Source organism: Pseudoalteromonas sp. C2R02, from assembly GCF_018860845.1.
In the GTDB taxonomy this organism is placed as follows: domain Bacteria; phylum Pseudomonadota; class Gammaproteobacteria; order Enterobacterales; family Alteromonadaceae; genus Pseudoalteromonas.
This window is the reverse complement of the sequence record NZ_JAHKQC010000013.1, coordinates 115,343-173,013: the sequence shown is the minus strand read 5'-3', so window position 1 is coordinate 173,013 and position 57,671 is coordinate 115,343. Positions and strand designations below refer to the sequence as shown.

Below are 57,671 nucleotides of genomic sequence, written 5' to 3'. Positions count from 1 at the left end.
TTGGCGCAGATTTTAAACGTGCGAAATAGGTAAGTACTTCAAGGCCCGTAAGGTGGTCGTAAAAACTCACATTTTCAGGTAAATATCCAATTTTTTTGCGATTTTGCCATGCATTTTTACTTATTGGGTTATGGCCAAAAACATTTACTTCGCCAGATGTGGGTTTAATTATTCCTAAAATGAGTTTCATCAAAGTGGTTTTACCTGCGCCATTATGACCAAATAAGCCTAATACTTCAGAAGGGTTAAGTTTTAAGTTAATGTCACTTAATACATCAACTGTGTTATATGTTTTACCTGTATTGGTAAGTTGAACGATTAAATCACTCATAATGTATCTTCTATTGTTGCTTTGGCAGTTAAATGTGAATTAAGCTTTAGTGGTACTTGCATTAATGGATAGCTGTCTTTTACGCCAGATGGTTTTAATACGGGAAATTGTTTTTGTACCCAACGTAATAATATGATAGCGGGGCTATCGAGTAAGACTTTAGCTTCGGGATACTGCCAAATTATTTTATCTATACCATCATTAGGCTCAAATGGGGTGTCACCAGTACCAGTGTTATCCAGATCCCAACCTAAGTAATTACTCCAGTAGTTACCTTTGCCATCTTTACTCCATTCTTCTTCTCGATTTACAACATATTTAACTTGAATGGGGTTATTGATGAAGCTATTGCCATAAACTGTGGTTTTTTCAGAGCCAGCGGTGAGATGTATGCCAATTTCAGCAGTATCAACCATATTACCAGTGATAGTATTGTAACCAGAGTTATATACAAACAAGCCTTTACCCTCGCGGCCTAGCACTTTATTTTCAGGCTTAGTCCATACATTTTTGATAATATTATTAGAAAATGTAGAGGCGGTGATAAAGTTAAGTAAAAAACCATAGTCTTCGCTATCAGTTGTTTTATTACCAGAAATAATCAATCGTCTCGAACTCATGAGCGCATATCCAGCTCGCGTATTATAGGCTGTGTTATATTTAACAGTGTTGTCATGTGAATACATATAATGCACGCCATATCGCAATTCGTGCATAGTATTTTTTTCAATTAAATTATGTTGGCTGGCAATGATATAAAGACCATCTCTGACTTTTGATATTTCATTTTCAAAAACATGTGCTTTTTGCACACTTGATAATTGAATACCATTGCCCCTATCAGCGGATCTAAGCTTTAGGTTACCGCTTATAATGTTATTATGGATTTTTACGTGTTTTGACTTTTGAAGCCAAATACCAAATCCACTTCCTGATAACCTATTATGATTCAGAGTAATATGAGTTGATTGTTGATCTGAATAAATCCCTGCATTTTGTTCCGTCAGATCATCTCCCCAATTTTTTATATTGAGATTGCTGATTGTGATATTGCTATTGAGCAGTTTGAGACCATTACCTTGTCCCATAGCATCAATTATTGCTGGAGCTGTTTTGGATGAACTAGATAGCGTGATACTTTTTTTTATAACGTAATTGCCTTTAAAAGTACCTGGCATCAGGTTAACAATATCACCGGAATGAGTTTGGTTTAAAATACTTTGTAAGTCTTGTTCGGGTGTTACTTCAAATGTTTTCGCCAAAACACCTGTAGATAATACCAACAAAGTAAGTGAGAAAAATTTAAGCATCGACTTTTCTTCTATTTAATTACTTGGTTTAAAGTGCTGCATAAACAGCACTTTATATAAATATTAACAGTAATATTTATGCTTCAACTAACATACGTCCGCGCATTTCCATATGTAATGCATGACAGAACCAGTTACAGTAATACCATTGCACACCTGGCTTATCAGCTGTAAAGGTAATAGATGCAGTCGCTTGAGGACCAATTTCCATTTGCACGCCATGGTTAGTCATACAAAAGCCATGAGTCACATCTTCAACTTGATCTAAATTAGTTACGATAACGGTTACTTCATTACCTAATTTAACTTTAAACTCATTCATGCCGTAGTTTGGTGCAATAGAAGTCATGTAAACACGTACTTTATTACCATCACGGATCACTTTATTTTCTGTCATGGTATCTACGCCATCACGCTTAGCTTGTGCTAAGGTTTCAGCGAAAATAGAGTCATCACGTGTCCAGATTTTCTTAGGTTTTACTTTTGAACGATGAATGATAGTACCGTCATGTGGTTCAGCAAAAGTAGGGCCGTCATGAACAAGTTTCATTTCATCGCCAGAGATATCAATTAGCTGATCATTTTCTGGTTTTAATGGACCTACAGGTAAGAATCTATCTTTAGAGAACTTACATAATACTACTAACCACTTACCATCAGCGTCACGTGTTTCACCTGATGACGTTGAGTTATGACCCGGTTGGTAATGTACATCTAATTTTTGACGTAAGTAGTTAACTTTTTTACCTTGGTAAGCTGCTATTGCATCTTGAATATTCCATTTAGCGATTTGGCTATCTAAGAATAATGTTGTGTAAGCATTACCTTTATTATCAAATGCAGTATGAAGTGGACCTAAACCTAATTCAGGCTCACCTACAATTGCATCACGTGGTTTAATTTTATCTTTGAATAAATCATCTAATTTATCAATTTCAATAATTGACACTGTTGGTGATAACTTACCATTAGCCATGAAGTACTTACCATCTGGTGAAGTATTCAGTCCATGTGGTGATTTTGGTACTGGGATGTAGCGTGTTAAATTAGAACCTTTACGGCCATCTAATACAGGTACATTATTACCATTATAACTCTTGAACTTACCCGCCTTAACTGCAGCTTCACAACGCGCAAGATTAAACACAACAACATGATCACGCTCTGCTGTAATCATTTCACCTAAATTCATGCCCATTTCAGAATTATAAGATGTAGAAGCGAAGTATTTTCCTGAGTAGTCAGCATCAGTATTATCGAGGTTACCATCAACCATTACTTGGAAAGCAACTTCCATTTTTTCCGCATCGATGACACTAAATAATGAACGGTATGTGCTTACGTCTTCAAGAGATTCTTTACCATCGTTATTCATTGGAATTTCAAATTCACCATTACAAATTACATATTTTGTATGAGGGACTTTTTGAACACGTAATCCATGAACCGCTTGTACATTTGGCACAGTGATCATTTTGTCTACTTTCATTACGTCACAACGAATACGTGCAACACGAGAGTTTGCTTTGTCATTGATAAAGACATATTTACCATTATAACGACCGTCAGTCATTGACATATGTGGATGATGCGAATCGCCCATTAAGATATTTGCACTATCGCCTTTAATACGTTTTGATTCGTCAGTTAAACCCCAACCCGTTGCTGAGTCAGTATTAAAAACTGGAATACGCATTAATTCACGCATTGATGGGATCCCCATGATACGAACTTCACCAGAATGACCGCCAGACCAGAAACCGTAGTATTCATCTAATTCACCAGGGTGAACGGCTGCACTTAAGCCAGCTTCTTTAGCTTTAGCTTTTGCAGTAGATGCAAACATTGCAGCTGTCATTGGCGCTGCTACAGCGCCGGCACCTAAAATAGCTGACTTACTAAAAAAGTTACGGCGGTCAGCATTTTCTAATTCATTACTGATACCTTGGTCATTCTGAGCTTTGTCAATTTTATTGCTCATGGTTTTCTCCATTATCATCTTGTAGTTGAAATATTAATTTTGGTTTGTTGTTTAACTAAGAAGCATCAACAACTTTTATTTGTTGCGCTTTAAATTTTTCGATTTGTTGTACTTTTTTTCGTGCTGCTTTTTTTAGCGGAGGACATTTTTCATCATCAAAATAGGTTACTTGGCAATCTAAGCAGTAATGACATTCACGCATGTTGATAGTGCCATCTGGATGAATAGCCTGAATTTCACATTCTTTTGCACATGTCTTACAAGGTTGACCACATTCTTTACGGCGTCTTAACCAGCTAAATAAACGTATGCTATTACTAGTCGATAAAGCGGCACCTAATGGGCATAAATAGCGACAGAAGAATTTACGATTGAATATATTGATGACAAGTAGCAATACTGCCCAAGCAATAAATGGCCATTGGCGGTCAAACTTAAGTAAGAATGTTGTTTTAAAAGGTTCAACTTCAGCAAATTGCTCAGCTAATGCTAAAGAGTCTAAAGAGATACCAAATAGGGCGAGTAAAATAAGATATTTAATGGCCCATAACCTTTCGTGTACGGCCCAAGGTAATTCAAACTGAGGAATTTTTATGTAGCGTGTAAATACATTTATTAGTTCTTGCAGTGCACCAAATGGACATAACCAACCACAATATACAGCTCTGCCCCAAAGAAGCGCGGTAACAGCTGCTGCTCCCCATAAAATAAATATGATTGGGTCTAATAAAAATAGGTCCCATGAGAAATCAGACATAAATGCTTGTAAAAAAGTAAATACATTGACAACAGACAGTTGTCCTCCCCAATACCACCCGATAAATATTACTGTAACCACTAAAAAGCTGTGTCGGAAGTTATGCATAAATTTAGGGTATTGAACTAAAATATCTTGGAAGAACAGGGTAATTAATAAAATACCCATTAATACGAGTAAGAAAATGACTTCAACTTGTTTTTCTTGCCAAACTTGCTGGACTAAGGTTAATTCAGGCTCTGGTAAGATAAGTGCAGGGCGGTCTAAGTATTTATCTAATGTATGGTAATCAGCCTTAAAGCTTGTAAAAATACTGTCTAATGGACCCGTTTGGCGTCTAACAAGTAATTCTAATTGCCAATCTGATGCAGGGTTGAATTCATGATGCTCACGAATTATAAAAATAGAACTTTCAGTAAACTTTGGAGCGCCTTGAATATATATATCAGGAACGCGATTATGATCTAAATCTCTAAAAGCAAATGCGTCATCATTTTGAAGTACTTGAAGTCGATCGAAGATTGCACCACGAACAAATCCTGAACCCTTAAACGAATAACCTGTGCCCATTAAAATAAGTGCATGTTCACCTGGTTTTAATGAAGACATTAAATAGTCGTATTCACTATCACCCAGTATATTGCGGCCTATGGTTGGTATATTTAATTGAGCAAAATATATATCGGCAAATTCATCTTGTTTTTGTTCTAACGTTGCTTCATCTACATGTTCGGCTTGTGTACCAACAAAAGCCTCATCAACCGTTTTTCTATTTAAATAAAGACGGCGGATTGAACCGTCACCGGTTAATTTAGTCCAGTCAGATTTTTCAAATTCATTTGGATAAATAGTCCCCATTGGCTGAATCGCTTCTTGACTTGCACTGATAATACCAAGCTCACGGGCAATAATAGTTGCAGACTTTACGATACCAACATTCATAACCATCACTGTCACTGTCGCGCCAGAGAGCCCATCTATATGAACAATGCCTTCGGTGTGATTACCTCCTACTTTTAATCTGTCGCTGACATTTAAGCCGTCATATTGTTCGGTAAAAGCATGTAACTTACTTTCAGGGATACCGGCTAGAATGATCGGTTCATGATGTTCTAGCACTTTTGCTCCAAGATAAATACCCTTAGGATCAATTGCGACTAGCATATTTACGGGTTCACCTGAATAAGCGGGGATTTTTGCTATATCATTTGTTTCAAAAGCATAACCTAGAATTTCATCTTCTTTATATATGGTCCAAAATGGGATCTGACCTTGCTTGTCACTGACTTTTGTTGAACTTGGGAAAATTTCTTTAATTAAAGGTGCGGGGTCTTTTGGTGGACTAACAAATAATGCATGGCTTTGCCCATTACAGAGTAAAAAACCTAGCATAACTGAGAGGCAAAGCTTAAAAAATTGCGTAATTAATGTTTTAGAGTGAGAGTTCAAAATCATTAAAAGGTCCCTGATCAACGCTGACTACTGCGACAAAATGTCGCACCTGTGTTTTGTTTCATCATAAAGGGGAAATAAATGTTGAATATGACTCAGATCAATCAAATTTAGTGTTAACAATCATTCAGATAACTTATTGATGTGGATCAATTAAATTTTCAAACAAAAAAAGATTAAAAATAAATAAAAGTCACAATTTGTAACACCTTAAGGCAAGCGTTTCATTGAAATTAAAAGTAAAGGCCCCATATTTATAAATGATATTTAACTATGAGGTACCTATGAAGCGCGTTGTTTTATTTTTAGTCACAAACTTAGCTGTTATGCTAGTTTTAGGCATTGTTCTATCAATTTTAATGTCAGTATTTGGCATTGATAATCGCAGTTTAGGTGGGATCTTAATGATCGCAGCTGTATTTGGTTTTGGTGGATCTTTTATTTCTTTATTTATGTCAAAGTGGATGGCAAAAAAATCGACTGGTGCTCATGTTATTGAGCAACCACGAAATGAAACCGAAAAATGGTTAGTTGATACAGTCGCTTCACAAGCACAAAAAGCAGGTATTAAAATGCCTGAAGTTGCAATTTACGACAGCCCTGATATGAATGCATTTGCAACAGGTCCAAGTAAAAACAATTCATTAATCGCTGTAAGCACAGGGTTATTGCAAAGTATGAATCAAGATCAAGCAGAAGCGGTACTTGCTCATGAAGTATCTCATGTTGCTGGTGGTGATATGGTTACTTTGACTTTGATCCAAGGTGTCGTTAATACATTTGTAATATTTATGGCAAAAGTTTTAGCGGGTATTGTTGATAACTTCTTATCATCAGATGAAGAAGAACAAACAGGGCATTCTTGGACTTACTTTATCTTAGATATGGTTTTCCAAATGATATTTGGTATTTTAGCAAGTGTAATAGTAGCTTACTTTAGTCGTAAGCGTGAGTTTGTTGCTGATGCTGGCGCTGCTAAATTAGTGGGTGCTGATAAAATGCGCTCTGCGCTTGAGAGGCTACAATCAAATCATCCATCACAGTTACAAGGTTCAATGATGGCGTTTGGAATCGCTTCAGGTAAAGGCATGAGCGAGTATTTTTCATCTCATCCACCACTTGAAGACCGTATTGCTGCATTAAAATAATTTAGTAAGATTAATAATTAAAAAGCGCTGCTCTTGCATAAAGGCAGCGCTTTTTGTATTTTCAATATACAAGAATTGATACGACAGATAATATATAGATTAAGGGTGTTACAAATGCAAATTTTAGGGAAGTTAGACAGTATTTATATCGGAAAATCTGAAGCCTTTTTTAAAAAGGGATCCGATCGTGCATTTGAATCAGCCATAAATAAAAAAATAATTATTGAACCCGTCAATATAAATGAAATGGGCATAATCGGCGACGAAGTGGGAGATAAAAAAATTCATGGTGGCATAAATAAGGCCGTACATTTATATCCATCTGAGCATTATGAATTTTGGAAGGAACAACTTCACAATTGCGACATCTTAGATAACTTTGGCGCCTTTGGAGAAAATTTGTCATCTACAGGAATAACTGAAAATGATATTTGTTTAGGTGATGAAATAAAAATTGGAAGCTGTATTTTTGAAGTGGTGCAAACTCGACTCCCTTGCTGGAAACTAAATGTTAAGTTCGATCAAGATAACATGTCTCGCTTGATGCAAGATAGCATGAAAACAGGTTGGTATTTTAAAGTAATTGAAGATGGCCAAATGTCAGCAGGAGATGACATTGTTCTGACCAACAGACCTAATCCATTGTGGACTTTGCATAGAATACTAGAACTATTATTTGTCGATAAACTTAACTACAGCGCATTAGAGCAATTATCTGAGCTAAAGTTAGTGCCTTCTTGGCAAAAAATGGTGACCAATCGATTAAAAAATAAAAAAGTTGAAGATTGGTCTGGTAGATTAGAAGGCAGTTAATAAATTTATTTTGTTTCTTGCTCTGCTCGTGCAATTTGGTTAGGTAAAAGTACTTCAACCACTTCTCGAGCTTCTACTGTGTATCGTGTACCACTAAACATAACTGACGTTTTTTCATTAATGTCAGTTATACCTGTAAGTGTCCAGCCTTCACCACGTTCATGGCAAAAAACGGTTGTTGTTGGTTGTATCACTTTAAATTCTGTTGTCATCATTTTCTTAATTAAACACTAATAACTAAATAATAAGAGATTTCTGATGTTCAATAAAGGCAATGATGATTAAAAAGGATAGTTTGGACTATTAATATGCAATTTCCAGTATTAAAAACACCTAGACTAGCGTTAAAACCTATCTCGTATAAAGATGCTACCGCGCTGTTTAATTTATTGAGTCAATATGAAGTATGTTTATATAATAATTTTTCAGTACTTGATAATAAAGCACAAGCACAAGATCTGATACAACAAGATTTAGAGAATAGTTATAATAATATCGGTATTCGCTATGCCATAAATAATAGCGTAGATGAGTTTATTGGTAGTTGTGGTGTACACGAATATAACGCAAGCTGCAAAACTGCAACAATAGGTTATGAGTTAGATCCAAAGCATTGGAAAAATGGTTTTATGATTGAAGCCCTTAATTATTTATTATCTTATTTATTCAGTGATAATTGCAATTTTGTGGTAAATAAAATAAATGCTAATGTATTGAATTTAAATAGTGCATCAATAAATTTATTAATAAAGCTTGGTTTTGTTAAGTGTGAAAATAACATCAATAATAATGACATTCTGCAATATCAATTAACTAAAAATATTTGGCAAAATAAAACCCTATATAAAAATAAAAAGGTGATATAAATGATTAAAAATATATGGAGTCAGCTTGTTTTATTATCTGCGTGTTTTTCAGTTACCGCAAATGATATAAAGCACACCACAATGGATTGGCAGTTAAATACTATCAACAAAAAAGTATCACTAAGAGGCAGTGCGATATCAAACAATACTTTGTGGGTATCGGGCAGTGACAATACCGTATATATTTCAAATGATAATGGCAAGACATGGTTAGATCGTAGTGTTAAGTCTGATATTAAAACGGGCTTTAGGGATATCGCTGTGTTTAATGATAATACTGCGATTGTTATGGGAATAGGCAGTGGAATTCAGTCAACATTATTTAAAACATTAGACGCAGGTAAAACCTGGGAAAAGCTCTATCAAAATCAAGATAAAAAAGGTTTTTTTGATTCAATTGCATTTTGGGATGAAAATAATGGCCTATTAATGGGCGACCCTGTCGATGGTTTTTATGTCATTAAACGCACTCAAGATGGCGGTAAAACTTGGAGTAGAATTTCGCAAAACAATATACCTAAGATGTTAGAGAATGAATCTGCTTTTGCTGCTAGCGGTAATACGCTCATTGTTGGTGATAATGGCAATGCGTGGTTTACTACAGGAGGATTATCAGCGTCCGTATATTCAAGTCATGATTTTGGCAATACATGGCATAGGGAAGCAGTGCCACTTCATCAAGAAACACCAACATCAGGTGGTTATGCACTTGCTTTAAATTCGCAAAAACAGTTATTTGTGATGGGCGGTGATTATTTAAAAAGAGATAAAAAATATAATAACCTTGCGAGCTTAAAAGAGAATAAATGGTCAAAGGTTAATACGGGTGGTCATGGCCTTAGAACCGCAATGACATGCATAAAAAATAAATGTTTAACAACGGGTAAACTCAGTTCTGATATTTCATTTGATAATGGTATTAACTGGCAACTGTTAAATAGCAAAAGCAAACAAGGTTTTTATACTTTAGCTAGTAATAAAAGTTTAATCTTAGCTGCAGGTGCCGATGGCAGTATTGGAATAATCGAATTTACAGATTAGATTTTTGTAAAACAAATAAAGCCTACTAAATTCATTTGTAGGCTACATTTTCAAATTAAGCGATTAGTTATCAAAAACAGGAGCAAAGGATTTAGCCTCTAAAACATCGATAATTTTACTTTCCAGATCAGCAGCTAAACTATCAAACAAAAAGTTACCCATACTGATCCTATTAACATTTAATTGCTCTAACACTTCAAAGTTAGGTAACTCAGGCATACACATTACATTTATTGCAAGGTCTGTACTTTCTATGACTGCTGTTATATCACTTATATTAGTGATACATGGCACAAATACACCATCTATATTTGCAGTTTCATATCGTTTTATTCTTTCTATTGTTTGCTCTAGCACGTTGTCAGTACCTAAGATAAAGGTATCTGTTCTTACATTTATAAATATATCGACATTGTCCTTTGCTAATTGTTCAGTAACAGCATTAAGATAATCAGCAAATGCATCTGCATTGATCAACTCTCTGGATTTATTCACTAAACTATCTTCAATATTGATACCAACAACACCTAACTCAGATAATGTTTTAATGAAACCTGCAGTAACTAAAGGATCACGACTATAGCCAGATTCAATATCGACAGTTAATGGCAAAGTTGTAGAGGCTAAAATGCGTTTTACTATGAATAGCAATTCATCGAAGCGCATTTGTTCACCGTCTTCATAACCTAGCATCTGAGCAATTGCAGCACTTGAAGTACCAATTGCTTTAAAGTTTAGTTTTTGAGCTGTCTTAGCGCTATTTGCATCCCAAACATTACAAATTAATAACGGTGTATTTTGATGGTGCAGTTGTTTAAATTTCATAAAGAAGCCTATTAATCTTATCAATACTGAATGTTTTTGTATAAGATAATTTTGCAATTAGATAATATTTAAAGCCAATGGTAAATTCTTAACTTAATTATAAGCTGTACTTATATTACTTCGATGTATAAGATTATTATCAGTTTTTAAATCATTTAATTACCTTTGGGATTATGGATAAACGTTTAAACAATTTAAATAACTTACGCTGTTTTGAAAGTGCTGCACGTAATCAAAGTTATAGTAAAGCAGCGATTGAATTATGTTTGTCACAAGCCGCTGTCAGTCAAAAGATGCGACAGCTAGAGGAATCATTAAATACTAAATTGTTTATACGTAAAGGGCGACAAATGACTTTATCCCCTTGTGGACTGAAGTTGTTTAAAGTGACACAGGAAGCTTTTGGATTATTGATTAATGGACTGAATGATATTCAAAGTGAGGGCATTGAAGGCAGTTTAACAATTACTTCAACACCTGCTTTTACTTCAATGTGGTTAATGCCAAAATTACATGAGTTTTCACTTCAGCATCCAGAAGTTAAGATTCGTGTTGCTTCATCTAACAGATTTGAAGACTTAAAACAAAGCCATATAGATTTAGCGATACGCTTTGGTATCAGTGTAGATAAAAATACCCCCTCAGATTTTAAATGTGAATATTTTGGCCAAGATGAAGTGTATCCTGTTTGCTCTAAAAAGTTATCTGATAAAGTTGATTTTAATAGCCCGCAAGATATTTTAAATTCTTGGTTAATTCGACTAGAAAAAGAAGGACCTTATAATTGGCAGGCTTGGTTTGAAGCTGCTAGTGTAAAAGGCTATGAAAATCACTCTCAATGGACTGAAGTGGTGAGCACTGATATTGGATTAAGTGCAGTAAAGAGTGGTCATGGTTTTACTTTAGCTGCTAAGTCATTATATCGTGAAGGTTTAGAGTCGGGTGATCTGGTTATCCCTATTAAAATTAAGCACCCTGCAGCAGTGAAACGCTATTTAGTCTTTGATGCAAATTCGCCTAAGCAGGCAAGATTAAAAGTGTTTATGAATTGGCTTAAAAGAGAAATGAATGAGTGATCAGCGAGGTAATATCACGCTGACACAAAAGCCTTGTGGTGTTAAATTAGTAAAAAGTAACTTTCCCTGATGCGCTTCAATGATGTCCTTACACAGTGCTAAGCCTAAACCCGTTCCGGAATGTTTAGTAGAATAAAAAGGTAATAAAGCATGCTTGATCACCTCATCAGACATACCTAGTCCCTTATCTAAAATATCTATTTTAATGAATTGTGCTTTTTGTCCATTAGCATTTACCTCTGAAATATTAACTTGTGTAATGCTATCAGGGTCGGCTTCGTCTGCATTTTTCAAAAGGTTTACTAATACTTGTTCAAATTGGCTTTGATCTAAATCTAGCGTATTGCATATTAATTTATTATCAAGCTTAAAAGGATATAACTCCGATAGATGTAACATGAGATCGTTAATTTCAATTGGTGCTTTAATAGGTTGACTTAATTTAGCAAAACTTGCGTAACCACTGACAAATTCATTTAAATGGTTTATACGACCTGATATAGAATTAAAAACACGATCTAACTTAGGTTCGTCCAACTTTTTTGAAATCAATTTACCACTGTGACACATGCTACTAATAGGAGCGATTGAATTATTTAACTCATGGCTTAATACTTTTATGACTTTTTTCCAAGTATTGCTTTCTTGTTTTGCAAGCTGCTCGGTTATAGGTTTTAATAAAAATAAAGTATGTGATGCAAGATTTAGTCGAACAGATGAGCGTGAAATGTGCCAAGCCTGAGGTTGGCCGTACTCATCTGTGCTTGTAAATATTGAATCTGATCCTTGGCTGTCGTCATCAATATGTAATGCTTGTTTAAACTCATGAGATAAACCTTTTGTTAATTCATTAAAGTCTGAACCAATTAAGCTATCAGTATTAAATAAAGAGCTGCATTGTTGATTAGCAAATACTACTTTTCCACGATGATCTATTAAAAGCGTAATTACGGAAGATGCGTTGATCACCATATCAAGTAACATTTCTCTTTGGTAAAGACGTTGTCGCTCAAATCGCAGAAATTCACTGGCTTGATTAAATTGGTTAAACAGTGCTTTATGTTGATGAGAAATTTTTTGTGGCAAACTTGCTGAAAAATCTCCATCTATAAAGTTTAGAAATCCTTGCTCTAAGCTTTTTACTAACAGGCTTTGCGCACTATTGTGTTTAACAATAATAAAAGCATTTAGAAAAAATAGGCATAAGCCCAGAAAAATTACTAAAGCTGTATTTTGCGGTAGATTATAAAAACATAGAATAAAGAAAATAATATTACTTAAAAGGATAATTATTAAGTTCATTTATTTAGTCCTGTTGCTTTATATTATGCTTTTCAATTCTGCGGTAGAGTGCTTGGCGACTAAAACCCAATTCATTTGCTGCACGGGATATAACCCAATTATATTTATTCAATGTTGCTTCAATGCGTTCAGCTTCACTTGGTTGTTTTTGTATCGTGCTTAAAGTTTGCGGATCATTAGATAAAAAATCTTCAACAGATAAACAAGCTTCATTTGCAAATACCAACGCACGTTTACATGCGTTTTCTAGCTCTCGTACATTACCAGGCCAAGTGTGTGCTAATAAATGATTTTTTGCACAAGCTGATAAACTATGATCTTTACCAATAAAGTATTCTGCTAAGGGTAAAATGTCATCTTTTCTTTGATTAAGTTCTGCTAACTGTAATTCAACAATATTGAGTCTGTAGTATAAATCTTCTCTAAACAACCCTTGGTTAATATCTTCTTGTAGATTGCTATTGGTTGCACTAATCACACGAACGTCTACTTTTAATGTTTTACTAGACCCGAGTCTTTCAAATTCACCTGTTTGCAGTACACGTAATAATTTCATTTGACCGGCTAAATTGAGATTTCCGATTTCATCTAAAAATAAAGTACCGCCATTAGCTGCTTCAAAACGTCCTTCTCTTGCAGTATTCGCGCCTGTAAATGCGCCTTTTTCAGCACCAAAAAGCTCAGCTTCCATTAAATCATGGGGTAGTGCCCCCATATTAACTTTTATAAACGGGCTGTTTTTGCGTTTGGAGTTTTGGTGAATATGATCAGCTAATTTTTCTTTACCTGAACCATTTGGCCCGGTGATCAATGTATTGATATCAGACTGAGCGACTTTATTAGCCATATGGATCAAGCTATTCATTTTTTGACTTTGATATATAAAACTGGCACTTGGTTCTTGTTTTACATCTGGTGTCGCTTTATTTAAATTTTCACTTATAACCTCTAGTAATTTTTCATCGTTCCAAGGTTTAGGTAAATAATCCGCAGCGCCAGCTTTGACAAGTTCGATTGCGGTTTCTAACTGACTCCACGCTGTTATGAGAATTATTGGGATATTTGGATTAATCTGTTTTATATCGTAAAACAGGTTTTTACCTTCATCTCCGGTGGTTGTACCATCGGTAAAATTCATGTCTTGAATGACAAGATCAATCTTTTGATGTGATACAGCCATTAATGCTTTTTTTATGGTAATTGCTGTGATCACTTCATAATCATAAAGGCCTAATAATAAATCTAGCGCGTCTAATATGTCTGGGTTATCGTCAACAACTAAAATACGCTTCAATTTTTTTTCCTGTATTATTTTTATTACAAAACAAATTACGGATATTATACCCATGCTATCTCAAGATGCGAGTTTCAGGATAACTGAGCAATTCATGATCTAGGCGCATCTTTGTATTAATGGTCGCTCCCTTAAAAGAAGATGGAACAACGAGCTTGAATTGCTCAGAAGTCCCCGCAGGGTTGGTTTAGAAACGCTTTATGCTGCGTTAGATGAATTTGAAATAGAATAACTATCACTGTATTCATCTGCCTTGACTAAAGCGTTTCTAACTCCAACTGAATCCTGCATCTTGAGGTAACATGGGTATATATGTTTTGTCTTAGGCGGGACTTCAGTCCCGCATTTGTTATTATTAAAGTTATAAAGTATGTGTTGCCACCACAGGTGATATTTTTGTGGTTTTATATGCAGGTAACCATGTTGCTAGCGTACCTGATACAAATATAATACTTACTGCGATGAAATATAACAGAATATCTGGTTTATCTATAGTGATCACTTGGCTTAATAAAATATTAATTATAATGGTCGATGCAATACCTAAAATACATGCAAACAAGCTCATTAACCAATTTTCACTAAATACATATAAAATAATATCTTTTTTTGTCGCACCTAAAGCACGACGTATGCCTATATACTTACGCTGTTGTGACATGTGAAAATGCGCATGAGCGAAATTACTGATAATTGTTACCATAATCATTAGTACACACAATATTTTAAATAAACTAGCCAAGCCAGTTTCTTGGCTAAAGAAGTTTTTATGACGTTCACTCATGCTATATACATCCATTATATCGCGTTCCGGTTGCACGGCTAAAATAGTAGATTCGACTAACTTTTTAACGTTATTCAACTGACCAGGTTTGATACGTAATAAATAATTTTGTGTGAAATCAAATTGGGCAAATGTAAAGTTACCAAACACAGCAAAATATTTAGCGCGATCTTCCCATCTTGGATTAACCATAAAGTCTTTAGCGATACCGACAATTCTACCGTGATTTGAAAGTTTTCCGATTGCTGACTCATTAGGGTAAACCGCTTTTGCTAGAGACTCTGTAATAACAATATTTGGTTGTAACTCATCTCGTTTACCTGCGTAGTAAACCTCTGTCATATCGTCATCTTTTGTTAATGCTCTGCCTTCTATTATTTCAACACCTAGGTTTTCTACACCTAATTCATTTGAATAAAATATTGGCACATAGTCTAAATCTTTTGCGGTAATAGTATCTTTAGGTGTCGCTTCATCTTTGAAGTTACCGTTCCAACCACCATTTTGAATAGGCAGTTGATTATATTGTGCTGCACTTATAACACCATCAAGCTCAGTTAACTTTTTTAGATCTTGTTTAGTTATCGCATCATAAAAAGTTTGATCTTTATATTCACCTGACGTGGGTAATAGTTGAATTGCTAATAGGTTTGGTACATCAAACATTAATGGATCATTAATTTTTTTACTGGTATCTAAACTGATCAATACAGTATTAACTACTAAGCCTAAAGTTAAAGCTAATTGTAATAATAATAAACAGGTTGCAAATTTTCTCAGTAATAATGCTTTTAGTAATGCTTTTATATTCATGTGATTTCTCCTTTTATCTGAGCCGTTTATTTTAGTTGTGCACTTAAGCTTGAGTTACTTGCTTGTATAAGTGGATACAATGAGCTTAAAAAACTGGTTACGAGGGCAATGCAAATGCCCATTATGACCAAACCTGAATCGAATGATGCGCTATCACTTAAATAAGGAAATAGGGTTAATGAAAACTTTAAGAAAAGCCAACCTAAAATCAAAGCTAATGCAGCGCAACATGAACCTATGATCAAGCTTTCAACCGCACCTTGATAAAAAACATGTTTTTTACTGGCACCCACAGCGCGACGAAGTCCAGTTTCAAATTTAGCACTGTGATAACGGGCTAATAATAAGCTACTTGCGTTAAATATACATACAGCAAGAAACAATACTGTTGCAAATGCAAATGCCAGAATTTTTTGATCTACTACTTTGTTTTTATCTAGCCATTGATTAACGTCATATAGCTTATTATTAATAGGAAAAGGGTGCTCACCTGCGTCTTTTAAACTTTGGCTATAACTATCTAAATAATTTTGAAATTGTGCTTTTTGTTGCGCGTTATCTAATTGAACAAAAGCTTGCATATAAAATACATTTTTGTCCCTTGTATCTGATGCATCTTTAAATCGTTCAGTAGAAGATGTTCTTGCGCTAATGCCCCAGTTATTTGTGAGTGCAGTCTCAACAGGGGCGTATAAATCATCGGTTTGATTAAATGCACGTCTTTCTGTTGCATGATAAAACAATGGCTTTAAACTCCAAGGCTTTAAAACGCCTACTACTCGAAATACTTGTTTACCAATTTCAACTGATTTTCCAATACTATTTACACCAGCAAATAGCTTTTGATTTAAATCTGCGCCAATAACAATATCGTTGGCATTTTCGTTTGTCCAAGTACCACCAAATTCAAATGGTGCGTTTGTAAGCTCAAAAAAATCGCTGGTTGTTGCACGAGTTTCTGCACTAAAACGCGTTAAGCTTTTAGATTCAACATTACGGGTATACACTTGAGAAGCGTAATGTGCCAGGCTATATGTTGGTATATCACTTTTTAAGATATGCATAGCATCTCTATAACGTAATATATGCAAAGGTTCTGAGTTATTGTCATTTTTTTCAGGCCAGGTTGTCATATTTACGCTAAAAATTTTATCGCTTTTCTCTGGGATCGGATCACTCGACATTACTTTTAATATCGCTAAATTTGCAAGTAATACCGCGACACCTACAGCTAAAGTTGTGATCATAAGTATAAAAAACAACTTATGACGCTTTAAATTATGTTTACTGAGTTTTAAATAGTATAAAAACATATCCATAGCGTTCTCCTTAAGCCGTTTGTGCTTTGTTTAGGGCTACGTCATTTAAAGGCGCATAAATACTCATATCAGTAATTTGACCATCTATTACTTGAACATTTCGCTTTACTGAACGCGCTTGATCCGGGTCATGTGTCACCATAATGATAGTACTGCCTTGATCGTTTAATGTATGCAGTAACTCCATCACTTGACGTGCCATTAAAGAATCTAAGTTACCAGTTGGTTCATCAGCTAATAATATTTTAGGCTCTCCAGCTAAAGCTCTGGCAATTGCGATACGTTGCTGTTGACCGCCTGATAACTGGCTAGGTAAGTATTTATGACGACTTGCTAAACCTACTTGTTCAAGTGCTGACTCAATACGGCGTTTACGTTCTTTTGCACTAAATCCACGATATCTCAGTGGCATATCTATGTTGTCAAATATATTAAAGTCAGGAATAAGGTTATAGCTTTGAAAAATAAAGCCAATTTTTTCGTTTCTTAATCGCGAAAGTTCGTCATCTTTAAGTCCTTTGACGTTAACACCATCTAATTCATAACTTCCGCCATCAAAAGCATCTAATAAACCCGCAACATTTAAGAAAGTAGATTTACCAGAACCTGAAGGGCCTGTTACTGCAACAAATTCACCTGAATTTACTTTTAAATTAAAATCTCTTAAAGCGTGAGTTTGAATGGTATCTGTTTTAAATACTCGACTGATTGATTGCATATTTAACATTTTTATTTCCTCAATTTATTTAAAACTATTTATTTTATTTTCATTTTTGTGTTTTTAAAGTGTTAACTTAATTTGTGTATTCATGGCGAAGTCAGAGTGATCTGATATTATTAGCTCATCATTTTCATTAACGCCTTGTAAAATTTCAACAAATTCTACACTTGATATACCCACACTGATTTTGTGTTTTTCTGCATAGTTATCAGTAACTTTAAATACAGATTTAGCTGCGCCAGCTTTTAAGAAAGCACCACGTTTAACCATTAATACATTAGATTTACGTTCGAATTCGATAGTGGCATTAACTCTTTGATTCTGCCTTAAATTATGGGCATGATTATTGTCAATAGAAATCCTGATCTGTACTTGGCTATTATTAATTTCCGGTGAGATAGAGCTTAATGTACCTTTTAGCTTTTTTCCGGCAACAGTCATATTAACAGTTAAACCTATGCCTAAATCATCAGCGTAGAACTCAGGTACATTTAGTTGTGCTTCGTACTGTGTTAAATCTACGATAGTCATTAGTGCCTGGGAGTCTGCAACACGTTCTTTTTGTTCGATTAACCAATTACCAACTATGCCAGCGACAGGGGCCTTTATTGCTAATGCTTGTTCTCGGCGAAGTAATTCATCTAAAATGATTTGCTGTTGGTTAACCTCAAATTGACGGGTTTGATTTTCAAACGCTAAACGTTTTTTAGCAAGCTCTACACGTTTATTCGCATGTTGATGCCTTAAGTTGGCTTCTAACAGTTCATCTTGTGTTTTAGCGTAATCAAGCTCACTTATAACTTGCTTATCAAAAGAGAGCTGTGCACGTTGATGCTCTCTATTTGCAGCATTTAATCTTACTTTTGCTTCATCTAAACTGCGTTCTAAGTCTAATTGTGCTTCGTCATCTTTTAATGATCCACGACTGGCTTCAATTTTAAGTTTATCTAGTTGAGATTGATTTTGTTTTATTAAAGATATCAGTTCAGGGCTATTTAACTTAGCAACGATTTGACCTTTAGTTACTTTATCGCCTGGGCGACTTAGCATAGTCACATCACCTATTTCTGGGCTATAAAGTTGTGGTGCATTTGCTGCCACTAATTTACCTGATACTGCTACATCTCTTATTAATTCACCGCGAAATACTTTAGCAGTGAGTAAGTTTGTTTTGTCTACTGAGATAACACCTGAATACCAATTACTAAGTGTTGGTAATGTATAAACACCTATGAGGATCACAATAATCGAAAAAAGCGTATATTTAACCCAAGTGTTAGATTTAACGTTTTGTATTTGCTCATCTTGAGTCTCTGTGCTTTTTATCATGGCTTTTCAACATATTAATTATTTATATATGTAATAGAGCAGGTTGAGTGCCAACTTTTTATATTTATATAAACTACTGTTTAATAAGTGTATTATTTTTATTGGTTAAGCAAAGTGTGTCCGATCGGACACCTGAATTGTCCGTTTGTGTCCAGTTAAATAAATGGTGGACAGAGGTGAACAGTAAATTATATATTTTTGATAAATAGGTCAAATTTACTAAACTAGATAAATAACTCCAAAACAAAGCAAAAAATGAATACTGTTAAAAAGTTATATATATTTTCCTCATTAATATTTTTATTAAAAAGTCAGCATACATTAGCTGAGGATAATGATTTATTTGAATTATCATTAGATGATTTATTAAATATTACAGTGGTGAGTAGTAATGGCATTGAAGAAAATTTGATAGATGCTCCCGCAGCTATGGTTGTTTTGACTGAAGATGATTTTCAGCGCAGGGGATATAATAATTTAAAAGAAATATTTATTGATTTACCCGGGTTTGATGTGATTCAAACTGGGGGGGCAAATAACACAACTTCTTATCAAAGGGGTTATAGGACCCCTACGACTAACAGAACATTGTTCATGATTGACGGAGTCGTGGATAATAATTTGTGGAGCCACGAGTATATAATGGCCCATCAATATCCAATAAGTATGATAAATCGTGTCGAAGTTTTATATGGTCCCTCATCAGTTCGCTATGGCGCAAATGCATTTTTAGGTGTGATAAATGTCATCACAAAAAAAGGTAAAACTTTAAAAGAACATGAATCAGAATTTTTAATAAAAACTGAAATAGGTAGTTGGAACTCAAAAGCATTAGAGATATTTACAAGAGCAAAGTTAAAAAGGTTTAGTTTTGACATTGCGGCTGTAATGTTTAACTCTGATGAAGAGGATCTATCTGATAGATGGGGGTTTCTTTCAAATGACTTATATAGTCAAACTGATATTTGGGGACCTATTTTAGAATATAAAAACAATGGAAAATCTTATGGTTCATATCAGGATGAATCAGATGATTGGGGGGTGTTTGCTAATATATATTTTAATAATTTAACTATTGGGATGTTCAATTGGCAAATTGATGAGGGCTATGGAGGACAATATACGGCAGATAGAGGGCAAAATAATGGAGACTGGTACCGCTCTTCAAAACAGATGTATTTAAATCATGACTGGAAAAATAATAATAAATTTAAGGTGAATACAAACCTTACATATAGAGAAAGCCGCATATGGGGGAATTGGGCTGAAGCCACACCTGACTGGGAAGCAGGCATGGAAAATTATTCTTACATAAGTGTCACTAATTGGAATAGTTCAAATTCAGCAATTGAAATAAAACAAGATTTTGATTATATGCTTAATACACAATTTAGATATTTAACTGGCTGGCGTTTTAAACGTTCTGATTTAACCAAAGCATATGACGTTCCAGGTTATTGGGGAGCCTATAGCTCTACAACTCCAACTAGTAATGTAGGTCCTTATGGATTTGGTGCCGCAATATATTACAGTACAGATCCAATTTATGATTTTGATTCGCAAACGCTTAAAGAAGTACCTAGTGATAATCGTGTTAAATTTAATGATTATGGTGGTTACGTATCATTTATATATGACAATGAAGCCTTCAGGGCTAATTTCGGGATCAGATATGACGAAAATCAAATTTGGGGCTCGTCAATAAACCCAAGAGTGTCTGGAATTTATAAATATAACAATAGTAAATCTTCTATAAAACTCGTGTATGGTGAAGCATTTCAAGAGCCACCAGCACAACAATTATATGGAGGTTGGTCTGGTAGACAGGAAAACCCAGATCTAAAACCAGAAAAAGCCAAGAACCTAGAACTTATTTTTATGCATAAAACATATCAATGGTTACATGATATTTCTTTGTATAGTGCATGGTATGACAACGTGATCCGTGAAGATTCAATAAACAATGGTAGCCGAAATGTTGCTGGGCTTGAATATAGAGGCCGTTTTGAATTTCAAAACTTTCTTAGCGAACAAAGTAATATTACAGGTCATTTATATTACACATTCACTCACGCTAAAACGGATCGAATGTTTTCTCACGATGATAATGTGTGGGTTAATAAAAATGGTACATTAGGCGATATTTCGCCACACAAAATAAATTTCCTAATAGACATACCTTTCAAAGAAAGTTGGAATGTTAACTTTAAAGCAAACTATTTAGATCGCACTAAGCTATATTCACGTAATCCACTTATTCTGCAAGGTATTGAAGTTGGCTCTAGGGTTATTTTTGACTCATCTATAAGTTATTTAAGTAAAAATTGGAAAGTTTCATTAAAAGCACTTAATTTATTTGATAGAAAAATACTTGCACCAGGTATTCAAAAAGCAGATTCTGGTAATGATTTTTCTAAACGGAGCTTGGGATTCAGTAACTCGCTCAGCGCACAGCCTGGCCGTTCAATTTGGTTAACATTGAGTTATTCGTTAGAGTAATAAATAAAAAGGGGGGAGAAAGTTCCCCCCAATCCCTAATTTACCACTTATGCCATAGACCTAACCATGCTTTCAAATCAGATTTACTGTTTTCAGGATTGACTTGCGCTAAGCCTAAATTGATAGATAAATTTGAAATACCGGTAAAACCAAAATCATTGGTAAATTCACCTTTAATACCATAAACATCTATATTGTCTTGATCTTTCATTGTGTGTCTGGTGTAAAATAATCTGCCAGCTTCAAATGGTGAGAACACCTCATATTTTACATAGTCATTTGTTGTTGCAGAGTAAAATGCCATTTCAGGTGCGAAAACCGTATTTAGATGTGCTTTTGGCTGCATTAAAGTTGAACCAAATCCACCTATATTTATTATATTACTAGCCTCATCACTTCGCTTGATAGCTTGAATTTCAGCACCTAATCCATAATGTTTAACATGTCCTGCTAATGAGAACATGGCATTATAGCCATCATAATTCATATCCTCTAATTCGCCAGATATATAATATAATTTTGATTTTTGACTTACACCCCATACTTGTTTATCAAAATACCAAGATTGATCAAAACCAAAAGACTGATAATGGTGATCAGCACTTATGTCATTCGTTTGTGTATCTGCAAAACGTATTTGAGCAATTGTATTGATAGATAAAGTATCTCTTCTAAATGGGTAAGATGCTTCAAGTAATAAACCTGTGTCTGAAATATCTGTAGATGCATCCGTAAGTGCATGTTTTTGTTCATCAACTTTCAAATCATATTGGTAAGCATGGGCAAATAGCTTTATTGGCCAACCTTGCCAGCGTACGTTTGCACTGGCTCCTGATAAAATATTTTTATTTAAATCAGAGCTCACATTCAATTGCCAATCAAAACGACTTAACACATCGCCACTTTTGTAACCTAATTCAATTAAGTTTGTAGAAGCAGAGTAGAAGCTTTCTCCAATACTCAGTGTGCCTTCCTGTGGACCTATGCCATAGTCACGTTGTTGACCAATGGATTCATCAACAGTCATTTGAGCAGGGCTTAGTTTAATTGGGCTATTATCGATGGCCATAATATCAATAATGTTATGTTCTGTTATATCGGTAACTTGTACAAAATCTTGTTGTTTTAACGCTAATTGATATATATCAGGACCATTAGAATTAATTGATAAATGCAATAATGAATCATCACTCTGAGCGATAGGCCAAGAAACAGGGTGTTCACCTGAACTTATCGCTGATAGTGTTTTTGATTTAAAGTGATATTGATACATCTTCACTTCACCTTGAGTACCCGCAACATAATAAAGCGAATTACTATCTTTAGCCCATTCAGGATAGGACAAGAACTGGTAATTAGTAGGCACTGGTATCACAAAGTCTGAGTGAGAACTTGAGTTTAAATCCTTTACTTTTAATTGCCATTTGTTATTTAAACCTGTTGTTAAATAAGCAAGTTGACTTGCATCAGAGTTTAATCGTGGAAAATCATAAATGTTCGAGGTAGATGCTTTATTTAAATCTGATATCTTATTGCCGTTAAAATCAAATTTAACCAGTTGTGATTTACCAAAACGAGATTGTTCTGCGATGATGACATCATCAGTAATATCGAATCGACGAAGATTAGCTGCTTGGGTTATTTGTTTTGTTTTACCTGTATTTATGTTCCAACTGAATAAATCTTGGTGTAATTGTGAATCGCTGCCTTTGGTTGATGCACCAAAGATAATGGTATCGTCATTTAACCAGCGAGGGTTTCTTATAGATTGGTAATTAGTTTGATTTAAAGTGAATTTGATTTCTCTTTTAAATACTTTAGGTGTCTTGCCTATAATATCTTGAGGATCGTCTTTAATGATTTCTTTCGCTTTTTTATTAAACTTTTCAGCAGCCTTAATATTATCTTGTGTTGTATATATGTTTAAAATAACTTCTTTGTGGTCTTCTTTTCTTTGTGTTTCTACAACGGCAAGGAAATTACCATTTGGACTTAAAGATGGGTCAGATACTTGACCTGTTAAATCTAACCAAAGTTCAGAATTTGAATCAGCATATTGCGCTTCTTTACTCATGGCTTTGAATGTATATTCCGCTACAAATCTTTTATACAAGGTTTGCGCTGAATCTTGGAATACCCCCTCAAATGATTGATTAAAACTACGTTGCTTAACTGCTTTCCAACGTGACCAAACAGCATCTAAAGTATCTTCTCCATAATTTTCTTCAAGCCATTTTAAATAACGTACACCAACTAAATATGCCATAGAACCTGACATATAACGCTTGTCCATTTTACTCAATTGGCTATATGAAGGTAAGGCACCTTCACGGGCAAATTGTTGAATTATAGCTTCTACACCATCATGATATAACCTACCACGACCTGTTAGTTTGGATTCTTGTAAAGTCGCATAGCCCTCAGCAACCCATCGATCAGCTTTGATGATAGATGCATCATATAAATCCCAAACTTGTGCTAATTGATTACGCCATTCACTTCGATTTTTTTGTGCTAAATGAACCAAATGTACGTATTCATGTAAAACTAATAATTGTTGCCAACTACTAGAGTTTGAAATAACGCTATCTGATTGTGGCGGAGTTGCAAATAAAGCCATGTAGGGTTTACTGCTCAGTGGAACTGCAAATCCATTTGAAGCATTAAGTGGGTCAACAATATAGGCATCAACTTTTTCGTCTAAAACACGATTTTGTTGTTTTTGGATAAGCAAACGCACATTTTCCATTTCTCTCGCACTAGATAGTGCCCAATCTCTATATTCAGGTGTGAAATGAACTCTGAAGTTTTCAGTTTCGAAAGTTTGCCATTGTGATGATTTATCGACAGATACTGCTTGGCTATTAAGAGAGAATAATGCAAGGGAGCTTAAAGAGAATGCTTTAACAATGGAGTTGAATTTCATAATACCGTCCGGGGTTATCATTTATTATTTGAGCGAATTGTAGTGAAGTACAATAAAATTAGCTAAAAATTATGATAGGCGGTAAATGAAAGTGATGTAAGGTTTTATATGGCGGTTTTAACAGTCAGTGGTATAAATTGACTTTTATACCACTTTAACAGGTGAGATTAAGGCGCTTTACGCTCAACTAGATTTACCCAGCCATCAGGCCCTTGTTGGCGACCCATTTGAATATCTGTTAATAATGTATACATAGCTAAAGTATATTTACCAACATTACCATCTCCAACAGTGATCACGTCATTGTTTTCAAAGATATAAGAGCCAACAGGAGATACAACTGCAGCAGTACCAAAACCGCCGGCTTCAATAATGTCACCAGATTTTACATCGGCGATAAAGTCTTGGATTTTGATAGTTTCTTGTTTTACTTCAAAACCAAGCTGCTCACTTAAACTTAAAATTGACTGAGAAGTGATTGATTTTAAAATTGTATCTGTAAATTCAGGAATAATAACCGTGCCATCTTTACGGACATGGTAATGGTTCATAGCACCTGCTTCTTCGATATATTGATTAGTTGAATCTAAATATAATACTTGAGAAGCACCATAAGTTTGTGCGGTTTCAGATGCTTTTAATGATGCGCTGTAATTACCAGATGCTTTAGCTGAACCTGTGCCACCTGATACTGCGCGATGGTATTGTTCACTTACTAATAAACGAATTGCTTTATTGTTACCATCTTTGTAATAAGCACCACTTGGGCTTAGTAATACACAAAAAGTGTAATTTTTAGAACTTCTTACAGAGATATGATCTTCAGTAGCAAATACAAATGGACGAACATATAAACATGCGCCATCTTGTTCAGGGAACCAAAGGCGATCGACATCAATGAGTGCGTGTATAGCATCGATTTGCATTTGTTCATCAATAGACGGCATACAAACAACAGAACCTGAATGATTCATACGAGCTGCATTCATATCTAATCTAAATGTATGTATTTCACCATCTGTATGTTTATATGCTTTAGCACCTTCAAAAATTGATTGACCGTAATGTAATGCCATAGCGCCTGGTGGCATTGTAAGCGGGCCGTAAGGAACAACACGTGGCTCAACCCATTGACCATTTTTATAATCCATTAAAAACATATGGTCAGTTCTTAGTTTGCCAAAACCAATATCTTCTTCAGGCTTAAATTGCTCTGTACGACGGGTTTCTGCACTTTTTAATTGGTAATCAATATTCATTATCTACTACTTATTATCTGCACGGTTCTAAAAATTATTGCAAGCATAATGAAGATGTTGTCAAATAAAAGCAATACTTGAGTAATATAAAATAGTTTATTTAACTATTTTTATATTAAAGCATAAAAAATACAGAGATCTTAAAAATGACGCAAACTATAGTTAAAATGGAATTTGAAAAAGAAAATAAACACAGTATTCGTTACAAAGAAGTACCAGAACCAGGCAAAGCTGAAGTCATAGGTAGCATTTATGTTCAGAAATGGTTCGCAGAAAATGCCAAAACTATCGAAGTAACTATCAATAAAACTGATGGTTAAGATCATGTTGCCGGATCAATTATTCAGCAGCTCGAGAATACATTAAAAAATGAATACGCCAGCTCATAGACACTACTATATTAGCAAAATAGAAATGGGTTAAGTAGGTGGCTTAACTCATTTCATAACTACTGATTTTGCTAATGATAGTTTGAGCTCTATAGGAATGAAACAGAATTCACTTCTTCATACAGCTTATTGCCTTTTTTAACTAATTTTTGCGCTTCTAAAAAGCGTTTTTTCTCCATCAATTGATTAGCATAAGATAAATAGCTACTGGCAACTAACTTTTTAATTTTAATTGAATGTTTGAAATCATTAGGTAATTGAGAAGTGATTGCTTGAATATTGTCGTCAATCTTTTGCAACTGGTAATGATCTTTTGCAGTTAACACTTCAGTTTTAAAATTTTCAAAAGTTTTCAAATAAAAAACTTCAGCTGCAGTTGAAGGATAGGGCGTGTTTACATTTTTTGCTAAATCTAAATTATACTGGGCGAGTACTTTTACGGAAGTTTTCATGTCTCGTGCAAATGATAATAAAGGTTGGGCTCCTTCATAATTTGTCAGAGTAAGATTAGCAACATCTATTAATTTATCAATTTCAGATACATGGTGTTTAGTAACTGCATCATTAAAGTTTGTCTCAAATAAAAGGTAAGAAGTTTCAGTAGGGACAAAAGTATAATCATCATCTAAAAATGCTAAGTCATTAATTAGTTGTGCGATATTGTTATTCTGCGTTTCATGATAACGACCTTGAGATAAAAGCAATTCAAGCCTATCGGATAGTGCAACTATGATAGATTTTTTGCTAGTTTCTTCTGCTTGTTTAATTTGTGCTAATCTCATGGAATCTGGGTAATATTTAAAAGCATCTAATAAGATGTCATTTATTTCATCGTAGTTTTTGTATTTGTTATTTGCATCTTTGCCTACATTTCGGATCTTTGTTTCATAAATTTCAATAATACTATGTTGATGTTGTCGCATTAATGCTTCTCTAGCAATAAGCTTGTCTTCTGGAAAAGAATCATATTGTGCTAATAACTGTGATGAAGAAATTTTACTAAATGACATTAAATCTGAATAATTTTTTGATTGTTCAGCCAGTTTAACTTGTAGTGATTCAATTGATTTATTTTGCTCTAAGTAAATATAAGATACACCGCACATTAGAGCAATACTCGCTGCGATGGCTGTTACTTTCGGTAATAAGTTACGATTTAAACCTGAATGTAATTGCTTTACATTTTCTATTCTGTCTTTTTTATTTAATGCGAGGGCTGCTTTTAACGAAAGCCAAGAGATAAAACTTAAGTTACTTGGCTTCTTTAAGGCAAATTGCTCCAATGATGGGTCATTAGCAGCTTTTCGGTCATAAGGATGTTTAGATGTTAACAACTCATATATAATACAAGCGTAAGAATATAAATCATCACTCGGACTTGAAACTTCACAATTTAATTGTTCTTTACTGGCGTAAGCAGGTGTAAATCCTGATACATCAGAATTTGTCACACTTTGATCGAGTGCGTAAGCATCTTTTTGTTTTTGTAATGCTTGAGCTACGCCAAAATCAAACACTTTAATTAAGCCATCTCTCGTTAACATGATATTAGCGGGCTTTAAATCTGTATGAACAATACCTGACTTGTGTGCATAACTTAATGCATCTGCGATTTGACCAACAATTTTTTTAATACCTTTGTATGGCAAGCCCATTGGTTTTGCACGGTTAATAATTTCATCTAGTGGTTCACCATCAAGCCATTCCATCACAATATAATGATACTTACCGTCAAAACTCACATCGAAAACGCTAATAATATTTGAATGTGATAAGGATTGCGTTTTTTTTGCCTCTTTTATTAGTAATTGCGTTGCTTCAGATACGTCATTAATTCCTGATTGCAACACTTTAATAGCAACTATGGGATCTTCAACATCAGCTTTTTCAAGATAAAGATCAGTGGCTTTGTAAACATCACTCATGCCACCGCTACCTATTTTTTCTTCAATCAAATAGCGATTGTTCAGTTTAGTACCAGTTAGGTCGTTAGTACTAGTTTGAGAATTTTGTTTGATACCGGCTACACGAGTTTTATCTTGATTATCAATGTTTTGAGTTGAATTTTCATTATCCATAAGTGCTACTAGGTCCTTTAATAATATGGCTAATTAAATAAATCTAACATGAAATTTCAAATTAAATTTATTTCTTATTTTTATTATTAACATGTCTCTAAAATATTGACAACGGTCAATTGTTTTTTTATTCTACTCTCGGATTTTAGGTACAAATTAAAGGATGTTACTAAACCTCATGGAATTAGAGTTAGAAATTGTCAGTTATCACAGGTTATCTCCTGAGCAAGTGTGCAAAAAGAAATTTACAGGTTCTGCAACCCTTGGTCGTGCTGAAAAAAATGATTGGTACTTACCAGATCCAGAAAAAGTTGTATCAGGTTGTCATGCCAAAATTGAAAATAAAGATGGTGACTTTTATATCCATGACACATCAACTAATGGTTTGTATATTAATAGAAGTGTTGAAGCATTAGGGCAAGGTACAAGTCATAGACTTAAAACAGATGATTTACTCACATTTGGTGATTATGAAGTCAAAGTAATCAGCATAGAGCATGTAAAAACTAAAGTAGATAATACCCCGAACATCCCACCTGTGGCACATGAAATAGATACTATGCTATCTATTAAAACGAATAATGATTTTCAGCAGACTAACAAAACACAAACACCAAAATTTGACGGTCAGATAAATGATGATTTTTCAGTACCAAATGCATCTATTCCTGAAGAATGGGATTTTGGCTTAATAAAAGACCCAAATACCACAGAACGTTTATCCTCTGATGTAGATTTGCAACAAGTAAGCCATGAAGTTGCGTCTTCTCCTGCAAAAAGTGACATTTCTATAAATGCGCCTATTGAGCGTAAGCAGACTAATGAGCATGAAAAAGTAGGCAGCCTAACTTCAGGTGATAATTATGATTTATTAAAATCCTTTTTAAATGGCATCGGTTGTCAAAACAATATTGAAAAAGATTTAACCAGTGAAATGATGTTTGAACTAGGTGAAAGTTTAAATTTACTGTTAGCGGGGGTAATGAAAACCTTGCGTCAACGAGCTGAAATTAAGAATGATTTTAGGATTAATCAAACAACATTCCAACAAACAGAAAATAATCCACTTAAGTTTTCAGCATCTATCGATGATGTTATGCAAAACTTGTTTTTACGCCGTAGTAGCAGCTTTTTATCTGCAAAATCAGCCATAACTGAAGCATTCAATGATACTCAAAACCATGAGAAAAGTTTAATTAATGGCACGCAAGGCGCAGTAGAAGGGCTTTTAAAGCAGTTAGACCCTGAACATATTGCACAAAGAGATTTTGATGGTCAGAATGTTTTAGAAAAAATGATACCAAATCAAAAACCAGCAAAATACTGGAAATTATATAGTTTACTGCACGCTGATATAAAGCATTGTCTTAATAAACAACAATCTCAAGTATGGCACGATGACTTTGTTGCAGCGTATGATAAAAAAATAAAGTCACTAGCTTAAATTAGGAATAATAAGATGAAAAAATTATTTAAACTAGTAAGTTGTTTAACTGCCGTAGTGGCATTAAATGCTTGTACTACTATCAATGCAATTGTACCACCCTCTACTGATTTAGAATTCAATGTTGCAAAAGATGTGAATCCTAATTTTAACGGCAGACCATCTCCAGTCGTTGCTAAAGTTTTTGAATTAACGTCTAGAACAATTTTTGATACTCAAGATTTTTTTACTTTGTATGAAGACCCAGACAAAGTGCTAGGACCTGACCTCATAAAACGTGATGAATTAGAATTACAGCCATTAGAATTGAAAACTTACAAAATGGTTTTGAATAAAAATACCCGCTATGTGGGTGTCATTGTGGCTTATCGCAATATCGATGGCGCAAAATGGCGTGCTGTAATTGAAGTAGATCCAAGGTATTACGATGATATTTCTGTCAACATTGAAAAGTTGGCGATTTATATGAATGAAAAAAACAACATAATTTAATAGAAGTTTGGTAAGGATATCATGAGTGATTTTAGCCCTGTGGCATGGACTGAGGGAATGTTTTTAAGACCACAACATTTTCAACAACAAGATAGACATTTTCAATCTAGTATAAAACAAGTTAAACATCCCCTTAATTGGGGATTAGAATCAATATCTATAGATGAGTCTAGTTTAAAGTTAGGACAAATTTCAGTAACTAGTTGTAAAGGCACTTTTCCTGACGGTACACCATTTAATATTCCAAATCCTGATATGATACCTAGTAGTGTTGATGTTGTATTTGGCAAAGAAAACGAGATTATTTATTTATCGATCCCGAATAACAAAGCCAATGGCGTTAATATCTCAGATGATACGGATCTAGCAATAACTCGCTATAAATATGCAGATCATAACGTAATCGATACCAGTGTTGGTAATGATGCGCAAGAAATGCTTCAAGTAGCAAAAATTAACTACAAAATACATTTTGAAAGTGATGATAGATCTGGATATGTCAGCTTAGCTATTGCTAAAGTCAGCCAAATTACTAAAGATGGCTTAGTGATTCTAGATGACAAGTTCATACCGCCTTTAATGTATGTTAGCGCAAGTAAATATTTAATTAATATTATTAAACAAGTCGCTGCTATGATTAATCACAGAGCCGAAGCAATCGCTGTACGCATGAATAAATCAAATGTAGCATCCAGTGGCATAGCTGATTTTTTAATGCTCCAGCTGTTAAATAAATATCAGCCATTATTAACACATTACACCCATAATATTGGTCTGCATCCAGAACTGCTTTATCGTGATTTTTTATCTTTAATGGGTGAACTGTCTACTTTTAGTAGCGATAACTTAAGACCTGCTTCATTAGAACAATATCAGCATGATGATTTAACATTAGTTTTTAATCAATGTATTGCTAACTTAAGTAATAGTTTAAGCTTAGTGCTCGAGCAAACTGCGACTGAATTAAAATTAGAAAAAAGTCAGTATGGTGTTTACTTTGCTGTTTTAAATGATAAGTCTATCTTAAATCGTGCTCAATTTGTTCTTGCATTGAAAGCGAATGTTGTTAGTGAAGAAATTCGCAATCGCATTCCTGCACAAACTAAAATTGGTACAGTCGAAACAATCAGAGATCTGGTGAATAATCAATTGCCTGGGATCTCATTATCTGCATTACCTGTTGCCCCAAGGGAAATCCCATATCACGCGGGATATCATTATTTTCAATTAGATAAAAATAGTAGTCAATGGAATAACTTATTATCTAGTGGAGGATTAGCTTTACATTTTTCTGGAAATTATCCTGAATTAATGGTCGAGCTTTGGGCAATAAATCAAAGTTAAATTCAATCAGGAAGAAAAACGTGAATGATAAAACGGTTGTTAGACCAAGGCCAGGGAAGCGAAATACAGCAGCAACAATAAAGCCAAAAGACCCTTCTCAAGCACAAAAAAATGAAGATCAAACTCAGATAAATGAAAATATAAATCATGGCTCAAAACAAGCCGCAATTTTAACCATTACTGAAAATGATATTGTTGACTGTGCTGATATGGTGTTATCGCTTTGCTGTCAATTGAAGGCTACAAAAGAGTATAAAGATGTCACAACGCTTAAAGTTCAATCTATCGAACTCATTAAGTTGTATGAGCAATCTTTAAGGCTCAAAGGGGTGTTACCGAGTTTAATTGAACATGCAAGGTATTGTTTATGCTGTTTTTTAGACGAGGTTGTTTTAAATCAACCTTGGGGTGAAAATAGTCATTGGGCGTCTAACAGCCTGTTATCAACATTTCATACGCAAACAAACGGTGGCGAACACTTCTTTATATTGCTTGATAGCTTCTTAAATGAGGGTGAACAAAAAATTGAATTACTAGAGCTGATGTACTTATGTTTATCCTTAGGTTTTGTTGGCAAAATGCGAATGGATACTGCCGGTGACAGTAAAATTGAGGATTATAAAGAACAAGCTTATCGTAAGATAAAATCGAAGAAAAGAACTTATACAAAAGATTTAGCACCTCAGTGGCAAGACAAAATAGCCAAAGGCACCGAATTAACAGAAGGATTTCCTATATGGCTGATACTGTTACTCAGTGCTGTGTTGCTTTCTAGTATTTACATGATTTTTAGTTATAAAATTAATGATTACTCTTCAGATATTTATAAAGACCTTAATTCTTTAGTACCTTGGGAAGCAACTAAAGAGCAAGCACTTGAAAATTTAAGTAGTGATGAAGCTATTGAATTACAACAAATTCTGCAAACAGAAATTAATATGGCACTGCTACAAGTTGAGCAGTTATCTGATCGTTTAAGAATTAGAATAGGTGCGGGCGTATTATTTGCTTCAGGAAGTACAACAGCGCGTAAGGATTTTGAACCTGTCTTAGCAAAAATAGCCCGTGCCATTGAAAGTACCAAGGGAAAGGTCTTTATTTCTGGTCATACAGATGACACGCCTATTTTTACAACAAAATACCCATCTAATTGGCATTTATCATTAGCGAGAGCGACCTCTATTGGTAATTATTTAGCTAAAAATGCCAACCTTGAGGGCCGAATTTGGCCTGAAGGACGAGGTGAATCTGAGCCTTTAGTTGCCAATGATTCACAAAGTAATAAAGCAATCAATCGTCGTATTGAAATTGACATATTACTTAAATAAAAGGAATTTATAAAAATGAAAGGGTTTTTTGCAAAACTACTAAACTTTATCAAATCAAAAATATTTATGCTTATTCTTGGATTTGCCTGTCTTGCATTATTGATTTGGTTTATAGGTCCATTAATAGCAATCGCAGATTATGAACCACTAAGTTCACCTGCAACACGATTTTTTGTACTATTTTTCATCATGCTATGTTGGGGAGTGTCTCATTTTATTTCAAAAGCGAAAGATAAAAAAAATAACGATAAAATGGTTGATCATTTAATTAATGGTTCTGAGGATAATACACATAAGACAGATGCCTCTGAAGGGCAAGAAGAAGTCGAGTTGTTATCTAAAAGAATGCATCAAGCCCTTGATATATTGAAAAGTACTAAACTGTCGAAAGGAAAAAGTGTATACCAATTACCTTGGTATATTATGATAGGTCCACCGGGTTCTGGTAAAACAAGCACAATACATAATTCAGGTTTAGAGTATCCATTAAAAGAAAAAATGGGTATCGACATGATACAAGGGGTTGCTGGTACTAGAAATTGTGACTGGTGGTTCACAGATCAAGCAGTATTGATTGATACCGCAGGCAGATATACAACACAGGATAGTCATAGCCGAAGAGATTCTCGTGCTTGGCAAGGTTTTCTTGGCCTCCTAAAAAAACATCGCCCTAAACGTCCAATAAATGGCGTGATTATCAGTATGGGTGTATCAGAGCTATTAAATCAGACTAAAACAGAGCGAAATATTGCCGCTAGAGGAATAAAACAAAGACTTCAAGAGTTACAAAATCAACTCGGGATGAAATTCCCTGTATATGTATTATTGTCTAAAGCTGACTTAGTTGCTGGGTTTAGTGAATTTTTTGATGATTTGTCTGATGAGGAGTGCGAACAAGTTTTTGGTGTCACTTTTGATCTTGAATTAACGAATGAAAATAGCAGTGTCAATTTATTTAATAAAGAGTTTCATGGCTTATTAGCAAATATAAATTCACGTGTTAATACACGCTTATTACATGAAAGATCAGCAAGCCGCAAAGCCATAATTTATGAATTTCCTAAACAATTAAGATTATTACAAAGTTATGCGGATGATTTTTTGAAAGAAATTTTTTCAGAAAATGCATACGAAGAAGCGCCAATCTTAAGAGGGTTATATCTAACAAGCTCTACACAAGAGGGCACACCAATAGATCAATTATCGAATCATATCGGTATTGGCACTCGTAATTTACAAGCACAAAGCACTGGCAATAGCCGAAGCTATTTTATTAGACATTTACTTGAAGGTGTCATATTCCCAGAGCAAAACTTAGCAACCACAAACCGTTTTCATGATAAACAAAATAGGATCTTAAGAAACAGTATTCTTGGGGTAGCTACTTGTGCAATTGTTAGTTTAAGTGTGCTTTGGTGGCAAAGTTTTTCATGGAATAGCCAATTGATTGATCAAACTAAATTAGCTGTTGTGAAATACAAAGAAATCTCCGATGGCGGTCTTAATGAAGATACGGAGATTATTAAATTAACGACTTCTTTGTCTTTGATCCGTTCTTTACCAGTTGGATATGAAAAATCTTATTCAGAAGATGAAATTAAATCTATGGGTTTATTTCAAGGTGATAAATTAGAGCAGCCTGCAAAAACGGCATATCAACGAGCGCTGCACGGATATCTCCAACCTTATTTAATGGGGGCGCTAATAACTGAAATGCAGCAAAACTCTGCACATCTAAGTTATTTATATGAAACGTTAAAGACCTATTTAATGCTTCATCATCCCCAGTATTATATCGAAGATGATGTAATTGTTTGGTTTGATTCTTATATTGATAGAAAGATGCCTGGTGAAATAAACGGGCAATCCAGAACTCAGTTAAAGCAGCATATTGCATCTTTATTACACTATGGGGTTAGAAATCCAAAATTAGATAACGACATTATAATCCAATCTAGAGAAGCCCTAACAAGTTTACCTCTTGTAGAACGTGCTTATCAAAGGCTTAAAAGTGACTTTATTGAAAGCAGTATCCCAGACTTTAGGTTAATTGATTTATTTACCTCTGAAAGTTTGACTGCATTTATGTTTCAAAGTGATCGTGATTTTACTAAAGGGATCCCTGGTTTATTTACGTATAATGGTTTTCATGGCATTTTCAATATTGAAAAAAATAGAATTATTACGCGTTTAATCGAAGATAGTTGGGTTTACGGTGATGATTTAAATAATTTAGATTCTAAAACAAAGCAAAGGATCACGGGTCAATTAGAAACTAAATATATAAGAGATTATATCTTTTATTGGGAAGACTTCTTAAGCGACTTAACTGTAAAAAGTTATTACTCTGCAGCCAACGGTGCTGAAATCACCAGAGCTTTATCAGGTCCTGATGTCCCTCTGAGAAATATCATTCATGAAGTACAAAAAAATGTAAATTTAACTAAGTTGCCTTTATCAAAAAATCAAAAGGCGGCTGGTGAAATTGCGAAAAGCGCATCAGAAGAGTTATTCAGACAAAAAAAATCTCGTTTAGACAGGCTTTTACCTAAGAAGAAATTAGATGTAGAAATTAATATGCCTGGTAAAGAAGTCGAGCAAGCATTTGCAGAAGTATTAGAGTTTAAAATACAAGATATTGATAGCACACAGCAAACATTACGCTCTATTAACCGGTATTTAGATAAAATTGCATATTTACAGCCGGGCGAACGTTTACCACGTAACCTAGGTAGTTTTAAAAAATTAAGTCAACAACTGAGATCTGAAAGTGAGGCATTACCTTATCCATTCTCAACTTGGATTTCCGGCATTGCAGCACAAACAAGTCAAATTACTAAAAATAATGAAAGGCAAAGGTTAGATGGTATCTGGAAAAGCCAAGTTGTATCTGAGTATCGAAGTGCTTTAGCTGGTCGTTATCCATTTAAGAAAAATACTAAACGTGAAGTTAGCTTAAAAGATTTTGGTCGATTCTTTGGACAAAACGGTACATTAGATAAATTTTTTAATAGCTACTTAAAGGCACATGTTGATACTAGCAAATCTCCGTGGAGATTTACGCATGATATTGGCATTAATCAAGATGTTTTGGCTATGTTTGAAAAGGCTCACAAGATTCAAAATGCATTTTTTGATCAAGGTGGTAAATCTCCAAAAATTGAATTTAATCTCATGGCAGAATCATTAGATGATCGAATTAATCATCTTATGTTAAGACTTGATGGACAAGAGCTTAATTATCGTCATGGCCCACCACGAGCAAAACAATTCTTTTGGCCTGGTACTTCAGAAAACAATGAAACACGTATTGTTTTTACACCACCAAAAGGAGGTCGTTCAATGAATATAAAATACGCGGGCACATGGTCATTCTTTAGATTATTAGACGAACTTACCACTAGACGTCCTGAAACTAAAAATGATAGTAAGTTGAAAATCACCCTCAACGGTCACAAAGCCGAGGTTTTATTGTTACCAAACAGCGTATTTAATCCTTTTTGGGCGAGTAAGCTAGAGGAGTTCTCATGTCCAGACCGACTTTAGCTTTTGATATTGGTTATTGTGGCAAAATACCGACTAAAGGTGATTTTATACAAAACACTTTTGACGAAAGCTTTTTTGAAATTTGGAATGAATGGCTACAAAGTGTTGTAGCTGTAAGCAAAGAGCAACTGTCTCATGATTGGTTAGACACCTATTTGACAAGCCCGATATGGCACTTCTCATTATCAGGGGGCTTGTTATGTGACTCAGCTGTACATGGCACTTTAATTCCAAGTGTTGATCAAGTTGGACGTCATTATCCTTTTTCGATTTTGGCCACTACTAACGCAACACCGGTTGCTGCTTGGCAAAATAAAATTTGGGCTAATTTATTTGAGGACAAAATTCTTCAAAGTTTAGAAGATGATTTTTTGATCCAGACCTGGTACCAAGACTTAAAAACACAACATAAAGATATTAAAGACAACAATCTTAATTTTAAATGTATTAAATCTTCTGATGATAAAAATGATTCAATTATCATTCAAGGTAAACATGCTTTTGATGCTTTAGATTTATTAGACCAACAATATAAAAACCAATTTGGTATGTATAGTCTTTGGTGGACACAAGGCTCAGATCTAGTAGAGCCTTGTGTCATCGTTGCACCAGGTTTACCCAAAGTAGGTCAATTTTCATCAATGCTTGATGGTAAATGGCAGCAAAGGAAATGGCAGTATATAAAGCAAGTAGAAAAGGACTCTTAAATGTATTTATCAAGCCATGCTCAGACACATCGTGGAACGGTCAGGGTACTTAATGAGGATGCCTTATTAGAATTACCTCAGTTAAATTTATGGGTGGTTGCCGACGGTATGGGAGGACATGCTGCTGGTGATGTAGCAAGTCAGTTGGTGGTTGATACCATTGAAAATCAATTATTAAAATTACCTGCAAATGCAATCAGTAAACAAGTGATTATTGATGTTATAAAGCACGCTAATAACCAATTACAAAACATGATCGATTCACATTTCTCTGGCAAAGTAGCTGGTAGTACTGTTGTTGTTTTATGGATATATAACAATCAATTTCATTTCTTTTGGGTAGGCGATAGTCGAGGATATTTACAAAGAGCAGATATACTGAGTCAGATCACAAAAGATCATAGTCAAGTTAATGATATGGTTGATGAAGGCGTACTTGATTCTTCTGAGGCTGAGTCACATCCTTTAGCTAATGTTATCACTCGTGCAGTGGGTGTAGATGAGGAAGTTGAAGTTGATTATATATCCGGTGCACTTTTACCTAATGATATATTTTTATTATGCTCAGATGGTTTAAATAAAGAAGTGAGTAACGAAGAAATAGAAGCAACAGCAAAAAATGGAACAATTATTGATGTTGGTCTTGCATTAATGCATGCGGCTTTAGTTCGAGATGCCCGTGATAACGTGACATACATTCTCGTTAAAGCAAATATTGATAATAATAATTCTGGTGCTGAATCTTGTGATGTGACCATTCCATTATTTAGATAAATAAAATAAATGTTTACAAAGTAATCTTGTATCTATTATGATACAAACTTACTTTGTACCTGTAACAGGCAGGAAACATGTTGGTATAAATAATTGCAATTTGTTTATAAACATGAATTTAGAATGACACGGAAGATAGTCTTACATGATTTTACAGCCTCTCGACACACTGCTAGATCCGATTTCAAATGATGCAATTACTGGGGTCGATCCAAGAACAGATGTCTCACCTACATCAAATTACTACTTTTTAAAAGATGTGAGAAATTCAGCCAGAGCAAGTGAGCGAAATGCACTGATTGATGAAGAGCCTTTGTTATCTATCATCAATGAATGGAAGCCTATTTTAGATAAAACCCCTGAATTTTTGATTAATGATTGTAAAGATTTAGAATTTGTAGCTTGGTACATTGAAGCATTATGTCGTTTTCACGGTTTCAAAGGGCTTAATTACGGTTTTAAACTTGCCAATGAATTTATTGCCCTATATTGGAATGATTTATATCCAACGCCGGACGATGGTGATCTTAATGATCGTATCTCACCTCTGATAGGTTTAAACGGAATTGAAAGCGAAGGCTCACTGATCATGCCCATTAAGTCACTTTTTATTACGGCTGATTCAAGTGAAGGTCAATTTTCTATTTGGGAATATAATCAAGCACTCATTGTTGATAGATTAGAAGATGAGAAACAACAAAATAAATTTGACAGTGGTGTTATACCGTTAGAAAAGATAATGACAGCGTTTAAAGAAACGCCAGCAAGTTTTTATGTTGATTTAAAAGATGACATAGAACAATGCATAGAATCTTTTTCTATTTTATCTGCTGCAATGGACTCGGCTATGGGCGGAGAGCCACAACCGACAACTTATATCAGCAAAGAGTTGCAATCTGCATTAGTTGCAGTTCAGCAATTAGCTTCAGATGTACTCGATAAACAAACTACAGCAGAAGAACTACAACACAGCACTGAAGATCCTGATCAATTAGAAACTGCTGGCCAATCAGTCATTAGTCAAGCAGCTTTAAATCAGATTTTTTCAAGAGAAAGTGCGATTGAGAATTTAAGTGACATCGCAGAATATTTTAAAAAAACCGAACCGCACTCGCCAATGTCTTATGCCATAGAGCAAGTAATACGTTGGAGTGAATTAACTTTACCAGAATTATTGCAAGAACTAATTACCGACAACGATGCTAGAAATGGTTTTTTCAAGTTATCAGGTATACAAAAAAATAACGATTAAAGTCTTTTTAACTAATTAAGCTAATGGAAGGGAGTTCAAAATGAGCATTCATGACAAACTAAGAAAAGTAAGAAAACCAAGAGTACATATCACCTATGATATTGAAGCTGAAGGTGCTGTTGTAAAAAAAGAACTACCTTTCGTAGTTGGTGTTGTTGGTGACTTTGCCGGTCATAATACAGAAGCATTAAAATCGCTCAAAGATCGTCGTTTTGTACAAATTGATAGAGACAGTTTCAATGATGTACTTAATCGTATGAGTCCAACTTTGGATCTTAAAGTTGACAATACGCTTGAAAATAACGATACAAAAATGGAAGTTAATTTAAAATTCAATTCAATGTCAGATTTTGAACCTGCTGCATTAGTTAATCAAATCGATCCACTTAAGAAGTTAATGGAAACGCGTAACAAATTAAGAGATTTAATGACAAAAGTAGATCGTTCAGAAGAACTAGAAAACATTCTAGAAGATGTATTAAGTAATACAACTAATTTAGAGCAACTTGCAGGTGAGTTAGATTTAGAAGGAGAAAAGGCGTGAGTACGGAAACATTAGTAGCTGAACAACCAGCAGAAATTCAAGAACAAAACCATTCTATCTTAGACCAAGTAATTGGTGCAACGAAGCAAACAGAGTCATCACGTGCGCAAGAGCTGATCAAGTCATTGACTGAAGAAGCCATGAAAGGGACTGTAAAGTGGAATAAAAATTTAACAGAAACTTTTAATGATGCAATTAAACTGATTGATGAAACAATTTCAACACAATTAAATGCCGTTATCCACCAAGAAGAATTTCAAAAATTAGAAGGAAGCTGGCGCGGTTTAAACCATTTAGTTTCAAATTCTGATACCAACAGCACATTAAAAATACGTGTTCTAAGCTTATCTAAAAAAGAATTGCACAAAGATTTAAGTAAAGCGGTTGAGTTTGATCAAAGCCAAGTATTTAAGAAAATCTATGAATCAGAATTTGGTACACCAGGTGGTGAACCTTATGGTGCAATCGTAGGTGATTATGAGTTCTCAAATCATCCAGCAGATATTGAAACTTTATCTCTTATGTCAAATGTCGCGGCAGCAGGATTTTGTCCATTTATATCAGCAGCTTCGCCATCTCAATTTGGTTTTGACAAATGGGATGAGTTAAGCAAACCAAGAGATTTAGAAAAAGTTTTTGAATCACTAGAATATACTAAATGGCGTTCTTTTAGAGAAAGTGATGATTCTCGTTTCGTGACACTCACTATGCCAAGAGTACTTGCACGTTTACCATATGGCCAAGCAACAACCTCAATAGAAGAGTTTGTCTTTGAAGAGTTTGAATTAGATTCAGCGGGTGTTCGTTCAAAAAGTACCGATAATTCAGAATACTGTTGGATGAATTCTTCATATGTAATGGCTGCTAATATGACTAAAGCTTTCTCTGAGTCAGGTTTTTGTACTGCGATCCGTGGTACAGAAGGGGGTGGTAAAGTTGAAGGATTACCTGCACACGTTTTTACAAGTGATGATGGTGACCCTGATTTAATGTGTCCTACTGAAGTGGGTATTACCGATAGAAGAGAAGCGGAACTGAGCAAATTAGGTTTCTTACCACTTTGTCATTATAAAAATACAGATTATGCGGTATTTTTTGGTTCGCAATCGTGTCAAAAACCAAAACAATATAGTAATCATGACGCGACTGCTAATGCGGCTATTTCTGCTCGCTTACCATACATTATGGCAACTTCGCGTTTTGCACATTTCTTGAAAGTAATGGCGCGAGATAAAATTGGTAGCTTCATGGAAGTCAATGATATTGAGCGTTGGTTAAATACTTGGATCCAGTCTTACATTAATTCTACTGAAGGTGCAGGCCAAGAAAGTCGTGCAAGATTTCCATTAGCTGATGCCAAAATACAAGTGAAAGAAATTCCAGGTTCACCGGGTAGTTATAATGCTGTTGCTTGGTTAAAACCTTGGTTACAAATGGAAGAATTAACCACATCTTTACGTTTAGTTGCAAAGATACCTGAAATTGGTTAATTAATAATGAACGCCATAATTCTAAGTTATGGCGTTATCAAGGAATGATGTTAATGACGTTAGAAGCGCCGTTATTTGTAGATGCTGAAATTTTTGAATTTACTCAAAATCCTGCAGTGGCAAAAGAGGCATACAATAAAGAGTCAAAGAATATATCGAATAAAAGACTATTTGATCGCTTCCTACGTGAAAAGAATGAATTTAAATCGCTGTTAATTTGGCTTGAAAACGGCGCTTATAATAATGAAACATATAATAAAGAAAGTGTAAAAGCACTATTACTAAAAGCAATTATAGAATTAGATAGCGCAATTGAACGTCAAATAAATAAAGTAATTCATCATGATGAATTTCAAGCATTAGAATCTGCTTGGCGTGGCTTACTATACACAACAGAACAAAAATACAGTTTAGATAAAAATAAAAAAGTAAAAGTAAAGGTACTTAATTGCAGCTGGACTGCTTTGAGTAAAGACTTAAGCCGTGCAATAGAATTCGACCAGAGTGAGTTTTATAGACTCGTTTACAGTAATGAATACGATACATCTGGTGGTGAGCCATTTGGTATTATAATTGGTAATTACCAAATCGGGTCCAATTCAAATCAAATATATAACAATCACGATATTGAAACTTTAAAAATGATTGCAAGAATTGCATCAGCATCTTTTTCACCTTTTATTACTTCATTATCACCACATTTTTTTGGGGTTGATCATTACGCAAACCTTAGTAATACATTGGATATAACATCGCATTTTGAACAAGTCGAATATACACAATGGCGTGCATTGAGAAATATGGAAGAGTCTCGATTTCTTGGTTTTACATTACCAAATATCTTATTAAGATCGCCTTATTTAGACGATGGTACCAGACAACAAGCATTTAAATTTAAGGAAAAAATTAATAACCCAGAAACAGATTGTTTATGGGGCAATGCAGCATTTGCTTTTTCAGGCATTGTAATTCGCGCTTTTTGTGAGTCTGGTTGGTTTGGACAAATCAGAGGCATGAATGCTGCACGAAAAGATAAAGGTGTGGTATGTGACTTACCTATCAGCCGTTATGAAACTGAAAAATATCATACTAACAATAAACCTTCTATCAACTTACAAGTTGGCGATAGATTAGAAAAAGAATTATCAGATAATGGTTTTATTCCCTTGTCTGCAATAAAGCATACAGATCATTTAGTGTTTTTTAGTAACTCTTCCGCACAACAAGCTACGAATTATGATTCAAAATCTGCCAATGTAAACGCGAAGCTGTCTTCCATGTTGCAATACGTGTTGTGTGTGTCTCGATTTGCTCATTACATAAAGCTACTGGGTAGAGAAAAAATTGGTAGCTTTCAAACAGCTGATGCTTGTCAGCGTGAAATTAATAACTGGTTAAATCAATATACAACAGCCACAGAATCTGCATCTGATGAAATTAATAGTCGGGCACCACTTAGAAGTGCCAATATTAAAGTAAAAGCAATCCCTGGTAAGCCTGGGCATTATTACTCGATAATACAATTGCAGCCGCATTTTCAATTAGACCAAATGATATCAACAATAAAACTAGTGACTGAACTAGCCCCAAGAAATTAATTAAAGGATTAAAGCGTGAAAAAAATAATAGAGCTATACCAACAAGGCAGTCTATCAGAAGCGATTTCTGTGGTGGAAGCTTATTTAAGAGATGACCCAACAAATATGGAGTACCGAAGTACTTTCATAGAACTATTGTGCATTAATAATGAATTAGAGCGTGCAGATAAACAATTAAACATGATAGTACAGAGCCACCCTGAAAGCTTGTTAGGTGCAACAAATTTAAGACAGTTGATCCGTGCACAACAAACACGTCTTGACTTTTACGAAGGCAAAGCCACTCCAGAAATTTTTTGCCAACCTAATGAAGAGATTTCAGCTTTCATAAAATTAAGATTAGAAATAAATACAGGTGACGAACAAAGTATTGACGCAGCAGCAGTTGCCCTTGAATCTGCTAGAAGTAAAACTAACCATGAAGTCAATGGCGAAGGCGTAACAGAGTTAAGAGATTTAGATGATAGCTTAGCTGGTTTTATTGAAGTGTTTGGAACAAATGGTAAATATTACATCGTTCAAATGGCAGATATTGAGTTTATTGATTTTAAACCGGCAACGTCATTACTTGAGAATATTTGGTGTCGCGTTAATTTAGAAATAAAGAATGGGCCATCAGGTGAAGCACACATCCCATTGATTTATGTAGACAGTAAACTTGAGCATGACAAGGTTGGTAAAGCAACTGATTGGCAACAAAAAACTGATAATTTAGTGTTAGGTAGTGGCTTAAAAATGTGGTTAGTGAACGACCAAGCAGTCAATTTACACGATATTAAAAAAATTGAAGCTAAAGCTTTAGAGACAGCATAACTTGAGTCAATTTGTTTCACCTGAAATTCAGTCTTCTGTATTGGATAAATTAATCGACGATGATCCATTAAATCCAGATCCAAAAGAGGCGATCAGAGGCATAAATTTAAAACAATTAAGAAGTAATGTTTGCCGCGACCTTGAAAACTTACTCAATACTAAAATGCAATGGCACGTTTGGCCTGCATCTTTCGAAGAATTAAATAAGTCCGTATTAAGTTACGGACTGCCTGATTTTTCAAGTATTGCAGTGGGTAGTAGTGAAGGTCGTCAAATTTTATGTGAGCAAGTTGCTAAAACAATCAAAATGTTTGAACCCAGATTCATCGAAGTCGAAGTTTTTATTATCGAAGATGAGCAAGAAGTAGATCAAACATTACGGATCAGAATAAATGCTTTGTTATATGCCGAGCCCGAACCGCAGTACATTACATTTAACTCAGAAGTTGAACCAGTACATTTAGGCATGGTTGTAAAAGAGAAAATTGAATGAATGACGACTTATTAAAATATTATAATCGCGAATTAGCTTTTATTAGACATATGGGATCTAATTTTGCGACTGAATATCCTAAACTTGCTGGAAGGCTTAAACTCAGTGATGAAAATATTGAAGATCCACATGTTTCAAGATTAATTGAAGGGTTTTCATTATTAACAGCTCAGATCCGTCAAAAACTAGATGATAGTTTTCCTGAATTAACAGATGCATTATTAGGTCAATTATACCCTGATTATCAGGCACCAATTCCTTCTATGTCTGTCATACAGTTAGAAACTCAAAGTGTTTCAACAACGGGTGTTAACTTACCAAAAGGCAGCAAAATAGAGACAATTGTTGATGGTATGAAACCATGTCATTTTCAAACCTGTTACGATACACAGCTTTGGCCACTAAATATAACCGAAGCTAAGTTTAACAATGCGCCATTTTTAGCACCAAAAGCAACTTGGAAAAAAACAGCAAAAGCAGTTATTAAAATATCAATTGAATGTGAATACGATGAAGTTGATATTAGTACAATTGGCATTGATAAATTAAGATTTTATATCAACGGACAACCACATCAAACATACGCTTTATATGAACTATTATTTAAGCACTGTATTGGTATGTCTATCGCTAAAAGAGGTGATATATCAAAAGCTGTGTATCTTCAACCACGACATCTACAGTCAGTTGGCTTTGAAAATGAAGAAAAAGTAGTGCCTTATAGTATTAAAACTTTATCAGGTTATCGCTATCTAGTTGAAAAGTTTATATTACCAGAGAAGTTTTTATTTTTTGATATTGAAGATCTTAAAAACAAATGGACGCATTTTGAGGATAAAATTGATCTTTATTTATATTTAGACGAAGCCTCAGAAGATTTAGAAAAGCAAGTTACTAAAAGCCATTTTTTATTAGGATGTACGCCAATAGTTAACTTATTCGAACATGAGTTAGAGCCAGTTCGAATAGAGCCTTCTTTATATGAATATAAGTTATGCCCGCGATATTTAGATTCAGAAGTATCTGAAATCATAAATATTCAACAAGTGACAGCGTTTGATCCAAAAGACAATAAAATTCCTGTGCAACCATTTTATGGTGAAGCACATCCAGCTTATAGTGCGCAGAAAAAAATGTTTTGGAACATTAGACGCGAAACAAGTAATTGGGCAGGGGGTTACGCAGAGCAAGGGCTGGAGACGTATCTTTCATTGATTGACCACACCTTTAAAGGTTTTGATGTGTCAGACAGTTATGGTACATGGTTACTCAGTATAAAAGCGATGTGTAGTAATCGTAATTTACCAGCACATCTGCCTTTTGGTACGGGTGAACCTAAAATGTTTAATCCAAATCGTGCTGATATTATAAAAAATATTAAATGTTTAGTTGCACCCACTAAGCCAGTTCGCGCAGAATTTAAAGACGCTACGCGTTGGCAGTTAATTAGTCACATTAATTTAGACTATTTCACTTCTGACGATGCAGCTAACAAACTAAAACAATTGCTATTCCTATACGATTTTAAAAATGCGCCAGAAAATAAATCTATGATCAGCAATATTCACCAAGTCCAGATCAAACCTGCTGTATCTCGGATCAATCAAAATGGTCGCATTAGTTTTTGCAGTGGAAGTGAAGTTCTAATTACATTCTCAGGAGATGATTATTCAGGCAGTGGTGTGTTTTTCTTTACTTTGATATTAGATAGATTTTTTGCTCAGTTTGCTGCAATTAACAGCTTTACTCAAGTAGTTGTGCAATTTAAAGGGCATGATGAAATTTATCATACTTGGCCAAGTCGTACAGGTTTAAGGCCGTTGCTATGAGTATCAATGCCCTCATTGAAGATCATAGTGATGCTGATTTTTATAAAGCCGTTTATCTAATTCAAAAACAATTAACGTTAGGTGATGAGCAGTTTCATAAAGTAGGTCATGATGCTTTACCAGATAATGAATTGATCAGATTTAAATCTGTTCAACACTTGGGTTTTCCGGGACACCCGATCAGTGATATCAAAAAATCTAGTTATGCAAACAATGCGCATTGTAGCGTTGAAATGACTTTGTCTTTTATGGGCTTAACTGGCCCAAATGGCGTATTACCTCAGCATTATAGTGAATTAGTACTTCAAAGAATAAAGTCTAAAGATACTGGTATGCGAGATTTTTATGATTTATTTAATCATAGGTTAATCTCTTTATTTTACCGTGCATGGGAAAAATACCAATTTGGCATTAATTTACAAAGCAATGAAGAATTTAAGCTTGACCCTTTTACGCAAACTTTAAGTCATATTGCGGGCGGAAAAAGTAAACAAAAAATTTATTATAGTGGGATCTTTAATCATAAAAATCGCAGTGTAGAAGGTTTACAAAATATTTTAACTGATATCACTAGTTGTGATGTGTTGATTGAGCAATTTCAAGGCAAATGGATGTATTTAAATGAATCTGAACAAACCCGTCTTGGTAGCCAGAGTGAGCCTGAAGGGCAACATGCACGGTTAGGTGTTGGTGCTAGCTGTGGTAGTCGTGTGTGGGATATTAATTCTAATATTAAAATATTACTCACACCTAAAAAAGATTCAGATACCCAATCCTTGTTACCTAATGGTAAACGAAGTGAAGCAGCACAATTATTTATAAAAGCATATTTACCACAAAATATTGATTACACATTACTGCTAAAGCTAGCGGATAGTAAGATCACAAAAGCAAAATTATCTCATAAGTCTATGCCGTTGGGTTTAGGCTGCCAATTAACTGGGCGATCAGGATCTAAATCATCGCCTTGTATTTTATCTTTAAATTGATAATGAATAAAAATAAAGGATTAATAAAATGTCATCCATGTCTTTAAGTAAACTTGTTGATAAGCTCAACCCTGTAGTTAAAAAGTCACTAGAAGGGGCTGCAAGTATTTGTCATTCAAGAAGCCAATTTACTGTAGAAGTTGAGCATTGGTTATTATCATTACTTGAAAAAGAAGCTGATGATATTCGTTTAATTTTAGCTAGCTTTTCTATTGATAAAGATGCTTTAGTTGATGAGTTATTGAAATCATTAGAGTTACAAAAAACGGGAAACAGCGCTGCACCGAGTTTGTCACCTCATATTGTGAATTGGTTACGTCAAACTTGGCTAAATACGAGTATTGAATTTAATGATATTCAAATCCGTTCAGCATATCTACTTTATACATTATTAAGTGATGATACTTTATCAAGCTTAGTGATCAGAAAAGTAAGACAATTAGAGAAAATTGTACCCGCGCAGTTATTACATGCCTGGCCAGAACTTGTTAATAAAACAAATGAAGTTAATAATGCTCAACTTGGCAGCGGTATTGCCCAAGACACCAAGTCATCACCAAGTAAAACACCTAGCTTAGATCAATTTACACAAAACCTAACCGAACAAGCCCTTGCTGGAAAGATAGATCCAATACTGGGACGTGACAATGAAATCCGTCAAATGATCGACATTTTAACGCGTCGCCGTCAAAATAACCCAATTTTGACCGGTGAAGCCGGTGTTGGTAAAACGGCGGTAGTTGAAGGTTTAGCGTTGAAAATAGCGCATAAAGATGTACCGGATTCTTTAAAAGATGTCACAATTCACGTTTTAGACTTAGCACTATTACAAGCGGGTGCGGGAATGAAAGGAGAATTTGAAAACCGTTTAAAATCATTAATTAATGAAGTTAAAAATGCTGCTTCACCTATCATTTTATTTATCGATGAAGCACACACCATGATAGGTAGTGGCGGGCAAGCTGGACAAAATGATGCTGCAAACCTATTAAAACCGGCACTTGCGCGTGGAGAGTTAAGAACAATCGCTGCCACTACATGGGCTGAATATAAAAAATTCTTTGAAAAAGATGCTGCTCTTGCAAGACGTTTCCAAGTTGTCAAAGTTGAAGAGCCTACAGAGGATCAAGCTGTTGTAATGATGCGTGGTTTGTTGCCTGTTATGGAAAACCATCATAAAGTTTCAATATCAGATCAAGCTTTACAATCATCAGTTGCATTATCTCATCGCTATATCAATGGCCGTCAATTGCCAGATAAAGCAGTCGGTTTGTTAGATACTGCGTGTGCACGAGTAGCAATGAGTCAAGCTGCAACTCCAGGAAATGTCGAACAATTACAACGTAAAATACAGCAATTAGAAACACAAATCGCTGTATTAACACGTGAGCAAACAATTGGTACCGACCATAAATTTCAAGTAAATGAATTATCTAATGAACTATTACAAGCGCAACAAGATTTAGTGCCATTAAACACTCAATGGCAACTTGAATTAAGTTTAGTTAAAGAAGTCGCGCAAATAGTTAATACACTTTACACAAAAGAAAATGAAGATACTGAAGGGTTATTAAATAGATTACACGAATGCAAATCTCAGTTAAATGAAGCTGAAACACCTATGGTGCATTGGCAAGTAGATGAACAAGTCATTGCTGAAATAATCTCAGATTGGACAGGTATACCTGTCGGTAAAATGCAAGAAGATGAAATTAATACCATTTTATCGTTACAAGAAAATATGGAAAAGCGAGTCATTGGTCAATCAGATGCTATCGCGCAAATCGCAAAAACAGTACAAACATCACGGGCTCAGTTAGGTGATGAAAACCGGCCAATCGGCGTATTTATGCTTGCAGGTCCAAGCGGTGTGGGTAAAACCGAAACTGCTTTGACATTAGCTGAAAATATTTATGGTAGTGAAGAAAATGTCACTGTGATTAATATGTCTGAATATAAAGAAGAGCACAAAGTGTCTTTATTATTGGGTTCACCTCCAGGGTATGTTGGCTATGGAGAGGGCGGCGTATTAACAGAAGCTGTTCGTCGTAAACCATATAGTGTTGTTTTACTTGATGAAATGGAAAAAGCACATCCAGGTGTTCAAGATATTTTTTATCAAGTTTTTGATAAAGGTACAATTAAAGATGGTGAAGGTCGCGATATTGATTTTAAAAATACCATTATTATTATGACATCAAATGTAGGTACTAATACCACGATGAACCTTTACGCAGATGAAGAAACAATACCTTCGCCAAAAGGTTTAAGAAAAGCATTACAAGATGATCTATTAGAAGTATTTAAACCTGCGTTTTTAGGGCGAATTAATGTACTACCTTATATTCCACTCAGTACACAAATGCTTAATGAGATCACAGCTCTACAATTAGCTCGAGTAGGTGTGCGTATGCAAAATAATTATGACGCGCAATTTGAATATTCAACAGATGTGTTGGATAAGATAGTTCAAATGTGTGATGACGCAGGCTCTGGTGCACGTAATATCCACAATATTTTACAAAACACGATTTTACCTGAATTATCAACACAGCTATTAGTAAAGATGGCTAAAAAGGAGAAAACACAACAGGTACAAGTTAATGTTGTTAATGAAAAATTCAACTATAGTGTATGATTTTTCATTAATGCAATTTACGCACTAATGATATGATATATTTGAAGTTTTTATTCAAATATCTATTGTTAATTTCCCTGTTATGGGTATAGTGTACCTGTCTTGATACAGGACTCAGTCAATCGATTAATCAATTGTCTTAGTGAAATTCATATCAGCATTATGCGTTTAATGAAAAAGACATTGATGTCGAAATGGCAACCATTTAATTAGTTTAAAAAATCAAAGCTAATATACAGCCCATCCATTTATGGATGAATAATAAATATGCAAAAGGAATATTCTAAAATGCAAGCAAATACGTACCTAGATTATGAAGGACCTCTTAAAGATAAAGGTGAAGCAACAGCGAAGGGCTATGAAAAGCAAATTACATTATTATCAGTAGATTGGAATGTAAGCCGCGAGTTAACATCTTTCACTGGTACTGCAAGAGATCGTGAAGCGAGTGCAGCACGTCTAGGTGAAGTAACTATCACTAAACTTCAAGATAAAGCTTCAACTTACTTTTTCCATGAAGCAACTGTTGGTAAAGGCCAAAAAGCAATTTTTCACGTTACTAAACAAGGTGAAGAAGGCTTAGACGAAATCATGACAATCGAACTAACTGATGCAATGATTTCAAGCTACAGTGTTTCAGTTCAAGGCGATCGTCCTGTTGAGACTATCACTATCAGTTACACTGAAATGGTTAACAGCGTATTTGAATACGATGATAAGAACTTAGCAAGCAGTAACCACCGCCATGGTTACAGCTGTGTTACAGGTCATAAAATGTAGTTTTAAATTACATATATTAGGCCCTGAGATCACGATCTCAGGGTTTTTTCTTTATATATTAAATAAAATATTTTTAAGCTGCATCAACAAAATAGATTTAATCGAAGTAATAAATTTGAATAATTCATCAAATATATTGTGTGAATTATTGAGTTTAGAGGCAAGGAATGCAAAAAGAATCTCAAGAAAACAATATTATACGAATTGATACACCAGCAGGTAAAGATGCATTTTATTTAACGCATTTCACTGGTAAAGAAGCGTTTTCAGAGCTTTTTTCATTCACTGCTTCGATGTTTACTGTCGGTAGTAAAGTAGGATTGTCAGATCTTGTAGGTAAACCTATTACCGTCTCATTAGAAAATGGACTTACCAAAGGCGTCACCCGTTATTTTCATGGCATTATTAGTCATTTAGAATCATCAGGAATGCGTACAATTGCATCAGAAGATTATCTAGATTACCAAGCAGTTATCGTACCAAATGCCGCTTTTATGAAAAAACGGACCAATTGTCGCATATATCAAAATTTATCAGTTGATGAGATTTTCAGTGATTTATTTTCTCAGCATCAAGTAGCTTTCCAAAATAGGCTAACTAAAACTTATCCCAAATATGAATACTGTGTTCAGTACCAAGAATCAGATTATGATTTTATTGCACGTATTCTTCAGCAAGAAGGGATTTTCTTCTTTTTTGAACATAGTCAATCAGCACACACGTTAGTGCTAGCCGATGATATTACTGTTTATAATCAATGCGCTGAATCACAAGTAGAGTGTTTTTCTGGAGATTTAACGCAACCCCATGTTTCAAGGTGGCAAGGTGCACTTAATATGGTATATGGTGCTTATGAACGTAAAGGTTATGATTTTGAAGCCCCAGGACAATTACCAAAAGGCAATAAAGCAAATGCAAGCTTGCCATCACAAGGTTCGCTAGAGGTGTTTGATTATCAGGGTGAATCTGAATTAAATACAAGAGCACAGCCAATCGCAAATGTACAATTAGATGCATTACAAAAAGACATGGAAAAATGCCTAGGTCAAAGTGATTGCCGAAGTTTTAGTGTTGGTCAATTTTTTACATTTAAAAAGCATGAAAACTCTGATTATACTGGCAAAAGCTATGTTGTGACTGCACTTAAAATTACAGCGGCACAAGCAAGTCAAACAGGCTCGAGCACCACTTCAGGTATGGAAGTCTATATAAATGATTTTGAATGTGTTCCAAAAGAAACTGCATATCGACCCGTTCAACTAACTCAAAAGCCATTAATTAATGGTGTTCAAACAGCTATAGTCACTGGTGATCCCGGTGATGAGCAACATATTGATCGCTATGGTCGTGTTAAAGTCCAATTTCATTGGGATCGTGAAGGTGAATTAGATAGTAAAAGTTCATGTTGGATAAGAGTCGGTCAAAATTGGGCTGGTGATCGTTGGGGCGCTTTCTTTTTTCCAAGAGTCGGACAAGAAGTGCTTGTAGAATTTATAAATGGTGATCCAGAGCAGCCTATTATATGTGGCGCTGTTTATAACTCAGATTTAATGCCACCGTACTCATTACCGGGTAAAAAAACACAAAGTGGTATTAAAACCCGAAGTACTAAAGAAGGTGGTGCAGACAATTTTAATGAAATGCGTTTTGAAGATGAAAAAGGCAAAGAATTATTATTTTTTCAGGCAGAAAAAGACCACCATTTAAATATTAAAAATGACCAAAAAGATACCATTGGTAATGATCGACTCACAGAGGTTATTAATAATGACACTGTTACAGTTAGTAATGACCGATTAGCTGATATTAGCAATAATGACACTGTAAAAGTTGGTAAAAACTTGTTAGTTGAAGCCGGCCAAGAAATTATTTTTAAAACAGGCTCAGCATCAATAAAATTAGAAAGCAGTGGCAATATCACTATTTCTGGTACTAATTTATCAATCGAAGGTACAAATGTGAGTACTGAAGGAACAAATGTTACGATTGATGGTACCGCTATCGCACTGAGTGCGGCACAAATAAAACTTAACTAATCATGAGTGAAACTAATTATCCAGGTATAGATTTTAATGGGTCGCAATGTCGCGGGTTTTATTTATATTGCCAGTTTGATTATCAATATTTAATTTGTAAATCAGAGCACATCCCAGATGATCCGCTGCTAGGTTTACCTCTATTAGATGTTGTCTCAAATGTAGTTTTTGGTGAACAGTTTTTAAACACTTTACATCAATGGAAAAATATAGATCAAATAGAAAGTAAAATATATCAATATTTCTATGATGATCTGATTTGCCATAAACAATATAACAAAGAACAACTTATTAAAATTATCGCGATATTATTATCACAAAGAAAGTTATTGGTTTATCAAATTTAACAAGGAAGTTGAAATAAAATGGGAATGCCAGCCGCAACAGTTACCAGTATGCATGTTTGTCCTAAAGTCACAGGTTATGTGCCTCATGTTGGCGGACCCTGCGTAGCGGGTTCACCAAATGTATTAGTTGGCGGTTTGCCTGCAGCTAGAAAAGGTGACATGTTAGTGTGTGTTGGTCCTCCAGATTCTATTTCTGCGGGTTCTTCTTCAGTAAAAATAAACGGTTTACCCGCTGCTAGATTAGGTGATAGCAGCAGTCATGGCGGTAAACTTGTTATTGGTAATCCAACCGTTTTAATAGGCTAGTGAGTAAGAACTAAGAAAATGGATAAATTACTTGCCCAATTAAAATTAACGATTAATCAATTAATCACAGTTGATAATTCCTACTATTGCTTTGAAGAAAATCTTGAACACATTAAGGCGAAGGTGTTTGCATGTATTCGTTTAATATCGCAAGACTCACTCAGTACAACATATTTAAAAGATATTAATGATGAAAAAAAATTTATATCGCATCTTTTAAATCAAACGCAATTGTCTGTTGAACAACTTGAAATATTATTACCTATAGTATTAACAAAATTATGTAATAAGCCGCAAGATATTATTAATGCCATGTTGCAACATAAAACATTGCAACACCTGGCACTGTCAGTTGCATTACAAAATCAGTATCAAATACAGCTACCTCAAAATTGTAGTATGCAAGTGCTACAACATCATTGCATAAATTTATTTTTAATGAATAAACAGCAGGAGCTTAAGCATTACCATCACAGTTTTTGTCATGCCAATTGCCAACAAACTCAAGTTTTATTAAAGATACTAATGAAACAACCGCTGACATTACACAGTGAACAAAAATTAGTGGTAAACGAAACAAAGTTAGTAACAGATATTTTTAAGATTTATATCTTGTCATTAGATGAAATTCAGCTTACGAACCTGATAAATGATTTAAGTAAAGATGAAGATAATTACCCTTTATTGATTGCAGTTATGGGCGTAAGTGGTTTTATCAAGTATGTGCCATTTTTAGCTAAAGCGTTATTTAATAAAGCTGTTGCAAAAGCTGCATTTGATTATTTAAAACTCATGTTAGGCGATAAGTTAGCCGCTTTTATGCCTTTAGCGCTGCAATTTGAAAGTAATGAACAACAACAGTATAAATCATTGCATTACTATGGCGCTAAAATATTACATTTATGGTCACAAAGAAATACCGATGACTACCCAGATAAAATGTTATCAGGTGTCGCAATTAATCAAAAAAATCTAAACGTTATTTCAACAACACATAGCTTACGTCATAAAAAACATGCTTTGTTGTTAATGATAGCGCAATCTTTTAACACTTCATCAGTTAATCATAATTTTAGGCTAATAATATGACTCAAAATCAGCGCTACATTATTAAGTCACAATTATTGTTGACTGGACTGGCACAAGATACCGTTGCTGCATTAAATTTACCGTTAGTTTCAGGTGAGGTGACTGTTAATGAAACACAAGGTACACAAACTGCTTTTATACCCCAGTTAAGTAATATAAATAAATTTGAACGTATTAGTTCATTGCTAGATTTAGCCATACAGCAAAGTGATTTTGCGCAATGTGATACACCCATATTATGGTTATTACCACAGTTTAATTTGCAGCAAGAAGCACAATATAAATTGTTGTTAGATAATTTAAAAAATAGATTCCCTAAATTGTATCAACGTACCATTAAATTTTTACCATATGGTCGGGCATCTATGCCTATGGCTTTAAAGTATTTAGCTGATTGCGATAATAAATATGAGTCTGTATGTATTTTAGCGGTAGATAGCCTTTATTTTTCTGATGATGGAGAAACAGTTTTTCATCCACCAACTTCCCCAGATAATGCTTGGGTGCCATCAGAAGGGGTAGGTTTCGTGGTATTAGATAGACAGGATCATGGGCTGGAAATTAGACATAGTAATTATGACAGTGCTATCTCACAAGAAAAACTTAAAAGCATAGAAAACTTATTTAGCCAGCAAAGTGATTTTAGCCAAAGACTATCCTATTTATATTTACCTGGTAATGGCAATAAAAATCTTGTTACACCTTGGGTTTTAGCTTATCAAACCTTAGAGCGAGTTATTACGCTGGGTAGTCAAATAATCCAAACAGGTTTTAGCACTGCGGAACTTGGTTGTGTAACGGGTTTATATAACTTTATGCATATTTACGACAATTATCAGCAAGATGTTCATCAAGGAGATACTTTGCAACTTGAGATATCTGACAACATATACAGCTCAGTTGCTTTATATCGTTGGATGAGCAAGGAATAATAATAATGGATGCGCAATTTTTTAATTTTCAAGGAACGAAAAGATATATTGTCATTGTTGCCGATGGCCAAACCGCGCCGCTAGGCTATCAAAAACTAACAATAAACAACCAAGCGCAAGCATCTAGCTTAGTATCTGAAATATCATTAAATTTAAAGCAAGATCCTAACGCGCTACAATATGCGTTTAATGACTTACTTGGTAAACCTAATGTAGAACGGTTAAATGCACGCACTGTTGCGCCTAAATTAACACAAGCGATAGGTAAGCAAAAATTATCGGTATATGTAAAAAACAATACAAAAAAGCATAGTGGAACAGAAACTGCGACACTCGCACCACAAAGTGCTGCTTCTAGCCAAAATAGCCAAACGGTAAATCCCTCTAATCAAGGGCGACAAACCCAAGCTGTGGCACAACAAGGTGGCAGTCAAAACACAACGGCCACAGAAGTACAAATTAAAGATCAAACGCTAAGATCTGATCCCGTCTCTATGTTAACTGGGGAAGAAATTTTACCACTCGTTGATTTTGAATTATCTGGTTTAATGCATATTACTTGGCAGCGATTATATCGCTCGTCAAAATCACACATAAAAACGAGCTTAGGCTTTGGTTGGCGCCATTGTTTTTCACTCAATTTAGTAGAGAAATATACCCCTGCGCCAAAAGTAGGGCCTAAATTACCCGGAAAGCATTTTTTAGAATTAACTGATGAAGAAGGCCGTGTTCATACATTTGATCAAGTCAAATTAGGCCAAACGAGCTATCAAGTATCGTCTGGATGGGCATTACAGTACCAATCATTAGATCAACATGTATTAGTAAAACCTGACGAGAGTCATTGGACATTTAGAAAAGTAAATGACCAATGGTTGCTTGAGAGTATCATAGACTTTAAAGGCTGCTACATAGGTTTATATTATGATGAACAGCACCGTTTAGCACGTATTACTTGCAGCCCAACTCGTGGCATTTTATTACAATATCGGGGTGATAAACTCGATAATATTAAATCTTATGTACTAAACGAACAAGGCAAAAGAGACGTTAACCCCAACGCACTCGTACAATATCAATACAATGGTGCTGAACAACTTATAAGCTGTATTGATAGCAATGAAAAAACAGAGCATTACCTGTATACAGAAAATAACTTACTGTTAAAGCGAACGCGTGCTTCAGGTTTTAGCCATCACTTTAAATGGCAAGGACATGATCAACAAGCTAAATGTATTGCCCAATGGGGTGATGACAATATATATAATTACCGTTTTGAATATCATCAAACGCACACGTGTTCTATAGATAGCCGTGGTGCAAAAGAGCTATTTTATCATACTGAAGTAGGTTTACTTAGCAAGTATATAGATGCTTTAGGTAATCAGTCAGAATATTATTACAACGATTTAGGCCAAAAAACAAAAGAATGCTTAGCTAATGGTGCACAGAAAAATTTTGAGTATAACGATAATGGCCAGTTAATATCTCATACGGATCCACAAGGTGCTAAAACCCAGTTTGGTTATAATCAATTTGGGCAAAGAATTTTAACCATTAATGCATTAGGTGAGCGTTTTAGTAAACGTTTTGATGCAACAGGACGTTTACTGGAGCAAGTTTATCCTGATGGCCGAACACATTCTTATCAATATAATGAAACAGGATTAATTACAGAAGAAATTGATACTAAAAACATTATCACCCGTTATCATCGTGGCAGTAATGGTGAAGTATTAGCAAAGCAAGTAGGTGAATTACTAACCCGTTACAGTTATGACTTGCATGGTCGCTTAATAGGTTTACTGACTAGTAAAGGGTTATTAACACAATTTGTTCGCAACAATAAAGGTTTAATTACTTCAAAATCACAAGAGTTTTTAAATAGCGACCAAGCTAAACGCACTGATCATTATCATTACGATAATGCAGGTCGATTAATCAGTTTAGAAGATGCAACTGGTGCATTAACACAATACGAGTTTGATGGATTAGCGCAACCTGCAGCAAAGATTTTACCTGATGGCAGTTGGCTGGCTTATCATTATGATCAAGAGCGAAACTTAACTGGCATAGATCGCAGCGATGGCAACAAATATCAAATAGAATACGATGCAAATGAAAACCCAATAAAATTAACCGGCTTTGATGGCCGTGAACAAGTATTTAGCTTTAATCAGAATAATAAATTACTCAGCGCAACAGATAATGCACAGCGGCATATTAAACTTACCAGAGACTTAAATGATCGCGTAATAAGCCAGCAACATAGTGTGATAAATGAACATCATAGCTTGAGTCATCAAAACCAATATCAATACGATAAATTAGGGCGTGTAACCAAGGCTTTTAATGGTGAACGCACCGTAAAATTTGATTATCATAAAAATGGCGCCTTATCACTTTGTGAACAAGGCTTTTGGCAACTTAAATATCAGTATAATATCCTAGGTCAACGCAGTCAGTTGAACTTACCTGATGGTCAACAGATAAACTACCTATATGATGAACATGGCCGTATAAGTCAAATTAATCTGACAGATAAAACTTTAATTAATTATCAATATGATAAAACAGATCAATTAAT

The 57,671-nt window shown here is 34.7% G+C and carries 45 protein-coding genes (2 of these 45 running past the window's edge); 30 read left to right on the top strand and 15 right to left on the bottom strand.

Annotation, left to right across the window (positions count from 1 at the left end; all coding sequences use genetic code 11):
* From KO527_RS03585 to nosR, 4 genes are all read right to left on the bottom strand, one after another.
* Positions 1-331: the beginning of an ABC transporter ATP-binding protein gene (locus KO527_RS03585; protein WP_216039011.1), read on the bottom strand. Its footprint begins 602 nt before the window's first position; only the first 331 of its 933 coding nucleotides appear in the window; its start codon is at positions 329-331; its stop codon lies off the left edge, out of view.
* Entirely contained in the window at positions 328-1,641 is a 1,314-nt protein-coding gene (locus KO527_RS03580; protein ID WP_216039010.1) for a nitrous oxide reductase family maturation protein NosD, read from the bottom strand. The genes KO527_RS03585 and KO527_RS03580 overlap by 4 nt, the downstream gene beginning before the upstream one ends.
* 76 nt (positions 1,642-1,717) lie before the next feature.
* Positions 1,718-3,622, bottom strand: coding sequence for a TAT-dependent nitrous-oxide reductase (gene nosZ / locus KO527_RS03575; protein WP_216039009.1), 1,905 nt, complete (start codon positions 3,620-3,622; stop codon positions 1,718-1,720).
* Between the two features lie 55 nt (positions 3,623-3,677).
* Positions 3,678-5,771 (bottom strand): transcriptional regulator NosR, encoded by a 2,094-nt coding sequence (gene nosR / locus KO527_RS03570; RefSeq protein ID WP_252733409.1) that lies wholly within the window; start codon positions 5,769-5,771, stop codon positions 3,678-3,680.
* 344 nt (positions 5,772-6,115) lie between these two features.
* On the opposite strand from nosR, the gene htpX reads away from it, so the two are divergent.
* Together htpX and KO527_RS03560 are read left to right on the top strand one after the other, a co-directional pair.
* Complete coding sequence (gene htpX, locus KO527_RS03565) at positions 6,116-6,979, top strand: protease HtpX (RefSeq protein WP_216039007.1); 864 nt, start codon at positions 6,116-6,118, stop codon at positions 6,977-6,979.
* Between the two features lie 114 nt (positions 6,980-7,093).
* On the top strand, positions 7,094-7,792 hold the full coding sequence (locus KO527_RS03560; RefSeq protein WP_216039006.1) for an MOSC domain-containing protein: 699 nt from the start codon (positions 7,094-7,096) through the stop codon (positions 7,790-7,792).
* A 5-nt stretch (positions 7,793-7,797) separates the two neighbouring features.
* Here the strand turns inward: KO527_RS03560 and KO527_RS03555 are convergent, their stop codons facing one another.
* Positions 7,798-8,004, bottom strand: a complete 207-nt coding sequence (locus KO527_RS03555; RefSeq protein WP_216039005.1) for a hypothetical protein — start codon at positions 8,002-8,004, stop codon at positions 7,798-7,800.
* 96 nt (positions 8,005-8,100) lie between these two features.
* Between KO527_RS03555 and KO527_RS03550 the strand changes: the two genes are divergently transcribed.
* Entirely contained in the window at positions 8,101-8,658 is a 558-nt protein-coding gene (locus KO527_RS03550; protein WP_216039004.1) for a GNAT family N-acetyltransferase, read from the top strand.
* Positions 8,659-9,699: a YCF48-related protein gene (locus KO527_RS03545; RefSeq protein ID WP_252733385.1), complete on the top strand. Its 1,041-nt coding sequence runs from the start codon at positions 8,659-8,661 to the stop codon at positions 9,697-9,699.
* Positions 9,700-9,762: 63 nt separating this feature from the next.
* Here KO527_RS03545 and KO527_RS03540 read toward each other — a convergent pair whose 3' ends face one another.
* Positions 9,763-10,524 carry an isocitrate lyase/phosphoenolpyruvate mutase family protein gene (locus KO527_RS03540; protein ID WP_216039003.1) on the bottom strand — a complete coding sequence of 254 codons (762 nt, stop codon included), beginning with the start codon at positions 10,522-10,524 and terminating at the stop codon, positions 9,763-9,765.
* A 173-nt stretch (positions 10,525-10,697) separates the two neighbouring features.
* On the opposite strand from KO527_RS03540, the gene KO527_RS03535 reads away from it, so the two are divergent.
* Complete coding sequence (locus KO527_RS03535) at positions 10,698-11,600, top strand: LysR substrate-binding domain-containing protein (protein ID WP_216039002.1); 903 nt, start codon at positions 10,698-10,700, stop codon at positions 11,598-11,600.
* Here the strand turns inward: KO527_RS03535 and KO527_RS03530 are convergent, their stop codons facing one another.
* The 6 genes from KO527_RS03530 to KO527_RS03505 form a co-directional block, all read right to left on the bottom strand.
* A complete protein-coding gene (locus tag KO527_RS03530; RefSeq protein WP_216039001.1) occupies positions 11,601-12,902 on the bottom strand; it encodes an ATP-binding protein in 1,302 nt (433 codons plus the stop codon). It lies immediately after the preceding gene.
* A 4-nt stretch (positions 12,903-12,906) separates the two neighbouring features.
* On the bottom strand, positions 12,907-14,196 hold the full coding sequence (locus KO527_RS03525; protein ID WP_216039000.1) for a sigma-54 dependent transcriptional regulator: 1,290 nt from the start codon (positions 14,194-14,196) through the stop codon (positions 12,907-12,909).
* Positions 14,197-14,557: 361 nt separating this feature from the next.
* A complete protein-coding gene (locus tag KO527_RS03520) occupies positions 14,558-15,793 on the bottom strand; it encodes an FtsX-like permease family protein (RefSeq protein WP_216038999.1) in 1,236 nt (411 codons plus the stop codon).
* 26 nt (positions 15,794-15,819) lie between these two features.
* Entirely contained in the window at positions 15,820-17,112 is a 1,293-nt protein-coding gene (locus tag KO527_RS03515; RefSeq protein ID WP_216038998.1) for an ABC transporter permease, read from the bottom strand.
* A gap of 10 nt (positions 17,113-17,122) precedes the next feature.
* Positions 17,123-17,839, bottom strand: a complete 717-nt coding sequence (locus KO527_RS03510; RefSeq protein WP_216038997.1) for an ABC transporter ATP-binding protein — start codon at positions 17,837-17,839, stop codon at positions 17,123-17,125.
* 54 nt (positions 17,840-17,893) lie between these two features.
* Positions 17,894-19,162: an HlyD family efflux transporter periplasmic adaptor subunit gene (locus KO527_RS03505; RefSeq protein ID WP_216038996.1), complete on the bottom strand. Its 1,269-nt coding sequence runs from the start codon at positions 19,160-19,162 to the stop codon at positions 17,894-17,896.
* Between the two features lie 255 nt (positions 19,163-19,417).
* Here KO527_RS03505 and KO527_RS03500 point away from each other — a divergent pair, with 255 nt between their 5' ends.
* On the top strand, positions 19,418-21,661 hold the full coding sequence (locus tag KO527_RS03500) for a TonB-dependent receptor (protein ID WP_216038995.1): 2,244 nt from the start codon (positions 19,418-19,420) through the stop codon (positions 21,659-21,661).
* 40 nt (positions 21,662-21,701) lie between these two features.
* Here KO527_RS03500 and KO527_RS03495 read toward each other — a convergent pair whose 3' ends face one another.
* Together KO527_RS03495 and KO527_RS03490 are read right to left on the bottom strand one after the other, a co-directional pair.
* Complete coding sequence (locus KO527_RS03495; protein WP_216038994.1) at positions 21,702-24,587, bottom strand: hypothetical protein; 2,886 nt, start codon at positions 24,585-24,587, stop codon at positions 21,702-21,704.
* A 167-nt stretch (positions 24,588-24,754) separates the two neighbouring features.
* Complete coding sequence (locus KO527_RS03490; protein WP_216038993.1) at positions 24,755-25,846, bottom strand: branched-chain amino acid aminotransferase; 1,092 nt, start codon at positions 25,844-25,846, stop codon at positions 24,755-24,757.
* A gap of 146 nt (positions 25,847-25,992) precedes the next feature.
* Between KO527_RS03490 and KO527_RS03485 the strand changes: the two genes are divergently transcribed.
* Positions 25,993-26,166: a hypothetical protein gene (locus tag KO527_RS03485; protein WP_216038992.1), complete on the top strand. Its 174-nt coding sequence runs from the start codon at positions 25,993-25,995 to the stop codon at positions 26,164-26,166.
* 158 nt (positions 26,167-26,324) lie between these two features.
* Here the strand turns inward: KO527_RS03485 and KO527_RS03480 are convergent, their stop codons facing one another.
* Complete coding sequence (locus tag KO527_RS03480) at positions 26,325-28,313, bottom strand: serine/threonine-protein kinase (RefSeq protein WP_216038991.1); 1,989 nt, start codon at positions 28,311-28,313, stop codon at positions 26,325-26,327.
* Positions 28,314-28,491: 178 nt separating this feature from the next.
* On the opposite strand from KO527_RS03480, the gene tagH reads away from it, so the two are divergent.
* From tagH to KO527_RS03365, 23 genes are all read left to right on the top strand, one after another.
* Complete coding sequence (tagH, locus tag KO527_RS03475; protein WP_216038990.1) at positions 28,492-29,757, top strand: type VI secretion system-associated FHA domain protein TagH; 1,266 nt, start codon at positions 28,492-28,494, stop codon at positions 29,755-29,757.
* Between the two features lie 15 nt (positions 29,758-29,772).
* Positions 29,773-30,249, top strand: a complete 477-nt coding sequence (tssJ, locus tag KO527_RS03470) for a type VI secretion system lipoprotein TssJ (RefSeq protein WP_216038989.1) — start codon at positions 29,773-29,775, stop codon at positions 30,247-30,249.
* A gap of 21 nt (positions 30,250-30,270) precedes the next feature.
* Entirely contained in the window at positions 30,271-31,593 is a 1,323-nt protein-coding gene (gene tssK, locus KO527_RS03465; protein ID WP_216038988.1) for a type VI secretion system baseplate subunit TssK, read from the top strand.
* A gap of 20 nt (positions 31,594-31,613) precedes the next feature.
* Positions 31,614-32,921: a type VI secretion system protein TssL, long form gene (gene tssL, locus KO527_RS03460; protein ID WP_216038987.1), complete on the top strand. Its 1,308-nt coding sequence runs from the start codon at positions 31,614-31,616 to the stop codon at positions 32,919-32,921.
* Positions 32,922-32,936: 15 nt separating this feature from the next.
* Positions 32,937-36,467, top strand: a complete 3,531-nt coding sequence (tssM, locus tag KO527_RS03455; RefSeq protein WP_216038986.1) for a type VI secretion system membrane subunit TssM — start codon at positions 32,937-32,939, stop codon at positions 36,465-36,467.
* Positions 36,449-37,174, top strand: a complete 726-nt coding sequence (gene tagF, locus KO527_RS03450) for a type VI secretion system-associated protein TagF (protein WP_216038985.1) — start codon at positions 36,449-36,451, stop codon at positions 37,172-37,174. The genes tssM and tagF overlap by 19 nt, the downstream gene beginning before the upstream one ends.
* Entirely contained in the window at positions 37,175-37,948 is a 774-nt protein-coding gene (locus KO527_RS03445; RefSeq protein ID WP_216038984.1) for a protein phosphatase 2C domain-containing protein, read from the top strand.
* A 145-nt stretch (positions 37,949-38,093) separates the two neighbouring features.
* Complete coding sequence (gene tssA / locus KO527_RS03440) at positions 38,094-39,200, top strand: type VI secretion system protein TssA (RefSeq protein ID WP_216038983.1); 1,107 nt, start codon at positions 38,094-38,096, stop codon at positions 39,198-39,200.
* A 40-nt stretch (positions 39,201-39,240) separates the two neighbouring features.
* The gene (gene tssB / locus KO527_RS03435) at positions 39,241-39,744 is read left to right on the top strand and encodes a type VI secretion system contractile sheath small subunit (RefSeq protein ID WP_216038982.1); all 504 of its coding nucleotides are present in this window, start codon (positions 39,241-39,243) and stop codon (positions 39,742-39,744) included.
* Positions 39,741-41,234 (top strand): type VI secretion system contractile sheath large subunit, encoded by a 1,494-nt coding sequence (gene tssC / locus KO527_RS03430; RefSeq protein WP_216038981.1) that lies wholly within the window; start codon positions 39,741-39,743, stop codon positions 41,232-41,234. Before tssB ends, tssC (KO527_RS03430) begins: the two co-directional genes overlap by 4 nt.
* A gap of 53 nt (positions 41,235-41,287) precedes the next feature.
* Positions 41,288-42,832, top strand: coding sequence for a type VI secretion system contractile sheath large subunit (gene tssC, locus KO527_RS03425; protein WP_216038980.1), 1,545 nt, complete (start codon positions 41,288-41,290; stop codon positions 42,830-42,832).
* Between the two features lie 15 nt (positions 42,833-42,847).
* Positions 42,848-43,645 carry a type VI secretion system accessory protein TagJ gene (locus KO527_RS03420; RefSeq protein WP_216038979.1) on the top strand — a complete coding sequence of 266 codons (798 nt, stop codon included), beginning with the start codon at positions 42,848-42,850 and terminating at the stop codon, positions 43,643-43,645.
* Position 43,646: 1 nt separating this feature from the next.
* Positions 43,647-44,138, top strand: a complete 492-nt coding sequence (gene tssE / locus KO527_RS03415; protein WP_216038978.1) for a type VI secretion system baseplate subunit TssE — start codon at positions 43,647-43,649, stop codon at positions 44,136-44,138.
* Positions 44,135-45,967, top strand: coding sequence for a type VI secretion system baseplate subunit TssF (gene tssF, locus KO527_RS03410; protein ID WP_216038977.1), 1,833 nt, complete (start codon positions 44,135-44,137; stop codon positions 45,965-45,967). Before tssE ends, tssF begins: the two co-directional genes overlap by 4 nt.
* Positions 45,964-46,956: a type VI secretion system baseplate subunit TssG gene (gene tssG / locus KO527_RS03405; protein ID WP_216038976.1), complete on the top strand. Its 993-nt coding sequence runs from the start codon at positions 45,964-45,966 to the stop codon at positions 46,954-46,956. Before tssF ends, tssG begins: the two co-directional genes overlap by 4 nt.
* 28 nt (positions 46,957-46,984) lie before the next feature.
* On the top strand, positions 46,985-49,594 hold the full coding sequence (gene tssH / locus KO527_RS03400) for a type VI secretion system ATPase TssH (protein ID WP_216038975.1): 2,610 nt from the start codon (positions 46,985-46,987) through the stop codon (positions 49,592-49,594).
* 288 nt (positions 49,595-49,882) lie between these two features.
* Entirely contained in the window at positions 49,883-50,374 is a 492-nt protein-coding gene (locus KO527_RS03395; protein WP_216038974.1) for a type VI secretion system tube protein Hcp, read from the top strand.
* Between the two features lie 167 nt (positions 50,375-50,541).
* Positions 50,542-52,410, top strand: coding sequence for a type VI secretion system tip protein TssI/VgrG (gene tssI, locus KO527_RS03390; RefSeq protein ID WP_216038973.1), 1,869 nt, complete (start codon positions 50,542-50,544; stop codon positions 52,408-52,410).
* Positions 52,411-52,412: 2 nt separating this feature from the next.
* A complete protein-coding gene (locus KO527_RS03385; protein ID WP_216038972.1) occupies positions 52,413-52,757 on the top strand; it encodes a hypothetical protein in 345 nt (114 codons plus the stop codon).
* 18 nt (positions 52,758-52,775) lie between these two features.
* A complete protein-coding gene (locus KO527_RS03380) occupies positions 52,776-53,063 on the top strand; it encodes a PAAR domain-containing protein (RefSeq protein ID WP_216038971.1) in 288 nt (95 codons plus the stop codon).
* An 18-nt stretch (positions 53,064-53,081) separates the two neighbouring features.
* A complete protein-coding gene (locus tag KO527_RS03375; RefSeq protein ID WP_216038970.1) occupies positions 53,082-54,152 on the top strand; it encodes a hypothetical protein in 1,071 nt (356 codons plus the stop codon).
* The gene (locus KO527_RS03370) at positions 54,149-55,084 is read left to right on the top strand and encodes a hypothetical protein (RefSeq protein ID WP_216038969.1); all 936 of its coding nucleotides are present in this window, start codon (positions 54,149-54,151) and stop codon (positions 55,082-55,084) included. Before KO527_RS03375 ends, KO527_RS03370 begins: the two co-directional genes overlap by 4 nt.
* 5 nt (positions 55,085-55,089) lie before the next feature.
* Positions 55,090-57,671 carry the 5' portion of an RHS repeat-associated core domain-containing protein gene (locus tag KO527_RS03365; protein ID WP_216038968.1) on the top strand. 2,386 nt of this gene lie beyond the right edge of the window, so only the first 2,582 of its 4,968 coding nucleotides appear in the window; its start codon is at positions 55,090-55,092; its stop codon lies off the right edge, out of view.

Excerpts from the sequence above, each read along its gene's own strand:
- KO527_RS03495 (WP_216038994.1), bottom strand. The coding sequence starts at position 24,587 with ATGAAATTCAACTCCATTGTTAAAGCATTCTCTTTAAGCTCCCTTGCA.
- KO527_RS03560 (WP_216039006.1), top strand. The coding sequence starts at position 7,094 with ATGCAAATTTTAGGGAAGTTAGACAGTATTTATATCGGAAAATCTGAA.
- tssJ (WP_216038989.1), top strand. The coding sequence starts at position 29,773 with ATGAAAAAATTATTTAAACTAGTAAGTTGTTTAACTGCCGTAGTGGCA.
- KO527_RS03505 (WP_216038996.1), bottom strand. The coding sequence starts at position 19,162 with ATGATAAAAAGCACAGAGACTCAAGATGAGCAAATACAAAACGTTAAA.
- tssF (WP_216038977.1), top strand. The coding sequence starts at position 44,135 with ATGAATGACGACTTATTAAAATATTATAATCGCGAATTAGCTTTTATT.
- tagF (WP_216038985.1), top strand. The coding sequence starts at position 36,449 with ATGTCCAGACCGACTTTAGCTTTTGATATTGGTTATTGTGGCAAAATA.
- tssB (WP_216038982.1), top strand. The coding sequence starts at position 39,241 with ATGAGCATTCATGACAAACTAAGAAAAGTAAGAAAACCAAGAGTACAT.
- KO527_RS03580 (WP_216039010.1), bottom strand. The coding sequence starts at position 1,641 with ATGCTTAAATTTTTCTCACTTACTTTGTTGGTATTATCTACAGGTGTT.
- KO527_RS03395 (WP_216038974.1), top strand. The coding sequence starts at position 49,883 with ATGCAAGCAAATACGTACCTAGATTATGAAGGACCTCTTAAAGATAAA.
- KO527_RS03520 (WP_216038999.1), bottom strand. The coding sequence starts at position 15,793 with ATGAATATAAAAGCATTACTAAAAGCATTATTACTGAGAAAATTTGCA.
- KO527_RS03385 (WP_216038972.1), top strand. The coding sequence starts at position 52,413 with ATGAGTGAAACTAATTATCCAGGTATAGATTTTAATGGGTCGCAATGT.
- KO527_RS03510 (WP_216038997.1), bottom strand. The coding sequence starts at position 17,839 with ATGTTAAATATGCAATCAATCAGTCGAGTATTTAAAACAGATACCATT.
- nosZ (WP_216039009.1), bottom strand. The coding sequence starts at position 3,622 with ATGAGCAATAAAATTGACAAAGCTCAGAATGACCAAGGTATCAGTAAT.
- tssA (WP_216038983.1), top strand. The coding sequence starts at position 38,094 with ATGATTTTACAGCCTCTCGACACACTGCTAGATCCGATTTCAAATGAT.
- tssC (WP_216038980.1), top strand. The coding sequence starts at position 41,288 with ATGACGTTAGAAGCGCCGTTATTTGTAGATGCTGAAATTTTTGAATTT.
- KO527_RS03500 (WP_216038995.1), top strand. The coding sequence starts at position 19,418 with ATGAATACTGTTAAAAAGTTATATATATTTTCCTCATTAATATTTTTA.
- tssI (WP_216038973.1), top strand. The coding sequence starts at position 50,542 with ATGCAAAAAGAATCTCAAGAAAACAATATTATACGAATTGATACACCA.
- KO527_RS03530 (WP_216039001.1), bottom strand. The coding sequence starts at position 12,902 with ATGAACTTAATAATTATCCTTTTAAGTAATATTATTTTCTTTATTCTA.
- KO527_RS03540 (WP_216039003.1), bottom strand. The coding sequence starts at position 10,524 with ATGAAATTTAAACAACTGCACCATCAAAATACACCGTTATTAATTTGT.
- KO527_RS03515 (WP_216038998.1), bottom strand. The coding sequence starts at position 17,112 with ATGGATATGTTTTTATACTATTTAAAACTCAGTAAACATAATTTAAAG.
- tssG (WP_216038976.1), top strand. The coding sequence starts at position 45,964 with ATGAGTATCAATGCCCTCATTGAAGATCATAGTGATGCTGATTTTTAT.
- tssH (WP_216038975.1), top strand. The coding sequence starts at position 46,985 with ATGTCATCCATGTCTTTAAGTAAACTTGTTGATAAGCTCAACCCTGTA.
- KO527_RS03555 (WP_216039005.1), bottom strand. The coding sequence starts at position 8,004 with ATGACAACAGAATTTAAAGTGATACAACCAACAACAACCGTTTTTTGC.
- KO527_RS03490 (WP_216038993.1), bottom strand. The coding sequence starts at position 25,846 with ATGAATATTGATTACCAATTAAAAAGTGCAGAAACCCGTCGTACAGAG.
- tagH (WP_216038990.1), top strand. The coding sequence starts at position 28,492 with ATGGAATTAGAGTTAGAAATTGTCAGTTATCACAGGTTATCTCCTGAG.
- KO527_RS03550 (WP_216039004.1), top strand. The coding sequence starts at position 8,101 with ATGCAATTTCCAGTATTAAAAACACCTAGACTAGCGTTAAAACCTATC.
- KO527_RS03445 (WP_216038984.1), top strand. The coding sequence starts at position 37,175 with ATGTATTTATCAAGCCATGCTCAGACACATCGTGGAACGGTCAGGGTA.
- KO527_RS03480 (WP_216038991.1), bottom strand. The coding sequence starts at position 28,313 with ATGGATAATGAAAATTCAACTCAAAACATTGATAATCAAGATAAAACT.
- KO527_RS03545 (WP_252733385.1), top strand. The coding sequence starts at position 8,659 with ATGATTAAAAATATATGGAGTCAGCTTGTTTTATTATCTGCGTGTTTT.
- KO527_RS03370 (WP_216038969.1), top strand. The coding sequence starts at position 54,149 with ATGACTCAAAATCAGCGCTACATTATTAAGTCACAATTATTGTTGACT.
- htpX (WP_216039007.1), top strand. The coding sequence starts at position 6,116 with ATGAAGCGCGTTGTTTTATTTTTAGTCACAAACTTAGCTGTTATGCTA.
- tssK (WP_216038988.1), top strand. The coding sequence starts at position 30,271 with ATGAGTGATTTTAGCCCTGTGGCATGGACTGAGGGAATGTTTTTAAGA.
- KO527_RS03485 (WP_216038992.1), top strand. The coding sequence starts at position 25,993 with ATGACGCAAACTATAGTTAAAATGGAATTTGAAAAAGAAAATAAACAC.
- KO527_RS03380 (WP_216038971.1), top strand. The coding sequence starts at position 52,776 with ATGGGAATGCCAGCCGCAACAGTTACCAGTATGCATGTTTGTCCTAAA.
- tssM (WP_216038986.1), top strand. The coding sequence starts at position 32,937 with ATGAAAGGGTTTTTTGCAAAACTACTAAACTTTATCAAATCAAAAATA.
- KO527_RS03375 (WP_216038970.1), top strand. The coding sequence starts at position 53,082 with ATGGATAAATTACTTGCCCAATTAAAATTAACGATTAATCAATTAATC.
- nosR (WP_252733409.1), bottom strand. The coding sequence starts at position 5,771 with ATGCTAGGTTTTTTACTCTGTAATGGGCAAAGCCATGCATTATTTGTT.
- KO527_RS03535 (WP_216039002.1), top strand. The coding sequence starts at position 10,698 with ATGGATAAACGTTTAAACAATTTAAATAACTTACGCTGTTTTGAAAGT.